Genomic DNA, 57,671 nt, shown 5'->3' with positions numbered 1-57,671 from the left:
TAGCCGATTTAAAATGCCAGTTACCACGACCTCCCATACCCCCTTCGGCAAGGATCCTTTCTTCCCCGTCTTCGGTAATTTCGAACAGGATCTCGTTGGTCTCACTGTTGCGGAACACGGTTCCCAAAGGAACATCCATATAGACATCCTCACCATCGGCCCCGGTACTTCTGTTCTTACTACCATGACCACCATGACCTGCCTTGAAATGACGTTGAAACTTAAAGCCCACCAAGGTCCATAAATTCTTGTTCCCGCGAACGATCACATGTCCGCCACGGCCACCATCACCCCCATCAGGACCCCCTTTGGTAATGTATTTTTCCCGATGCAAATGCACGGAACCCTTACCTCCATTACCAGAGTTGGCATGGATCTTAACGTAATCAACAAAATTACCTTCGGTCATCCTTAACTATATTTATCTTGTATTGATCGGTGCTGAAGATATTCCTGCACGTCAAATTGGCCCATTCCTTATCCTTTTCGAAAGCCCCTTGGTATAAGACAAGTAACTTTTGACGGACAATTACAATTCCTCGATCACCTTGGCCAAACGACGGGTAATATCCTCGATTTCCCCTATACCGTTAACACTATGGAATTTTCCTTGGCTTTCATAATAGGCCTGTAATGGAGCCGTTTTTTGATTGTACTCCTCAAAACGATTCCTTATTTTGGACTCATCTTGATCATCGGTCCTACCACTGACCTTACCACGTTCCAAAAGACGCTGTATCAATACCTCATCATTGGCATCCAAAGCGAGCGTGGCGTCTATTTTCATGTCCTTGGTACGTAAAAATTCATCCAAGGCCTTTGCTTGTGCCACGGTTCTTGGAAAACCATCAAAAATAAAACCACTTGCATCCGAATGTTTTTCAACCTCATCCTGCAGCATTTTTATAGTGACCTCATCGGGAACCAAATCGCCTTTATCCATATAGGATTTGGCCAAATTGCCCAACTCGGTGCTATTTTTGATGTTGTAACGAAAAACATCCCCCGTTGAAATATGTTTTAAATTATATTGCTCTTTCAAGAACGCTGCTTGGGTACCTTTTCCGGCTCCAGGTTTACCGAAAAGAACTAGATTGATCATATGTTTTTGATTTAATTGGTATACTTCTCTCAGGTTACGCCCCAACTCATCGTAATCAAGTCCGTACCCTACTATAAACTTATCCGGGATATCGATACCTACATAATCTATTGCATATTCCCCATTATACACCTCGGACTTATAAAACAAGCTCGCGACCTTATATTCCTTTACATTGGTATTGTTGAAAAGGTGGATCAATTCCTTTAAGGTACGGCCAGAATCTATGATATCTTCCAGGATGATCACACTCTTGCCTTCCAAATTATCAGGTATATCCAACAAGGTCTCAACAATTCCCGTAGAGGTCAAGCCCTGATAGGAACTTAATTTTATGAACGAAACTTCACAGGCATACGGATATTCCTTTAAGAAATCGGCAACGAACATAAAGCATCCGTTAAGCACCCCCACAAAAACGGGCACTTCATCCTTGTAATCAGCAGCCACTTTTTGGGCGATCGATTTTACGGCAGCGAGAATCTGTTCCTCCCGCAGAAAAGGCTTAAAGTATTTATCGTGTAGTTTTATCAAGGGTCTTGTTTTATATAAGGTGTCAAAGATACCATTTTGATTTCTCTTTTTGAATGTCAACCCCACAGTTTTGAGAATTCGATGTATTTTTGTTGCAGTTTTCCGTCGAACATGAACCTGAAGCACTCGTAACAACACATGGATTATTTTTCTTCTGACTTTAAATTGGGAATTTTAGGCGGTGGTCAATTGGGCAAAATGATGCTCTATGAAACCCGCAAATTCGACATCCATACCAAAGTGATGGATGCTTCCAAAGATGCGCCATCGCGGATTGCCTGCAATGATTTCACTATAGGCGACCTTCTCGATTTTGATGCCGTCTATAATTTCGGCAAACAGGTCGATGTACTTACCATTGAAATCGAAAATGTAAATACAGCGGCCCTTGAAAAGTTGGAACAGGAAGGCATAAAAGTATATCCGCCGACCAAGGCACTTCACATTATACAGAACAAGGCCAAACAAAAGTTGTTCTATATCGACAATGATATCCCGACGGCCCCGTTCTCCCGTTTTGCGTATGCCAGTGAAATCAAGGAAAGCATAGAACATGAAAGCTTGGATTTTCCTTTTGTATGGAAAAGTGCCCAATTCGGATATGACGGCCAAGGGGTCAAAATCATCCGCAGCATCGACGACCTTGAAGGACTGCCTCCCGGCGAATGCATAACCGAGAAAATGATACCGTTCAAACATGAACTTGCGGTCATCGTTGCCCGAAGTGCAAAAGGGGAAGTCATTACATATCCCGTGGTTGAGATGGAATTCCACCCGGAAGCCAATCAAGTGGAATATGTCATATGCCCAGCCCGAATCGATGAAAAAGTTGCTCAAAAAGCTCGGGAAATCGCATTGAAAGTTTCCGATCGTATCCAACATGTCGGACTATTGGCCGTGGAAATGTTCCAGACCCATGAAGATGAGATCCTTGTAAACGAAGTGGCCCCAAGACCCCATAATAGTGGACATTATAGTATTGAGGCCAGTTACACCAATCAATTTGAACAACACATACGTGCCATACTGAACCTACCCTTGGGCAATACCGAAAGCAAAGTCGCCGGAATCATGGTGAATTTGGTAGGCGCCGAAGGCCATACAGGGGATGTGGTCTATCAAAATATCGAGGAAATTTTACAATTGGATGGGGTTACGCCCCATATTTATGGAAAAAGACAAACCAGGCCGTTTCGAAAAATGGGGCATGTGACCATTGTAAACAAAGATCTGGACCAAGCCCGTAAAATTGCACAACAAGTAAAGGAAACGATAAAAGTAATAGCGCGAACTGCGCAATAAACAAAATCAAAACCCCTATCCTGAAGGATTTTGATTCTAAACAGAACATCATGAGCAAAGTAGCCATAGTCATGGGAAGCACAAGCGACCTGCCGGTAATGCAAGATGCCATTGCCATTTTAAAAGGATTCGATATTGAGGTCGAGGTCGACATCGTATCGGCCCACCGCACGCCCGAAAAACTTTTCGATTTCAGTAAAAATGCCCATAAGAACGGTATTTCGGTCATCATCGCAGGTGCCGGAGGGGCAGCCCACCTACCGGGAATGGTGGCCTCGATGTCCCCACTCCCCGTTATCGGAGTCCCTGTCAAAAGCAGCAATTCGATAGATGGATGGGATTCCGTTTTATCCATTCTTCAAATGCCCGGAGGTGTCCCCGTGGCAACGGTCGCGTTGAACGGAGCTAAAAACGCCGGTATACTGGCCGCACAGATCATCGGTAGTTCCGATAAATGCGTGCTCGACAAGATCATCCTGTATAAAGAAGGTTTAAAACAAAAAGTGATCGAAGGGGCGAAAGAAGTAAGGAACATCAAATAGAAAAGCAACGCGGATATTCAACGATAAAATCGAACAAAACCTGCTTCAAGCATGAACATTCCGACCATCATATGCAGTCTTTTTGCTCTTTTTTCAATCGTATTGCTAGCCGTTTACAAGAAAGGCTTTAAAAGGCCCCACTTAAAAAGCCTTTATAGGGGTGCATTCGGTTTCCTTGCGATCTACCTCGTGATCCAGATTTCCGTTTTTATAAGATGGGAGTTTTTCCTGGAAAACAAAATTTCGGATACTGCCCGTAATTTCAGCTTTATCACGGGAGCCGTATTCGCTTTATCAATCACTTTACCATTTCTTGTTATCGACCTAATCAGCACTTATTTTAAACACCAAAAATCTAACAACACGTCAATACATTAATTTCTATGAGCAACCCACTTCTTCAGTCTTTTGATAGGGCACCCTTTTCAAAAATAAAAAACGAACATTTTAAACCGGCATTCTTACAGGCCATCGAAGATGCGCGTGCAGAAATCGATGCGATTACCGAAAACAGTGACGCCCCGACCTTTGAAAACACCATCGAAGCCTTGGAATTTTCGGGACAACAGTTGGATCGGATCTCCAGTGTATTCTTTAATTTGAATTCCGCGGAAACGAACGAGGAAATACAGAAAATCGCCCAAGAAGTATCCCCTTTGCTGTCCGAATTCAGTAATGACATTACTTTGAACCAGGCGCTTTTCAAGAGGATCAAGGCCGTTTACGAACAAAAAGACGCTCTTGCCCTCACCGTGGAGCAAGACACCCTGCTCGACAAAAAATATAAGAGTTTTAGCCGAAATGGTGCCAATTTGCCCGATGACAAAAAGAAACGCTTGCGCGAGATCGACACCGAACTTTCGAAACTGAAATTAAAGTTCGGCGAAAATGTTTTGGCCGAAACCAACGCATTCGAGATGCACCTTACCGACGAAAAAGACCTGGATGGACTCCCAGAGGGCGAAAAAGAGGCAGCGGCCCAAATGGCCAAATCAAAGAACAAGGAAGGTTGGTTGGTCACTTTGGACTACCCCAGCTATATCCCCTTTATGAAATATGCAAAAAACAGGGAATTGCGAAAAAAGCTTTCCATGGCCTTCGGCAGCAAGGGGTTTTATCAAAATGAACTCGACAATCAGGAAAACGTACTTAAGATCGCCAATCTTCGCCATGAAAGGGCCGTACTACTGGGTTATGAAACACATGCGCATTTTGTACTGGAAGAGCGCATGGCCGAAACCCCGGAAAAGGTCCATGAGTTTTTGAACGAACTTTTGGAAAAAGCAAAACCCGCGGCAGAACGGGAGTTTAAGGAATTGGAAGATTTTGCCAAAGACCTCGACGGCATAGATCGGCTACAAAAATGGGACGGTTCTTATTATGCCGAAAAATTAAAGCAGAAACTTTTTGATCTGGATGACGAAAAGTTAAAGCCTTATTTTAAATTGGAAAACGTCATCGACGGGGTTTTTAAGGTTGCCGGGGAATTGTTCGGCCTCCGATTTAACGAAGTCTTTGACATCGACACCTACAACGAAGAGGTGAAAACCTTCAGGGTAACCGACGAAAAAGGAAACTTCATCTCGTTGTTCTATGCCGATTTTCACCCTAGGTCAGGAAAACGCGGGGGTGCTTGGATGACCTCTTACAAACCACAATATGTGAAGAATGGGGAAAACGTTCGCCCACACATCTCCAATGTTTGCAATTTTACCCGTTCCACCCCGAGCAAACCCTCTTTATTGACCTTCAATGAAGTGACCACATTGTTCCATGAATTCGGTCATGGCCTACATGGCATGCTGGCCAACACCACCTACCCCAGCTTATCGGGCACATCGGTCTATTGGGACTTTGTTGAACTGCCCAGTCAGGTAATGGAGAATTGGTGTTACGAAAAAGAGGCCTTGGAACTTTTTGCCAAACATTACGATACGGGTGAAACCATCCCTATGGAACTGATCACTAAAATAAAGGAGTCCTCCACCTTTCATGAAGGCATGGCCACATTACGCCAGTTGAGTTTTGGACTTTTGGACATGTCATGGCACGGCGCTGACCCTTCGGGCATCAAAGACGTAAAAAGCCATGAAACCGAAGCTTTCAAAGGAACACAACTCTATCCTGACACCCCGGAAACCTGTATGAGTACGGCATTTTCACATATTTTCCAAGGGGGCTACTCCTCTGGTTATTACAGCTATAAATGGGCAGAAGTCTTAGATGCGGACGCCTTTGCCTATTTTAAGGAAAAAGGGATTTTCAATAAAGAGATCGCATCCAAATTCAAGGACAACATACTTTCAAAAGGCGGAACCGAAAAACCTATGGTCCTGTATAAACGCTTTAGGGGCGCGGAACCCAAGGTAGAAGCTTTATTGAAAAGAGCGGGATTGTTATAAACCTGACCGTACACCAACGAAAAAGACAGTCTGGTTTAGGGTTCAATTCCCACGCAAGGGAATATACCTTATCGGAACATCGGTTCCTTGGCACTGCCCAGGGAACCGATATAACCGCACCAAGTACCATCACCTTCCCAAATAGCCACATGCCCATGGGAACGAAACAGAAAACCCGGACAAAAGTTCCTTATCAAACCTGATACGCAAAAAAAAGGGCTAGCGAATTATCATCCCCACTTATTCATTTGCAGCCTTGTAGGCCAGATAACCTCCCTTTAGGTTATACACGTTCAAATACCCCAAGGAATCCAGGAATTTGGTGGCACTGGCACTACGTCTTCCGCTACGACAATACAGGTAAATGGTTTTATCCTTGTCTATTTTTTCAAATTCGGACATAAAACCATCGCCCATCCAATCAATATTCAAGGCATTTTCCAAATGACCTTCTTCGAATTCCTTCGGCGTCCTGACATCCACCAAAACAATACCATCCATTGCCGTCTGTGGAATTTCGGTGATATCCTTTTCCTTGATCCCTGAACAACCCGAATTCATAACCAGCAGTATTCCAATCAATAACATAAACCTCATAATAAAACCACTTTTATTTAAAAATACGTATAATCTTTAAATTTAATCTATTTTTGGAACCAGTAATAAATTCATGGAACAACATCAATTACATCCTGACACCTGGGTAGACAACTATGCGGATTATCTTTTCAATTATGCCGTAGCCAGGATCAATGACGCGGAAATCGCCAAGGATTTGGTGCAGGAAACCTTTTTCGCAGGATTAAAATCAGCATCCAATTACAAGGGTACCGCTGCCGAACGCACATGGCTTATCGCCATCCTAAAAAGAAAAGTGATCGATTATTATCGCAAGATCAACTCCAATAAAGGCAAAGCCGAGGTACGTATGGGCTACAGCAGCCAAATCGACGCTGATGGGGATTGGCTAGAAGAACAGGTTGCCGATCCCTTGAGCATCCTTGAGAACGATGATATCGAAAACGAGGAACTGGGATTGACCATTCAAGAATGCATTTCAAAATTACCGAAAAAACAGGCTATGGTCTTTTCAATGAAGACCATTCAGGGAATGGATACCGAGGACATCTGTAAAGAACTGGGAATAAACCCGTCTAATCTTTGGGTAATGATCCACAGGGCCAGAACCGCTTTAATGGACTGTCTTAATAAAAATTGGTTTTAATATGATTTCGTGTGAAGAAGCAGCAATAATCTGCAATAAGGAACAATACAAAGAGGCGACTTTTTTCGAAAAGATCAAATTGATACTGCATTTAATGGTATGTAAGACCTGTTCCAAATTCTCAAAACAGAACTCCCAACTGACCTCACTTTGCGACAAAGCACCTTTACGTGCCATTCCGGAAAAAGAAAAGGTAAAAATGAAAAAGGAACTTCAGGAAAAAATTTAGAACCAGTACACCATGGCCCAAATCAACCCTCCCCATAACATAGGTACGGCCTCGACCCAAAAAGAGGAATAATATTTGGACTGATTGCGCTTGGTTGCCAATATCAGTCCACCCAAAACCAGAGAAAGCATCCCCTTGGAAATCAATTCCAAATCCGTCACGAAATCCTTTGCATACGTAAGCCCCAAAAAGAGGATTACAATAAAAATCCCGAAAATCTTGGCCCGAAATACCCCAAAACGCTGGGGAATGGTATTTAAATCAGGGGCATCATAGGCAAGATCCCTTATCTCAAAAGGGATCAACAAAGCCAACACCAACAATATCCGTTGTACCACTTCGACCCAAACATCCCACACCAGTACCTTTTGCATTTCCACCAAAGGCAAAACAACGGTTATCCCGGCCCATACCATGGCCACCATGAAAACCTTTAGTCCGCCGAGACTCCTTAAATTCCGGGCATTCGGCAAAACCGGAAGCGCGTAAAGACCGGTCAACCCAGTTAAGATAAGAATGACCCCCCATGAAGCCATGCCCAAGAACCAACCATGGTAACAGGTAAGGAAAAAACAAACAAAACTAAAGAATTGGATATTTTTATGGTAACGGCTCCCTACTAAAAGGTACTTTTTGGCTTCCACCCCATATTTGATGAAATTATAATTGACGATCGTCCCAAAAAAAATAAAATAGCCCAAATGGCCCTTTAAGGGAATATCAAAAAAAAGGGCGGTGACCATTGACAAGGAAACCACTGCCAAAGACACATGTATACTGGCATCCAAATAAAAATCGAACAGTCGTTTCATGGTGTTCATCGGGCAAAAGTAACCAAACTGTTTATAACCCTTTGATTTGGTTAAAAACTTTAGTCCATTACATGGGCAATCCGCTTAAATACCTTGGATTAAATCCCTAATTTTGCCCATCAAAATTCAGTACCTATGAGAACCGATTTGTTTGCTTCACGCCACATTGGAATCAATGAAGGAGACCTTGAGCAAATGCTCCAAACCGTAAAGGCCGGGAGTCTGGACCAAATAATTACAGAAACCATTCCTTCTGACATACGGTTGGCAAAACCCCTAGCACTACCAAAGGCGATGAGCGAACATGAGTTCCTTTCGCACATCAAGGAACTATCTTTAAAAAACAAGCTTTACAAGTCTTATATAGGGTTGGGATATCACGAATCGATCACCCCTTCCGTTATCCAAAGGAATATTTTGGAGAATCCGGGTTGGTATACGGCTTACACCCCTTACCAAGCCGAAATTGCCCAAGGCCGTTTGGAGGCCCTTTTGAACTTCCAGACCATGGTCATTGATTTGACCGGGATGGAACTGGCCAATGCCTCCCTCCTGGACGAAAGTACCGCTGCCGCAGAGGCCATGTCGATGTTATTCGAAGTACGAACCAGACCACAAAAGAAAGATGGAATCGCAAAGTTCTTCGTATCCGACGAAGTCTTACCCCAGACCATATCCCTTTTACAAACCCGATCCAAACCCCTCGGCATAGAATTGGTCATCGGTAATGATGAAGAATTCGAATTTGGAAATGACTTTTTTGGGGCATTGTTGCAATATCCGGGAAAATATGGGGAGGTTAAGGATTATGCCACTTTCGTAGCCAAGGCCAAGGAAAACGAAATTAAAGTGGCGGTCGCTGCCGATATCCTAAGTTTGGTTTTATTAACGCCTCCAGGGGAGTTCGGTGTCGATGTGGTTGTAGGTACCACCCAACGATTTGGCATTCCATTGGGATATGGAGGGCCACATGCGGCTTTCTTTGCCACCAAAGAGCAGTACAAAAGAAATATCCCCGGTAGGATAATCGGGATCACGAAAGATGCCGACGGACAACCGGCATTGCGTATGGCCCTACAGACCAGGGAACAACACATAAAAAGGGACAAGGCTACTTCGAATATCTGTACGGCCCAAGTACTTTTGGCCGTAATGGCAGGAATGTATGCGGTATACCATGGACCACAAGGGTTAAAATACATTGCCGATAAAATACACAACCTAACAAGAACGTTAAGTGAAGCGTTTGCGAATTTAGGATTTGAACAGTTGAATACCATATATTTCGACACCCTTAAAATCAATGTCCCCCATGCGGAAACCCTTAAGGATATTACGGCGGACAGGGGCATCAATTTTAATTATATCGACGATCAAACCGTATCGATTTCAATAAACGAAGCTACCGAAGTCTCCGATTTGGATACGATTCTTTCCTGCTTTACCGAGTTGAAAAGTACAGTCGAAAACGGTTCCATAAAGGAACCGGTGAATGAAGTGATTCCGTACACCCTGTCCCGTAAATCGCCATTTCTTGAAAATGAGGTTTTCAATACATACCATTCAGAAACCGAATTGATGCGTTATATCAAAAAATTGGAACGCAAAGACCTATCGTTGAACCACTCCATGATCTCCTTGGGCTCATGTACCATGAAATTGAACGCGGCCACTGAAATGTTACCGCTAAGTTGGGCCGAATGGGGCAACATACATCCTTTTGTACCTTTAGATCAAGCCGAAGGCTATCAAGAAGTACTTCGGGGTCTCGAAAAAGACCTAACAACGATTACCGGTTTTGCAGGTACCTCTTTACAACCCAATTCCGGTGCACAAGGGGAATATGCCGGATTGATGCTGATTCGTGCCTATCATAAATCGCGAAACGAAGAACACCGCAACATTTGTCTTATCCCGGCTTCGGCCCATGGTACCAATCCCGCTTCAGCCGTTATGGCAGGGATGAAGGTCGTTGTAACCAAAACCGATGAAAGGGGAAATATCGATATTGTTGACTTGGAGGAAAAAGCCAAATTACATTCCGATAACCTTGCGGCTTTAATGGTCACCTATCCGTCTACACATGGCGTATTCGAATCCTCAATAAAGCATATTACCAAGATCATACACGAACATGGCGGCCAAGTATATATGGATGGGGCCAATATGAACGCCCAAGTAGGGCTTACCAACCCTGCCACGATCGGGGCCGACGTTTGCCATTTGAATCTACATAAGACCTTTGCCATTCCCCATGGCGGTGGTGGCCCCGGAGTAGGTCCTATTTGCGTTGCCGAGCAATTAAAACCATTCTTGCCCGGGAATCCATTGGTAAAGACCGGGGGCACCAATGCCATTACCGCTATTTCAGGAGCCCCTTGGGGCAGCTCCCTCGTGTGCCTGATCTCCTATGCGTATATAAAAATGCTAGGGGAACAAGGGTTGACCCACAGCACCAAAATGGCCATCTTGAATGCCAATTATATCAAAGAACGGTTAAGTGGAAATTACGAAGTACTCTATACCGGGGAAAATGGCCGGGCAGCCCATGAGATGATCATAGATTGCCGACCTTTCAAACAAAACGGCATTGAAGTCACCGATATAGCCAAACGTTTGATGGACTATGGTTTTCATGCACCCACGGTATCATTTCCGGTTGCAGGAACCTTGATGATCGAACCCACCGAAAGCGAAAGCAAAGCGGAATTGGATCGTTTTTGCGACGCCTTGATCTCGATACGCAAAGAGATCGACAGGGCCGTTGACAACCCGACGGACAACCCGCTGAAAAACGCACCCCATACCATGTCGATGTTGACAAGTGAGCACTGGGATTTCCCATACAGCAGACAAGAAGCGGTCTTTCCTTTGCCCTACGTATCGGACAACAAGTTTTGGCCAACGGTAAGAAGGGTCGATGACGCCTATGGAGATCGTAATCTTATTTGCAGTTGCACCCCCATTGAAGCGTATATGGAATATAAATAACATTACAAACCCCCATAAACTCGAGCCTTTTGACCCAGTTTTAAGTCAATTGTTTATTAATTTATATATATTGAATTATCTTGAACATCGTATTGTTACCCTTTTTTAAACCCCTAAAAATTCGGGGATTGGGTAATTTGCATAAAATTTTCAGCACCAATGAGCATAGCGATTACCGGAACAGGGTCTTTTAGACCAACAACCATCATTGAAAACTCAGATTTCGAAAAGAACACTTTCTTGAACACCGATGGATCTTCCATCGAAGGTCCGAACGAAGTCATTATAGAAAAATTCAAATCGATTACGGGTATTGGCCAAAGACGTTACGCTAAAAAAGAGATGAACACCTCTGACCTTGGGTACTTAGCCGCAGAAAAGGCCATTGAAAATGCAGGCATAGATAAAGAAACCTTGGACTATATCATATTTGCCCATAATTTCGGCGATGTGTCCCTTGGAAAAATCCAAGGCGATACGCTTCCCAGTCTTGCAACACGTGTAAAACACAGATTGGGCATCAAAAATCCAAAATGTGTCGCTTATGATGTGCTTTTTGGCTGTCCTGGATGGATCGAAGGGGTCATACAAGCCAATGCGTTCATCAAAGCCGGAATGGCAAAAAAATGTTTGGTCATCGGAGCGGATACCCTTTCCAGGGTCGTTGATGATTATGACCGGGACACGATGCTATATGCCGATGGCGCAGGTGCCGCCATTATCGAGGAAACCGAAGGCAAAGGACAATTCCTCAACCATGAGACCGCAACTTATGCCAATGATGAGGCCTTTTATCTGTTTTTTGGCGAATCGTACAACAAAGACCTTGATGAGGATAGGCGTTACATAAAAATGTACGGCCGAAAAATTTATGAATTCGCCATCTCACACGTACCCCAAGCCATGAAGGAATGCTTGGACAAAACGGGAAGGGACATTTCCGAAGTCAAAAAAATATTCATCCATCAAGCCAATGAAAAAATGGATGAGGCCATATTAAAACGGTTTTACAGATTATACAAGCTCAAAACCCCTAAAGGTATTATGCCGATGACCATTGGGCGATTGGGAAACAGCTCTGTGGCCACCATCCCTACACTTTACGATAAGGTAAGAAAAGGGAACATAGAAGGCCATAACATTGAAAAAGGCGATTTGGTCCTATTTGCCAGTGTTGGCGCCGGTATGAACATCAATGCCATGGTATACGAGGTATAACGGACTTCGAATTAATCCCAATTAAAGAATTGCAGAGGTATCGGGTAATGCCTCTGCATATTTTTTTAACTTCGTACCCCATATACAAAGATTGACCCCGATTGTGGGGCCATACCATACGACCTAGTTTAAATGTACGAAAAGACTTTTCCAAATAAGCGATTTGAGAATACCCTGGCTTTTTTACAGAAGCATATCACTACAGATGAAACGATCTTGGATTTAGGCGTAGAAAACCCCTTTTCCAAAATCATGAAAGAAACGGGATATACGGTAGCAAATACCCAAGGTGAGGATTTAGATCTGGATTTCACCAACATTACCGATACCCCTACCGATGTCGTTACGGCTTTTGAGATATTCGAACATCTTATAGCACCCTTTAATGTGCTACGTGAAATAAAGGCAAAGAAACTGGTAGCCAGCATTCCCTTGCGATTGTGGTTCGCCCCTGCCTACCAGAGTAAAACAGACCCTTGGGACAGGCATTTTCATGAATTTGAGGATTGGCAATTCGATTGGCTATTGGAAAAAGCCGGATGGAAGATCATTGACCGTGCCAAATGGAGCAATCCCGTTAAGAAAATAGGCATTAGACCCCTCCTACGCAGCTTTACCCCAAGATACTATATCGTATATGCAGAGCGAACAGCTTAAAAGCCTAATTGATTTTAATGGAATACTATATCGTCATACCCGCCCATAATGAGGAAGCATTTTTGGAGGAAACCTTAAGGTCCATTACCACACAAACCCTTCTTCCCAAAAAAGCGATCATCGTAAATGACCATTCTACCGATGGCACGGAGAATATCATAGACCGATACTGCAACACCCATGGTTTTTTCACCAAACTGAACACCAGTTCTTCCGATGAACATCTTCCAGGGAGCAAAGTGATCAATGCCTTTCGAAAAGGCCATGATCTGTTGGATGATTCCTATGATTTCATTGTAAAACTCGATGCCGACCTTATACTCCCTGAAAACTATTTTGAAACGATCGCCAAGGTATTCCAACAAGACCCGAAAATAGGTTTGGCCGGTGGGTTCGTTTATGAGCTCGATGCAAACAACCTATGGACCCTTAACCACCCCATGGACAAAAAACACGTTAGAGGAGCCTTTAAGGCCTACACCAAGGCGTGTTTTAAAGCCATAGGCGGACTTAAAAATAAAATGGGCTGGGATACCATGGATGAGTTACTCACCCAATACCACGGTTTTGACATCAAAACAATAGCGGGGTTAAAGGTAAAACACCTACGCCCAACGGGAAAAGCCTATAACGCCAAAGCAAAACTGATGCAGGGCGAAGCTATGTACGCCATGGATTATGGATTTTGGCTTGCCCTGATCGCTTCCTCCAAAATGGCCTTTAAACAGAAAAATCCAAAAATCCTCTACCACAACATGAAAGGCTTTTTTAAGGCCAAAGGGGAACAACTGCCCAAAATGGTCTCACCGGAAGAAGGAATCTTTATACGCCAATTGAGATGGAGGGGAATTAAGAAAAAACTCATCGGCCGTAAATAAAAAAAACCACTCCGATGCGCGCATCGGAGTGGTTTTTTTTATTGTTCCTTAGGGTACCTTAGAAGCCCAATTCCTTTTTGACCTCAGGAAGAATGTCCTTGCCTTTCGCCACGATCAATCCACCCCCTGCTTGAGCATCGATTACGTAGTCATACCCAAGGGCCGCAGCCACTTTTTCAATGGCAGCCTTTGCTTTTTCCGAGATAGGAGCGAACAATTCAGCTTGTTTCTTTTGAAGCTCTTGCTGTGCATTTTGTTGTGCCTCACCAATGTTCTTTTCGAACACTTGTAATTCCTGGGCCCGTTTTTGGTTCTCCTCTTCAGATTTGGAAGAAGACTCATTTGAATACTGGGTATATTTGTTCTTCAATTCGGTCATAGAACTTTCAATATCGGCCCTGTACGTTTCTTGCAACTTCTTCAATTCGGCTTCAGCCGATTTCATTTCAGGCATTTGGGACAAAAGTTGCGTAACATCTATATGTGCAATTTTACTTTGGGCTTGAACAAAACTTGTCGCCGCAACAAACAACACCAAGGCAACTACTATTTTCTTTACTTCTTTCATGATTGCTAATTAAAATATTTGAGTATTAATTTAAGTTAATGATATTCGTATCAATTATTTGGTTTCCCGTTTCTTCTTCGGTATTCTCTTTATTTTCGGTTTCTTCGTTCTCTTCCGTATCCTCTTCCTCGGACTCCTTATTCCGCTCTTCTTCCTGCGCTTTCTTTTTCGCCTCCCTTTCTTCTAGGAGTTTCTTCCTTCTTTCATCATAGGCTTTCTTCCGCTCTTCCCTGATCTTCAACTGTTCGGCCTTTTTCTCCGCCGCCGTTTGCTCTCTGGCTTCTTCGGCCTGTTTCGCCAATTCCAATCTTTCTTTCAAGGCATCGCTCACCTCTTCTTCCCCAGCTTCCCCATCATCTTCGAAATTCGACAATCTATCATTTGTCTTTTTCGGTTTGCTTATTTTTCTTGTCCTGGCAATACCCCGCAAAACCAACTCACTGATATCATGTCTTTTTTCGGAATACAACATTACAACATCCGCAGATTTATCAAAAATAAAATCATACTTTTTATTGGCCCCTATCTTTTGTACTTCATTAAAGACCTGATCTTGGATCGGCTGGATCAAACGCCTTTTCTGCATAACCAAATCCCCTTGCGGACCAAAACGATCTTGTTGGTATTCGATCATCTCTTTTTCCAGGATCTGTATCTCCTCCTCACGTTCTTCGATCAACTCAACGGTCAAAAGTACTTTTTCGGCCATTAGATCCTTCTTCATTTGAGCAATCACACTCTGCCTTTGCTCTATCTCCACTTTCCATTTTTGCACCTTGTTCTCCAACTGTTCGGTGGCATCGCGATATTCCTCTACATTCTCCAAAATGTATTCCATATCCACATAGGCCATTCGAACTCCCCGTTGGGCCAAAGTTCGGGCTCCACCTAACATGATTGCCACTAGTAAGAGAACTTTTATTTTTGGTTTCATTATTATTCCGTTTTAATACATAGAAAATATCGTGCCAAAAATACTAAAACTTTTAAAATGAATGATTTAGCAATGGTCCGATTCTTAAATTAAAACTGTTGGCCGATAATGAAGTGTGTTTGCCATCCACTTGGCCCTGAAGAACTTGAACTGTAACTTTGGTCAAATCCATAACCGAAATCAATTCCCAGCAAACCAAACGCAGGCATAAATATTCGCAGCCCCACTCCAGCCGATCGTTTTATTTCAAACGGATTAAAATCCTGAAAATTGTTGAAACCATTACCCCCTTCTAAAAATGCCAGGCCATAGATCGAGGCTGAAGGTTTCAAAGTAAGTGGATATCGCAGTTCCATGGAAAATTTATTATAAATCAAGGCCCCGTCAACCGAACCGGAATCGGAATTTACCGGGGTCAATGCCTGCTCATCATAACCTCGCAGCTGAACGACATCCCTTCCATCCAAGGTATAATTCCCCATACCGTCACCCCCAATATAGAAACGCTCAAAAGGCACATCACCTACCGAACTGTTATAACTTCCAAGAAAACCAAATTCGGCATTGGTCCTAAGAACCAAATCCCCAACAAGGGTCGTATACCAATCCCCTTTGAATTTTACCTTATAATATTCCAACCATCTGAATCGTTCCTGATCCACTTCTTCCAAACGATCCGACTCCTCGCTGCTTAGCCCCTCCGTATAACTCAATTCGGTAAGTTCCTCACTTTCTTCCTTCAACTCCCTATAATCCTTATTACTGAATAAGGAATATGGCGGGGTAAATTTACCCGTTATCTCAAAATTGGAACCTCCCCTTGGAAATATGGTGCCTCCCAAGGTAGCATTCCTGGAAATACCCAAGGTATAGGAAATGGCATTGGAACTTCCGTTTCCAAAGTTGAACAAGCCCAAGTTGTAATCGTTGAATTCATATCGCTGGTATCCCAACGAATGGGAAACCACGAAGTAATCATCGGGCCATTGAACTTTTTTGGCCAATCCGGCAGAGACTCCCGTAATCGAGAATCCACGATCCTTATCCACCTCTATCGTCCCCGAACTTGAATAGCTCGAGCTGAACTGTTTGGTTTGGGACAATGACAAATTGAAACGGACCGGTTTTTTACCGCCCAACCACGGCTCTGAAAAGTTCAAACTATACACCCTATAGGATTTACTGGCCTGCACACGTACGGCAAAACTCTGACCATCACCCATAGGTACCGGTTTATAAGCTTCCTTATTGAATATATTCCGCAATGAAAAATTACTGAACGAAAGACCTAAAGTTCCGATGAAACCTCCACCGCCATAACCCCCTTGGAGTTCTATTTGGCTCGAGCCCGATTCCACAAGGCTATATTCCAAATCGACAGTACCTTCATTGGGCTTTGGGTTTATGATGTCTGGTTGGATCTGCTCGGCATCGAAGAAACCAAGTTGACCCAACTCACGGATACTCCTGATAATATCCGATTTACTATACTTTTGACCAGGACGGGTACGTAATTCCCTGAAAATAACGTGATCATTGGTTTTACTGTTCCCATTGATCGTCACATGATCCAAAAAGGTCTCTTTACCTTCGACAATCCGAATCTCAAAATTGATCGTGTCATTTTCCGCCGAAACCTCTACCGGGTTGATGCTTGAAAAAAGATATCCATTGTTTTGGTATAGACTGGTTACATCATTGGCATCCGGTTTGGTATCATCGGCAATACGCTCACGCAAGAGTACCCCGTTATAGGTAGACCCTTTCTTGATTCCCAAAACCCTACTCAATATATGGTCGGGATACACACTGTTACCCACAAAATCGATATCCCCGAAATAATATTTGTTTCCTTCTTCTACCTTGATCTTTATCTTGATATTATCTTCATCCACATTAATGATGGTATCGGAAAGTATACGGGCATCCCTGTACCCATTTTCGGCATATTTATCGACCAAGAGGGTTAGGTCGTCCTCATAATCATCCTCAATGTACTTGGATTTTTTCCAAAACCGACCCAATTGCTTTTTCTTGGTATTCTTTAAGGCCTTAAGTAATTTTTTGGCCTTCATCTTTTCATTCCCCTCTAAAACGATATCCTTTATTTTTACCTTGTCCCCTTTATCAACGTTTACGACCATACTACGCGCATTGGTGGCCGAAGTATCGACCGCCGTGATGATATTGACTTTGGCGTTCAAGTATCCTTTCTTCTTGAATTGGTTCTGAATGTAATTCTTACTATTGGCGATAAGACTTTCGGTAATCTTCTTCCCCCTCTTAAGATCGGTATCCTTTAAGATCTCTTCGACCTTCCTTTCCTTTACCCCGTTCATTTTAACTTTGGACAAAGTAGGACGTTCGATAATGTGCAATTCGAGGAAAACCTTTTCGTCTTGGACATCGGTGACATAAAAGTCGATGTCGGTGAAAAGTTCCAATCCCCAAAGTTTATTGATAATCGCGCTGATCTGCTCCCCTGGCAAGGTAATTGGTTGACCTACCCGCAGACCGGTATAGGTTTTTACCGTCTGCTCATTATAACTTTGGAGCCCTGTAACCTCAAGGCCGCCTAAGATATATTTTTTACCATCTTCATAAGATACATCTTGTGCCGAGGTAATTGTTACGATAAAAAGTAATAAGAAAGTGATCAGTGGTTCAAGGGACATGAACCTTTTCATATCGCTAGTTGAGTTGTTCGCTAGTTTTTCCAAATCTTCGTTCTCTGTTCTGGTAATCTATTATAGCCTTTACTAAATGATGCTCTTTAAAATCTGGCCAAAATACATCTATGAAATATAATTCCGCGTATGCTATTTGCCATAATAAAAAATTACTTATCCGGTGTTCTCCACTAGTTCGGATAAGCAAGTCTACATCTGGCAAATTGTGCGTGTAAAGATGGTTATTAATAATGGTTTCGTCAATATTTTCGGGAGAAATTATATTATTTTTAACTTTGGTCGCAATCTGTTTAACGGCGTGCAACATTTCGTCCCGAGCCCCGTAACTAAGTGCCAAAGTCAGGGTCATACCCGTGTTTTCCTTGGTTTTTTCCATTACCTCCAAAAGTTCTTGATAGGCATTTTTCGGCAAGGCTTTAATATCCCCTATGGTATTGAACCGTACGTTATTCTTGTTGAACGTCTCAAGTTCCTTTTTCAGGGAGTTGACCAAAAGCCTCATTAAGGTATCTATCTCGAATTTAGGTCGGTTCCAATTTTCCGTAGAAAAGGTATACAGGGTAAGATAGTCGAGACCTATCTTTACACTACTCTCAACGGTTCGCCTTACGGTCGTAACCCCATTCTCATGGCCAAAAACCCTTAGTTTGCCTTTTTTTTTGGCCCACCTACCATTACCATCCATGATAATGGCGATATGCCTAGGCATTTTTTGGTCATCGATTTCTTCAATTGTTTCCATTTTATTTTACTCAAAACAATCGGAACATGGTTTCCTACCAAAGGTATAGGTTAAGGTTACCCCGGAGAAAACGTACCAATCATCACTAAAAATATTCCCAAAATCAACATCCAATTGTTGATTGATATTCGACTTTTCAGGATTACTGGCATCCAAATTATCCGTAAAGGTATATCTCGCCCCCACTTCTGCCCCAATAACCAAGAACTGATTCAATCTCATTTTAACCCCTACGATCATAGGAATGGCCAAAGAGCCATCTTTTTGATCAAGACTCAACTGTTGCCCCGCATCGATATAATCATAATCATACCTGAAATAGGTAAACCCCGTGTAGAGGTAAGGCGTAAAAGCCGGACCTATTTTATGCAGATTATATTCCACGAAGTTAAACTCCAAACCTGCCGAAGCCTCAAAAATGGAGTTGTCCACTACATATCCCCTTTGTTGCCTGGCAGCCATATCGGATTTTGAATCGTCGGCCGTAAATTTACCATAAATTAAACTAGCACGCCAAGCATATCTTTTACTTTTATTCCATTTGAACAATCCCCCAAAGGCCACATCCGAAGGTGCTATGAAAGTTGTCCTACCCACATCGCCGATATTATTGGCGCCACCGACAAAAGCCCCGATTTCATAAGTTTGTGCACTTAGCGCCACACAAAGAAAGAAAAGCATTGAAAAAAAGTAATACTTCATAAATTCTACAAAGTTTGCAAATTTACACCAAATTATGATCTAAACCTCAATTGGATAATATGCATGTTCCCACATGATAAACAACATTTGAAGCTAAATATTGTTTTCCAATGCTTGTTTTACTTGGGTCAATTACGCTTATCTTCCCCCCACAACAATTTATTACGAAGGGTTTTCAAAAAGCTTTCCGAAGTATACTCAATCATATTAATGGTAAAGTTCGCTTTTCTCACCTCAATATCGGTACCATTGGCCACGGTCGCAATACGGGAATCCAACGATACAAGGTGTTGGTCCTCCCTACCCGAAACCTTTAACCGTATTATCGTATCGTCCGATATGACCAACGGCCTGGCATTGAGGTTATGCGGTGCAATAGGGGTCAACACCAATGATTTTGCCGTAGGAACGATTACCGGGCCACCGCAACTCAACGAATAACCCGTGGAACCCGTAGGGGTCGAAATGATCAAGCCATCGGCCCAGTACGATGTCAGATACTCCCCATTAAGATAGGTTTCTATCGTGATCATGGAAGTCGTATCCTTTCTACTTATGGCGATTTCGTTCAATGCAAAATTGAGACCGCCGATCTCCTCTTCCTTGACCCCTTCCCTAACTTCGACCAGACTTCTTTCCACGATGGTATATTCCCCCTGTAAAAATGCCTGAACCACTTTTCGGACGTCCTCTTTCTTAAAGGTGGAAAGAAATCCCAACCTACCCGTATTCACCCCTACGATAGGTATTCCCAAATCACGCACAAAAGTAGTTGCCCTTAGGATGGTACCATCGCCCCCAAAACTGACGAACATATCAAAAGAACGATCAAGACCTTGGGTTTCGTTATAAGCCCCATAACTCCCGACATCCAAACTTTGGGACAAATGTTCTTTAAAACGTTCTTCAATGGCGACCGTTGCCGAATGCTTCTTAAGCTCATCCAGGAGTTCCCCCACATATCCCAAGACATCAGTATGATACACCTGTCCGTAAATGGCAACTTTCATTTCTTTTTGTTTATTGGATTTTCGACAATCAGACCTATCGTTGTGCAAATATAAGTATCCCTATCGAGTAGCCTTTTGTTTTCAATAGGTGTTTATTGAAATTTTCGATTTCCAGGGCAGACGGCCCCGATTGTTACCGTTATACGTTCAGATACTTGTCCAGATAGTCCGACCTTTGTTTTAAGTCATCAATGAACCGATCATCGACATTCCCGAAAATGATGTTATAATCATATCGTCTGAACGTCTGCAGAACCTCGGTCATGTTATTTCCACTTATCTTAATCGTAATCTGCACTTCTTCATTGTTCATTTCCGAAATGAACCCCCCTATGAACTTACTATTGTTACTTTCAACGATCTGTACGATTTCACTGAACGAATAACCCTTGATTTCCTTGGCGATGACCAAGATACCTCCAGGCTCCGTAAAAAAGGGCATCTCGATAAAAACCCCCACGATATCGGTAATATCATAATATCCTAGCACTTCGTTCTTATCACCCAGAACAGGAACCAAGTTGGCCTCATTCCTGGCAAAGGCCTCAAGCACATCGAACCAGCTCGTATCTTTACGGACAAAAAACGATTCCAGGTTATATTTAAAATCCTCTATTTTCTTGTCTACACTAAAGTGCTCCAGATCATTTTCACTGAACACGCCCAAAAACTGCCCCTCATTCATTATGGCAACATGGGAATACGTGTTCTCCATAAAAAATTGGACCAATTTCTCCAAAGGCTCCTTGACCTCAAAGACGGGTATCGTTGTAATAATGTGTGTTTGAATCCTCATAGCTTAAAATAATACGCAAAATACTAATTAAATACATCAAAAGGCATGCCTATTTTGTATTTTTGCACTGCAAAAACCATTAAAATCGCAATGACCAAGCTTAGCGTAAACATCAATAAAATCGCCACTTTGAGAAATGCAAGGGGTGGCAATGTCCCCGATCTACTGAAGATGACCAAGGACATAGAGTCTTTTGGGGCCCAAGGAATAACCATTCATCCCCGCCCCGATGAAAGACATATCAGGTATCAGGATGCCCGGGATTTGAAAAAAATAGTCACAACGGAGTTCAATATCGAAGGCAACCCCATCCAAAAATTCATGGATTTGGTTTTGGAAGTAAAACCGACCCAAGTTACCTTGGTACCCGATGCCACCGATGCGATTACATCCAACGCCGGCTGGGACACCCTTGCGAACAAGAATTTCCTAAAAGACGTGATAGCGACTTTCAAACAACACAATATAAGAACCTCTATTTTCGTAGATGCCGACACCAAGATGGTGGAAGGGGCTGCGGAAACAGGTACGGATCGCATCGAACTTTACACAGAAAGTTATGCGCTGGCCTACACCAATGGCAACCTTAAAGGCATTGATCCTTTTATAAAAGCCGCCGAAACCGCCTCAAAGTTGGGATTGGGCATCAACGCCGGCCATGACCTAAGTTTGGAAAACGTCAAATATTTCAAAGAAAACATCCCCAACCTCTTGGAAGTTTCCATCGGTCACGCCTTGATCTGCGAAGCCCTCTACTTGGGCTTGGAAAATGTTGTGAACATGTATTTGAACAAATTGCGATGAACCCGATCTTACACTCCAATATTTTAGGGGCGGGACAACCGCTTTTGATCTTGCATGGTTTTTTGGGAATGTCCGATAATTGGAAAACCCTTGGTACCCAATACGCCAAACAAGGCCTACAGGTACATTTGATAGACCAACGCAACCATGGACGAAGTTTCCATGCTGAAGAATTCAATTACGACATCCTTGCCGAAGACCTGAAAAAATATATCGACCACCACCACTTAAAGGAAGTAATTGTATTAGGGCATTCGATGGGCGGTAAGACGGCCATGCAGTTCGCAATGAGCTACCCATCCCTTCTCGGCAAATTGATCGTGGCGGATATTGCCCCCAAATATTACCCGCCCCACCACCAATACATCATCAATGGCCTAAATCGATTGGATTTCGACCAAATAGCCTCAAGAGGTGCAGCCGACAAAGAATTGGGCAAATACATCCCTGAATTCGGCATTCGGCAATTTTTACTTAAAAACCTTTATTGGGCCGAAAAAGGAAAATTGGCCTTCCGATGCAATTTAAAGGTACTCAGCAATAAGATGGAGGAGATCGGGGAGCATCTAAGTGCCATGGACCAATATAACGGACCCACCCTTTTTCTTCGGGGCGAAAAATCGGAATACATTACCCCTGCCGACAATGAGACCATCCTAAGGCATTCTCCAAACGCCAAAATAGAAATGGTCGATAACGCAGGACATTGGTTACATGCCGAAAATCCGGAACAATTTTTCAACAAAACGATCGACTTTATCCAATCCTGACCCTGCATCCACTTGATCGTATTTGCCTGATTCCAATCTGGCTTGGGTCTTTTCCATCCGACCCCGACAACGCTAAGCAAAGGCAACCATTATACAGCTACCCATGGCCATTGCGTATTTTTGGTCGCGATGAACAACCTATAAGACCCACTTTACATTATAATTAATAGAAATTAATTTTATACTTTTAGTGGTGCTGGGAGGCCCCGGCACCTTTATCAAAAAAAAACCATATGAAACTTATTTTACGCATCCTCCTTAGCGCCCTGGCCGTGGTCATACTTTCCAAAATATTACCCGGAGTTGACGTTGACACCTATACTACAGCCATAATCGTGGCTATCGTACTGAGTCTATTGAACTTTATCGTAAAACCGATTTTGGTGATATTGACCCTTCCGGTGACCATTTTGACCCTAGGACTCTTCCTGTTGATCATCAATGCCATCATCATATTATTGGCCGATAATCTCATCACCGGATTTTCGGTTGACAACCTTTGGTGGGCCCTTTTATTCAGTCTTCTACTTTCCTTTTTGCAATCGATACTTTTTTCTTTATTGAAAGAAGACCGATAAAAACGATTTACCGTTTGGAATACAGGGACTTAAAAAGTTGCTCGGGTGTTTAAAATATACTACTTTTGCATCCCATTTTAATTAATGGTAAAAAACGAAAGGAAGGCCCCCATAAATTTTTTCGTTGGGGGAACATGAAAAAAAACAATCCCCTTCTTCCCGTTTGCCCAAGCGAACAAAAGGAAGGAAGCATGCAAAATTAAGATACAGAAATGAATATTACGAAAGAGCAAATTGACGATCTAAACGCAGTCGTAAAGGTTGCCATTACCAAGGAAGACTACCAGGACAAAGTAGAAAGTATCCTAAAAGATTACAGAAAACAGGCGAACATCCCCGGATTCAGAAAAGGCCATGTACCCATGGGCTTGATCAAAAAACAATATGGTAAAGCGGTTTTGGTCGATGAGGTCAACAAACTGATCCAAGACAACCTGAACAAATACCTTACCGAGGAAAAATTGGATGTCTTGGGCAATCCACTACCAAAACAACAGGACAATTTCGATTGGGACAATGAGCAATTGAATTTCGAATTTGAATTGGGACTTGCCCCGGCTTTCGAAGTTCCTTTACACACCAAAAAAGCGATTACGCACTACAAAATCATTGCCGATGATGAAATGGTCGACGAACAAATAGAGCGTATTCAAAAACAATATGGCAAATTGGTAAGCCAAACGGAAATCGCCGAGGATTACGAGGTTATCGGTACGTTTAAGAATGAGGCGGAAGCCATCGAAAACAAAACCACTTTAGAGCTCGATAAGATCAAAAGCAAAAAAGCCCTTAAAGCCCTCATAGGCAAAAAAGTCGGTGATGAAGTCGTACTTGCCACCAAAGATCTTTTTAAGGAAGATTACCTACTATCAAGTGTATTGGGCCTTTCACAGGAAAAAGCCAAAGACTTGGATATCGAAGTGTCTTTCACCATTGAGGAAATCAATGAAAGGGAAGCTGCGGCCCTTGACCAGGAATTGTTCGACAAACTTTTCGGTAAGGATGTCATCAAATCGGAACAGGAATTGAAAGATCGTATCAAGGAAGATTCCGAAAAACAATTTGAACAACAAGCCGATCAAAAGCTATTGAACGATGTTACTGAAAATTTCATTGATAACATCAAATTCGAACTCCCTTCCGAATTCTTGACCAAATGGATCAAAATGACAGGAGAAGAGCCCTTATCGGATGATCAAGCCAGTGAAGAATTCGAAAAATCGGAAAAGGGACTTCGTTACCAATTGATCGAAGGGAAAATCATCAAAGACAACGATATCCAAATCCAATTTGACGAATTAAAGGAATTCGCCAAAGGATTCATCAAGACCCAAATGGCACAATTCGGTCAATTGAACCCACAAGAAGAGGAATTGGACAATATAGCTGCCCGTGTATTGGGGAACCAAGATGAGGTAAAAAGACTTTCAGAGCAATTGATGAGCCAAAAATTGCTTAACCTGTACAAGGAAAAAGTCAATTTAAAGACCAAAGAAGTTACCTATAAAAACTTTGTCAAGGAAGTTTACGGATAATATTGGGGTCAAAAAGCAAAATTCTTAGCTTCAAAGGTCTCATTAAAATAAGTATCTTTACGGTGCCGAAGCGTTGTTTTCGGCACCTTTTTTATCTAAAATATTGAAGAAGAACCACATGGATTACGGAAAAGAGTTCAAGAATTACGCAATAAACCATCAGGGAATCAATAGCATGTATTATGATAAGATCATGAGTAGCATGTACCCTATGAACATGACACCAAATATCATTGAGGAAAGGCAATTGAACGCCATAGCCATGGACGTATTCTCCCGATTGATGATGGATAGGATCATTTTTTTGGGAACCGGCATCAATGACCAGGTAGCGAACATCGTACAGGCCCAATTGTTGTTTTTGGAAAGTGCCGATGCCTCCAAAGACATCCAGATCTACATCAACTCCCCAGGTGGAAGCGTTTATGCAGGTTTGGGCATTTATGACACCATGCAATTCATCAAACCCGATGTGGCGACCATCTGTACAGGAATGGCGGCTTCAATGGGCGCGGTTTTATTATGTGCAGGGGAAAAAGGGAAGCGCAGTGGCCTTACCCATTCCCGCGTAATGATCCACCAACCCATGGGTGGTGCGCAAGGACAAGCCAGTGATATTGAAATTACGGCTAGGGAAATCCTTAAATTAAAGGATGAGCTTTATGAGATCATTTCCCAGCATTCCGGACAAACCTTGGAGAAAGTCCAAGAAGACAGTGACCGGGACTACTGGATGAAAGCCGAGGAAGCCCAGAAATATGGGATGATCGACGAGATTTTAGTAAGGGAAAAGAACTAAAAGCGACAAACCCTTAAAAAAAGCGCCTTTGTTTTATAGGCGATGAACCAAAACACGAATTCTATCGTTCTATTGGATAGAAAAATATTACTATGGCGAAGGAAAATTTAGAATGTTCTTTTTGTGGAAGAAAAAAACCGGAGACAAATCTTTTGATTGCAGGTTTGGATGCCCATATATGTGACCGTTGTATTGAACAGGCCCATGGCATCGTAGCCGAAGAGTCCAATCAAGCAAAAAACAATGACCTGTCTTCAGAATTGGTTTTGAAGAAACCTATGGAGATCAAGGATTTTCTAGACACCTTCATCATTGGGCAGGAACAGACCAAAAAAGTAATGTCGGTTGCGGTGTACAATCATTATAAAAGATTGTTGCAACCCAGTAGCAAGGAAGACGATATAGAGATCCAGAAGAGTAATATCATCATGGTGGGCCAAACAGGAACCGGAAAGACCCTGATGGCAAAAACAATTGCAAAAATGCTGAACGTCCCTTTAGCCATAGTCGATGCCACGGTGCTTACCGAAGCAGGTTATGTCGGTGAGGACGTTGAAAGTATCCTGACCCGTTTGTTACAGGCCGCCGATTACAACCTTGAAAAAGCGGAACGCGGTATCGTATTTATTGATGAAATAGATAAAATTGCCCGAAAGAGTGACAACCCTTCGATAACCAGGGATGTTTCCGGGGAAGGTGTACAACAAGGCCTCTTAAAATTATTGGAAGGTACGGTAGTGAATGTCCCCCCTAAAGGAGGCAGAAAACACCCCGATCAAAAATTCATCGAGGTAAACACCGAAAACATCCTTTTTATTGCCGGTGGGGCTTTCGACGGTATCGAGCGGGCCATAACCAAACGACTGAACATGCAAGCCGTAGGTTATAGTGCTTCCAAAGCCGATGAACATATAGACGAAGACAATATCCTTCAATACATCATCCCTAAAGATTTAAAAGAATTTGGGCTTATCCCCGAAATTATAGGTAGGTTGCCCGTATTGACCTATATGAACCCCTTGGATGAAAAAACCCTGCGATCTATTTTGACCGAACCCAAAAATGCGATCATAAAGCAGTATGAAAAGTTGTTCGCTATGGATGATATCACCTTCACCATAACCGATCAGGCTTTGGATTACATCGTAAAAAAAGCCGTTGAATACAAATTGGGGGCAAGGGGCCTACGTTCTTTATGTGAGGCCATATTCACCGATGCCATGTTCGAAATGCCAAGTAACGGGGAAACTGAATTCAAGGTGACCAAGCCCTATGCCGAGAACAAATTATCCTTTGAGACCATTAAGAAACTAAAAGCGGTTTCTTAATTTGGACGACTTTTGTCGTTCCATTTGTTTTATGCGTCACCAGGGATAAAAGATTTTTGGCGATTTTCTTGATGATCGTATCGTCTGTATACAAATCCTGTCCAAAGCCTTGGACGATTTCGACATACCTTTGCATCCGAACAAGTTGTGCACTCGATGGCTTATCCGCATCAAGAGCCCCGTATACCCAGCGAACGGGTATTTTAGGCCGTTGGCCTTCAAAAGGTAAACCGTGGGCAGAAACGGCATATAATGATTTTACGGGAAGTCCTTTCAAAATGGCCTTCCAGACGATTTCCCCTCCCACTCCGAACGTCAGATAACGTGCCGGTATTTTTTCCTTCTGCCTCAATTGTCCGATTGCCGTTTCAATACCCCCATGATCAAAACCATCCTTCAGTTCTTGATCGGTACAATCGACACAGGCATCCAAGTTGGCCAATTGTTGGCTATCATAATAGCTTATATTAAAATACTGTTGAAGATACACTAAATAAGAAGTGGCCCAAACGCCTTTTTTGGCGCCCCACATATCGGATATGACCACAAGTCGTTCTGCCATGGTGGTAAAATGGTTTAGTTAAAGGTCTGTGTGTTAACCAATTTCCACCATTCATTTGTAAAAACCTCATTTATTGGTTCATTTGAAGCAATTCCTCGATATATTCCCTTTTGTTCGATAATCTTGGAATTTTATGTTGCCCCCCTAATTTATTTTTCGATTTCAGCCAGTCGTAGAACAGATTTTCCCGAGCCGCGTGTACCTTGGGCATTTTCAGGGTGATGTTATTATAGCGCTTTGCCTCGTAATCGGAGTTCAGGGCTTTGAGGGCATTATCCAATACTTCGGTAAAATAATCGAGATCCTCCGGTGCCCTCCTAAATTCGATGATCCATTCATGGGCCCCTTTTTCCTTTCCCGACATAAAAATGGGCGCCACCGTATAATCCTTGATCGCCGCTCCTGTTTTGGAGCAAATACGTTTTAAGGCCTCTTCGGCATTCTCAATGATCAACTCCTCCCCAAAAACATTGATAAAATGCTTGGTTCGCCCAGTGATACGGATACGATAGGGGTTGATAGAGGTAAACCGCACGGTATCCCCAATTTTATAGCGCCACAGTCCCGAATTGGTCGTAATAACGATCGCATAATTCTTGTTCAGCCCAACCTCCCAGAGGGGTATCGCCCGCTGTTCTTCGGTATTATGCGTTTCCATCGGGATAAATTCATAAAAAATACCGTAATCGAGCATCAACAGTAGGTCATTGGCATTGTTCCTGTCCTGTATCGCAAAAAATCCTTCTGAAGCATTGTAAATCTCATAATACCTGAAATTCTTTCGCGGCAACAATTTCTGGTACTGCTCCTTATATGGGACAAAACTTACCCCTCCATGAAAATATACCTCGAGGTTCTCCCATACCTGGAACAGATTGTCTTTCCCCGTTTCCTGAAGTACATTGTTCAACAACACCAACATCCATGAGGGCACTCCCGCCAAACTCGTTACGTTCTCTTGGGAACTTTCATGGATAATGGCCCTGAGCTTGCTTTCCCATTCACTCATTAGCGACACCTTATTACTAGGGGTGCTGCTGAATTCTGCCCATAGGGGCATATTATCGATCAAGATAGCGGACAAATCCCCAAAGAACGAATCGTTGTCCTGGTACAGTTCCTTACTCCCCCCAAGCCGCAAACTCTTTCCGGTGAACAGTTGGGAGTTTTCATTGTTATTCAAATAAAGACACAAAAGATCTTTCCCCGATTTATAATGACAATCTTCCAAAGCTTCGGAACTTACCGGAATGAATTTACTTTTTGCATTTGTCGTGCCGCTGCTTTTTGCGAACCATTTGATCGAGGTGGGCCAGAAAACGTTTTGCTCCCCTTTTCGCGTACGTTCGATCATCGGTTCCATTTCCTCATAGGAGATGATGGGCACCCTTTGCCGAAAGTCCGAATAATTCGTCATCGACTCAAAATCATAGGTCTTCCCGATTTCAGTATCCTCGGCAATATCCAACAATTGATGCAACACCTCCTCTTGCACTTCTGCCGGGTATTTCAAAAAGAGCTCTATCTGGTGATAACGTTTTTTAAGCAACCAGCTTGCAATGGAATTAAACAGTGGTATCGGCATTTTTTGGGTATCTTTAACAAGTTAAAATTAACGTATATAGTTATCATTTTCAAATAGAACATCGAATAAGAATTTCTTTTATGCACTACCAGGGAGTACTACGAAAAATGGAGACCGAAATGGCACGTCCCATTCAATATTACATGCTTTTTGAAGACAATTTCTTAAATGTAAACCAAGTATTGAACCGAAATTTCCAAATAGATTTCTTAAAATACCAATGCTTGAATTGCGGGGAGGATTTGCCTATTTTCAGACAAGGTTTTTGCAAATCCTGTTTTTTTGAAACCCCTACGGCAGGGGATTGGATCATGCGGCCGGAATTGAGTACGGCACATCTCGACAAGGAAGATCGGGATCTCGCTTATGAGAAAAAGGTACAGCTGCAGCCCCACATTGTTTACTTGGCCAATTCGAGCAACATCAAGGTCGGGGTTACCCGAAAATCACAAGTACCTACCAGATGGATAGACCAAGGCGCCCATGAGGCCATAGAAATCGTCGAAGTCCCCAATAGGTATTTGGCCGGCATTACCGAAGTTGCCTTAAAGGACCATATCGGTGATAAGACCAACTGGCGTAAAATGCTGACGAACAATGTCGATGATGAGGATCTGGTCACTTGGCGCAATAAACTGGAACCCTATATTCCCGAGGAAGCCAAGGCCTATTTTATAGCAAACAACCAAGAAACCCATATGGAGTTTCCCGTATTGCAATACCCCAACAAGGTCAAAAGCCTTAATTTGACCAAAACGCCGAGTTACAAAGGCGTTTTGACCGGTATAAAAGGACAATACCTCATTTTCAACGACAACACCGTTTTTAACGTTCGTGGCAGTGAGGGCTATTTTGTTTCGGTAACCATCAGTTGACCGAATCTTTTTCAGTGCTCTTTTTTCCTCCCAATAAGCCCCCTAGGATATTCTTGGTCGCTTCCTTCACCTTGCTTTTGGTTGTTGTAGCGGTGGTGTCGCTTTTTTGGGTGGTGGTATCGTTTTTTGAACTACCACTCCCCAATACATTACCCAAAACCCCTTTGACCGTTTCTTGGGTCCCATTTTGGGAAGTTGTTGCGGTATCTTTTTCCGCTGCGTTTCCTCCGCCTAGGATATTTCCGATCAGTGTATTGGCCTTGGCCTTTCCTTGGTTGACCAACTTCTGTTTTTGCACCTCTACCAATTTCGTAGTGAGGCTTTTTACCCCGGAAGTCAAATCGGTAGTCACCTCAGGACTCGTGAAATTACCTCCGATAGAAGCGATTACCGGAATGGTGAGGTTTTCCAATTCCTTATCATCGATCTTGGCGATGAGCCCATTTACCTCGCTCCCCAGATATTTGGCAGGAACATCGAGGGTGGCCGTATAATTCAGCTTTTTATCAAACGAATGGCTACCATCTATCTTTATGGCGATATCGTCATAGGTCAAGGTGAACGGCTTTACTTTTACTATACCCTTCTCAAACGAAAGGGCCGTTTTCAACCCTTTAAGGTCCAATTTATCCAAATTGATGAAATCGAACTTACTGTCCAAGGCAGAAAGGACCTGGGCCTGACTCGTATTGATCTCGGTCGATAGCAATTCAGCCAACATATTACCGGTGATGGTGGTCAGATCGGGGGTGAAATCGCTGTTCAAATAACCGGACAATTCGATATCGGAATTCAATTTTCCCTGAATGGCACTCGCTATGGGGGCCAACACCTTCAACAATGCCATCGATTGAAAACTCTCGGAAATACCCAGTTGATCCATTCCCAATTTCATGGCAAAGGTGGATGTTTCATCCTTAGTGGACACTTCTCCATCAAAAGATACTTTCCCATTGAACAGTGAAGACGTCATATTCTTAAGTGCTGCTTTTTCATCGGCGATCCTTAAGGTACCCTTCACATCCTTCAAGGTTAGGTTATCGTATATTACCGTACCTGCCGAGGCATTGATCGTGCAATCCAAAAACGAAGGGATTTTCAATTGTTCTTCCGTACCAGATCCCCCCTCGGCCTCCGGCGTATCGACAGTGGTCATAAAATCGCTGACCACGAACTTAGTCGAAGCCACATCGAAATTACCTTCGACTTTTTCGTCATTGAACATAAAGCCCAAAAGGTTGTTAATGGTCCCTTTCGCATTAAAATCGGTCTGTCCCGTACTGCCCTCCAACCTGTTTAAGGTAACCGTAGCCGGATTAAAGGTCATGGATGTCGTTGTTAATCGCACCGGGTTCTTCAATTCCGGGGAGCTATATTCAAAATCGCTGAGTTGCATTTTCCCCGAGGTCTTGGTGTTCCCGTACTGTTCATTCTCGATAGAGGCCATGTCGAAGGCCGTGGTCACATCGGCATTCAACTTCCCGGAAAGCTTCATGTCTTCCGGAAGGGGATATGCTTTGGATATATTGGCGAGATCCATGATACCGTCCAAATGGGCGCTAACCTTGGTATTCCCCAAAAGATCCGTGATCTTCGAAGAAAGGTTGAACGTATCCCCATCGATCATAAAGGATATCTTTTTGATATCCACATAGGTATCCGCCGTAATACCCGTCGTATTGTTCAATGTTATGTCCAAATATATATTCTTGACCGTTTTGGGCAGGTCGGGATATTTGAACGATGCATTTTCCGAAGCTATCGCTACCCTAAAGGCAGGAATATGAACATCGTCGACAATACCTTTGAACTCCCCTTCCACCGTACACTCCCCGGTAGTGGTCACATTTTCTATACTCTTTGAATACTCTTCAGGGATCAAGGCCAGGAAATTTTTAAAATCCGAGGAAGGGGCCTTGAAATTGATAGCTACCTCCTGATTGGTATCGTTGAGCTTTACAAAGCCATCAAATACCAAAGGCAATTGATTTACCGTGGCTTCGTTTTTTAAAAAGGTGTATGTATTTTCCTCAAGATCCACCCCTATCAAAGCATCGAGTTTCACCTTATTATTGTTGAGGTATTTTGTACTATCCATCGAAAATGAGACCAAAGCCTCGGTAGTCGTATCAAACTCCGATTTCGCCAAGCTTAAGTCTCCCGACCCTTTGTGCTGAAATTCACTTAAGACCAAGGTCATGCCCCCGGCCAGATCATCATAGATGATCTTGGAATTTGTAATCTCATAGGATTGCAGGTCCAGCGTAAAACTTTCGGCAGCCGATTCCCCTGACGTATCTTCCTCCTCGCCGGCCATCCCGACATCATAGGAGGCCTTACCCTCAGCATTTATCTTCACATTCACCAAGGCGCCATCAACGGTCAGGGACTTAATGCCGATCGCTTCACCCGAACCCTTGAAGAGTTCCCCCATTCCCATTTTCAAGGCTATTTCCTTGGCCCCAAAAAGGGTATCCCCCTCAAAAGGGGCCTTATTGACAAAAGAAACGTCGTTCAAGGTTACTTCCGCATTGGGAAAGCTCTTGATCAGACTTAATTTTGCCTCTGAAAAATCAAAGGTAGCATTCACGTTATCATTGACATTACCCTTTAGAATGTCGCCGATTTTGGCCTCTAAAATGAATGGTGCAGCCACAAGGACACCTACAAAGAGCAACATAACAGCCCCAAATATTTTTAGGATTTTCTTTTTCATCATACAATAGCTTATCGTTTAGGAATATAACTCACGGACCTAGAGAATATTTTATGCTTCCAAATTTATTTCCTGCCCAATTGTCAATCCGAATCTTTTTCTTAATAGATATACGAATAAATATAAAAAAGGGGTGTCGAGAAAGGCGATTAAAACCTTAAACAGAAAACCACTGACAACCAAGCCATAAAACATACTCCATGGCAATACTTTGAACAGACACAACAGACTTACGACGGTAAAGGTATCTATGAATTGCGACAAAAAGGTCGAAAAATTATTGCGGAGCCATAGATGCCTGCCTTGGGTCACTCGCTTCCAAAAATGGTAAATGGCAATATCCACGTATTGTGCAAACAGATAGGCCAACATCGACGCCAATACGGCTATGGGCGAAAGCGCGAACACCTTGCTGAAAGTGGCATTGTTCACGGGAGAGTTTTCGATGGCCGGGACGACATCGGCCAATAAGACGATTCCCATGGAAAAAAAGGAAGCGAAAATGCCTGCCGTAACAATTTGATTGGCCTTTTTCTTTCCAAAAATCTCGGAAATAAGGTCTGTAATCAAAAAAGTGATGGGATAAGGCAAAATTCCTACCGAAATCTCAAAAAGGTTCGCCCCGAATATACTGAAGTCCCCAAACGGTTTCCAATAAAAAAACTTTTGAAAAATCAGGTTAGACACCACCAAAGAGGTGATGAACATGGCACCCAAATAAAGATATACTTTATAGGCCAGCTTTTTATCCTTCAGGACCATAAACTATTTTATATCCAATACAAAAGGCATCCTGGCCTGGATTCCTTCTTGTTCCATCGCAGATTTCATCTGCTTCAGGATATCGTAGGTCTCCAACCCAATTTCCTCCTTTACCATATTCTGAATGACGTTCGTTTTTGCGGTAGCCATATCTTCCATAAACCGTTCAAAACCCGATTTGTATTTTGGGAATTTCCTCACCCTATAGGACGTGACCCCGGCCAGCTCGGCAGCAGCGGCAATGGCATCATCCAAATTACCCAATTCATCGACCAACCCCAATCTCTTGGCATCTACCCCACTCCAGACACGACCTTGGGCCATACTATCGGCTTGTGCGACGGTGATTTTACGTCCTTTGGCCACGCGATCCAAAAAGGTTTCATACGTTTCTTCGATACCATGGGTTATCAAACTCCTGAAATTATCGGTCATGGGTTCAAAAACGGAATACCCCATGGAATTTTCATTGGTACCCACCTGCTCTGCATTGACCCCGATTTTATCGGCCAATCCGCTGATATTCGGAATCGTCCCAAAAACCCCTATGGAACCGGTGATCGTAGTGGGTTCGGCAAAGACCTTATCCGCGCCGGCAGCAATATAATAACCGCCCGATGCGGCAACATTACCCATTGAAACCACAACGGGCTTGTGCTCCTTGGCCAACTCAATCTCCCTCCAAATAATATCGGAGGTCAAGGCGCTTCCGCCCGGGGAATCGACCCGGAGTACGATAGCCTTTACCTTGTCATCATCCACCGCCTTATTCAAGGCTCCGGTGATAATCCCTTGACCGATCACATCCTGTCCTCCTTCCCCGTATAATATTTCCCCTTGGGCGTATATCACGGCGACTTTGTCATCCCCTTTATAAATGGCCTTCTTATTCGAACGTTTGGTATAATCAATTACCGATACCCTATTTACCTCCTGATCTTTACCCAAGGACAATGCGAACCGTAGTTTATCCATATATTGGTCATAGAAGAGAATACCATCTATCAACCCGGAGGCTTTGGCATACTTCGGGGACCTCCCCCCTAGGGTGTCCGCGATGACATTCACATTGGCCTCACTAAGGTTACGTCCTTCGGAAATATCGGCGACCATGGTGTTCCATAAAGAGTTCAACAATTCCTTGATCTGGGTCCTGTTGGCATCACTCATCTCATTGGCCAAAAAGGGCTCAACGGCACTTTTATATTTTCCATGGCGGATGACCTCCATCTTGACCCCGGTTTTTTCCTGCAGGTCTTTATAAAACAATACTTCGGAAGATAGTCCCTTAAAATCCATTCCCCCGACCGGATTCAGGAATATGGAGTCTGCCACCGTAGCCAAGTAATAATCTTTCTGCATATAATAATCGGCATAACTATAGATGAACTTTCCACTTTCCTTAAAATCGCTCAGGGCTTTACGCAATTCCTGGGTCTGTGCGAGTCCGGTAAGCAAAAAATTATTATTGATACTTATCCCCTTGATATCCGGGTCGGTCTTGGCGACCGCAATGGCATGGAGTATCTCGTCCAACCCTTGTGCCTTCCCCAAAAAGCCAGCAAACGGATCGGACTCATTGTCCCCCACATAATCATTCACCGGTTGTTGCAATTGCAATTCCAAAACGGAATTCCCTTTGACCACGACACTTTCATCGGCACTTCCCACAAGGCTTACGAACATCACAAACATGATGAACACGATTCCGAAAGCAATCAAACACCCCAGTATGGCCGCCAAAAGATTCCTCAAAAATTTCATTTATGTCATATTATTATTAAGCTTCAAAGATAACCAAAGTGAAATTGTTTTGTTTACTTTGCCCTAATATTATGAACGAACTTAAAAAGGTCTACATATCTATCGGCAGTAACCTCGGTAACCGCCTGCAAAACCTACAAAACGCCATATTTCATATCCATTCCGAAATTGGCCCCGTACCCGCCATTTCCAAAGTGTATGAAAGTGCGTCCTGGGGATTCGATGCGGAAGATTTCCTAAATGCCTGCATCCTTGTGGAATCCCATTTGGCCCCTGATCAAATCCTTGAAAAAACCCTATCCATCGAAGAAAGATTGGGCCGTAAGCGTACCGTGGATGAAGGGTATGCCTCGAGGACCATTGATATCGACATTATTTATTACGGGGCCGAGACCGTGCAAACCGATGTCCTGACCATTCCCCACCCCAATCTACAGGAACGGAAATTCGTTCTATTACCGCTTGCCGATATTGCCCCACAGTTTTACCATCCGGTACTTGGCAAGGATACCCGTAACCTGATACAGCAATGTAGGGACAAAAGCCGTATACAAAAGACGCCCCATAAGCTCTATAAGTCCAGAAAGGCGTTATTCTCAGACCTTAGTTTTATGGCCATTGAAGGGAATATCGGGGCAGGAAAAACCACCTTGGCCCATAAAATCGCCGAGGACTTTAATGGGAAATTGGTCTTGGAGCGATTTGCAGACAACCCCTTTTTACCCAAATTCTACGAAGACCAGGGGCGTTATGCCTTTCCGTTGGAAATGTCATTTTTGGCCGACCGCTACCAACAATTCACCGATGATACCTCCCAGTTCGACCTTTTCAAGAACTTCATGGTCAGTGATTATGATATTTACAAATCGTTGATATTCGCCCAAGTCACCTTACAGCACGATGAGTTCGAACTTTACCGCAAACTCTTCAACCTTATGTACAAAGAGGTACAGAAACCTAAAATCTATATTTACCTCTACCAATCTACGGAAAGACTGCTCAAAAACATCAAAAAACGTGGAAGGGCCTACGAACAAAGCATTGAAGCCAACTACTTGAACAAGATCAACAAAGGGTATTTCGACTTTTTCAAGAGTTATCCGGACCAAAATACCCTTATCATAGATGTTGGGGAATTGGATTTTGTGGCCCGTTCCGAAGATTATAAGACCATTATCTCCAAAATCCAGGATTTTGCACTGGACTTAAAATTTTAAGAAATATTTCACATATTACTTGTGTATGACCTTATGTTTTCATTAATTAGTGCCGCTTAACCAGCAACTGACTAGCTCAAACTCTATATCCGAAAGACCCTGATGCACCCATCAGGGTCTTTTATTTTCCGAACTTTGACCAAAGGTCCCAGATCACGACCCCAGCGCTTACCGAAATGTTCAACGAATGCTTGGTACCGTATTGTGGGATTTCCAAAACGCCATCACTGGCACTGACGACTTCCTGGTCGACCCCCTTTACCTCATTGCCAAACACAAGGGCGTATTTTGCCGTTTTATCTACCGCAAACCGATGTAGCAAGGTGGCGTTCTCGGCCTGTTCTACGGAAAGTATCCGATACCCATCGGCCTTCAAAGCGGCCACCAGTTGCAAGGTATCCTTACAATACTCCCAAGAAACACTCTCCGTGGCCCCCAAGGCCGTCTTTCTAATATCTTTATGTGGCGGGGTGGCGGTAATGCCACAGAGATAAATCTTCTCGACCAAAAAGGCATCTGCCGTCCTGAAAACGGAGCCAATATTGTTCAAACTCCGTATATTATCCAATACAATGACCAAGGGGGTTTTCTCCGCTTCCTTAAAAGCCTCAATATCCAAGCGGTCCAATTCCTCGTTCCTTAACTTACGCATAGTTCTCCTATCTTATCCTTTACAACCCTGTTCGGGTCGTAAAACTTTTCCGAAAATATCAACAATCATTTCCAAACCCTATCAAAAACCGTACATTTCGTTTTTATTGGATCGGGCACAAAAATAAACTAATAAATTCGCTTTTGGCAGCTAAGAAAAAAACAAAGAAGGTCACTCCTTTAATGCAACAATACAACACCATCAAGACCAAATATCCTGATGCCTTGTTGCTATTTCGGGTCGGGGATTTTTATGAAACTTTTGGGGAAGATGCCGTAAAGGCTTCCAAGATATTGGGTATTATCCTAACCCATCGGAATAATGGGGGCGACCGTACCGAATTGGCCGGTTTTCCCCACCATTCGTTGAACACCTATCTGCCAAAATTGGTAAAAGCCGGGCAACGGGTGGCCATTTGCGACCAATTGGAAGACCCCAAACTCACCAAAAGCATCGTAAAACGCGGGGTTACCGAGTTAGTGACCCCAGGGGTTGCGATGAACGATGACATCCTGAACGCCAAAACGAACAATTTCCTTTGTGCCGTCCATTTTGGCCGAAAAGTATTGGGGGTTTCTTTTTTGGATATTTCCACGGGTGAATTTTTGATGGCCGAAGGCAATGAGGAACAAGTGGATAAATTGCTCCAAAACCTGGGGCCCAATGAAATTTTGGTCTCCAAATCCCATAAATCGGAATTCCAATCCCTATTCGGCAACCGTTACCATACCTTTTTTACCGAAGACTGGTTGTTTCAGGAAGATTATGCCCTGGAAACCCTTACCAATCATTTTAAGACCAACTCCTTAAAAGGATTCGGCGTCGATCGATTGGGGAACGGGATCATTGCTTCGGGCGTCGTATTGCATTACCTGTCGGAGACCCAACATCGGCAATTGCAACATATCAATACCATAAAACGCATTGCAGAGGAAGAGTATATTTGGATGGACCGATTCACCATCAAAAACCTTGAACTCTACCATTCCCCGAACCCCAATGCCGTAACCCTTTTGGAAGTCATCGACCATACGGTTTCGCCCATGGGAGGCAGAATGTTGAAACGTTGGTTGGCCTTACCCTTGAAGAACATCGAAAAAATACGAAGGCGCCATCAAGTGATCTCCTATTTGATCAAGGAGGAAAGCGATTTCGAAAAATTACGCCACCCGATAAAACTTATGGGGGATCTTGAACGGTTGATCTCGAAGGTGGCCACCGGAAAAATAAATCCGAAGGAAGTCATCCTCCTGAAAAATTCCTTGGAAGCCATTCTCCCCATAAAACAACTGACGAAAAACTGTCCGAATGAGGCGCTTCGAATGATCGGGGATCAATTGCACTCCTGTGATATGTTGCGCAACAAGATCAAGGAAATGGTGAATGAGGAAGCTCCCGTGAACGTACTCAAAGGCCATACCATTGCCGAAGGGTATTCGGAGGAACTTGATGAACTCCGGGGCCTGGCCTTTTCCGGAAAGGAATACTTGGACCGGATGTTGGAAAGGGAGACCGAAAAAACGGGGATAACCTCCTTAAAAATAGCATCGAACAACGTATTTGGATATTATATCGAGGTCAGGAACACCCATAAGGACAAGGTTCCCGAAACATGGATACGCAAGCAGACCTTGGTCAATGCCGAACGCTATATCACCGAGGAACTGAAGGAATACGAGGCCAAAATACTCGGTGCCGAAGAGCGCATTCTACAGCTAGAACAACAACTGTTCGCCCAGCTCGTGGTATGGATGCAGGAATATATCGTACCCGTACAGAACAATGCCCACCAAATTGCCCAATTGGATTGCCTTTGCGGTTTTACCCAATTGGCCAAAAGCAATGATTACAACGAACCACAGCTCAATGATTCCACCGAACTGGAAATTCTGGGAGGTCGCCATCCGGTTATAGAGAAGCAATTGCCCCTAGGGGAGCCCTATATCACGAATGATGTGGTACTCAATCGGGAAAACCAGCAGATCATCATGATCACGGGGCCCAATATGAGTGGTAAATCGGCCATTTTACGACAGACGGCTTTGATCGTATTATTGGCCCAAATGGGAAGTTTCGTACCAGCGGCATCGGCTAAGATAGGGTATGTCGACAAGATTTTTACCCGGGTGGGTGCCAGTGACAATATTTCCATGGGCGAATCCACTTTTATGGTCGAAATGAACGAAACGGCCTCCATACTCAACAACCTATCGGAAAGAAGTCTGATCCTATTGGACGAAATCGGAAGGGGAACAAGTACGTATGACGGGATATCCATTGCCTGGGCCATATCGGAATACCTCCACGAGCATCCTGCCCGTGCCAAAACCCTTTTCGCCACCCACTATCATGAACTCAATGAAATGGCATCGACTTTTGAACGGATCAAGAATTACAATGTATCCGTAAAGGAGCTGAAAGACAAGGTGCTGTTCTTACGAAAATTGACCCCGGGGGGAAGTGAGCATAGTTTCGGGATCCATGTGGCAAAAATGGCCGGTATGCCCCAACAGGTCATCCACAAAGCGAATAAGATCCTAAAGAAACTCGAAAAATCGCATTCAAGTGAGGAGTTGACCGACAAGTTACAGGCCGTAGAAGACGACATGCAATTGAGTTTCTTTAACCTTGACGATCCTTTACTGGAACAGATCAAGGAGGAAATCATCCATTTGGACATCAACACCCTTACCCCTGTAGAGGCCTTGATGAAGTTGAACGAAATCAAACGATTGCTCAGCAAGAACAAGAAGGCCTCTTCTTAGACTTGGGAGGCATTGGAAAACAGGAAGATTTCAAAGATTATAAAGGTTTGAATATTTTAGAAAGAAATTCTTTGCCTTTTATAGAAATGTATTAAATTTGCATCCGCATCCAAAACGATGTGCAGTTCTTTAAAATGCGAAAATAGCTCAGTTGGTAGAGCATCACCTTGCCAAGGTGGAGGTCGCGGGTTCGAATCCCGTTTTTCGCTCTGGGTTTTATAAAGAGAGTAAGGGTAATTGCTATCGAATCATTTTACAGCGACCTCGGTCGCGGGCCATTGACGATTCCGCCTTGCGGAATGTCAAGGTACTGACCTTGAGTCAGTATTCGAATCCCGTTTTTCGCTCTGGGTTTTATAAATGGATTTGGAATCATGTCGACTTTCGAAGTCGGTATTCAAATTCCGTTTTCCCACCAATAACGCTGCTTGCCAGCGTTTTTTTTTAATCCGGTCATGCCTATTTGGGCAGACAGGCTCGAGTGGTGGAATTGGTAGACACGTTGGACTTAAAATCCAATGGCCATTAGGCCGTGCGGGTTCAAGTCCCGCCTCGAGTACAGATAGTTGAAAAAGTCCTGACGGTTGTCAGGACTTTTTTGTTTCCGGTAACTGAGCCAAGCTAGCTTGGGTGAAGGTGGACGAAACAAAAAAGCCTCATGGAATGAGGACTTTTTCAACTTCAACATGTTCGGGCGGGACTCACCGAGCAAAGCGAGGTAATTCCCGCCATTGGAAATTCGTTTTATTTTCTCACCATCTTAAACGAAGTAAAGACAAAAAAGCGGCATTAGATGCCGGCTTTTTCACTTTCAATAGGTTCGGGCGGGACTCACCGAACAAAGTGAGGTAATTCCCATCGGCACGGGCCACCAATGCCACATCGAATTCGGCGGGACTCACCGAGCGAAGTACCATAATTCCCATCCTATCGAATTACGTAAAACCCTAGATTACCCCATCTCCCTTTTTTAATCCTGTTCTTTTTTGCATCGCCCTAAAAAGAACCAAAAAACGCTAGGCTGATTTTTCTTGTCTTGAAATCCACGGACTTTCCACAGCCGCAGCGCCCAGACCGCTTTCACTTGGGTGAAATGCTCTTTGGGCGCCTACCTTTGCCCCATGTGAAAACTCCTTGATTTACTACGAAAATAAAAATAGGCCGTTTCCCTGTTCCCAACAGCATTCATAAGCCATAAAAGCTCTACGTACACTGGAAACATTAGGTCCAGTGGCTTAGAAACACATTTTCATAAACATTCTATTGATGAATGATTTCCTAAACAGGATCTATAGTTAAAAAAACAATGCACTAAGGTCAGGCCTTTTCTTCTCAATATGTTTGGGTGGAACCCACTAAAGGAAGCGAAGCAATTCCCATCCCAGTGATTTCCATAGACCCTTAGAACACCCCATCTCCCTTTTTTAATCCTGTTCTTTTTTGCATTGCCCCAAATGCAGAGCATTCATGAATACGTTTAAAAAACAATGGATAAGCCGATGAATAAAAAGAACCAGGACCGAACAACCAAGGTACGGTGTACCTTGGTTAAGAGGGGCCAGCCGTAGCCTAGGCCCGTCGATCAACAGTAAAGTTTCAAAGTATCCTAACTTTCCACAGCCGCACCATCCAGGCCCCTTTCACTAAAGTGAAATGCTTTATGGATGGATTCCCAAAGCCGAAGTGGAAATTCCTTGATTTACTACCAAAATGAAAATAGGCCGTCTCAAAGCCCCAACTGCCTCTAAACAGTAATCCCAAATTCCTAAAAGTTTGTGCTTTTTCAACTTCAACACGTTCGGGCGGGACTTACGAAGTCTGCAAATACAAATAATTCCAACTAATTGGCACTCTTCTGCTTATTGAAGCAAAATACCCCCAACAATAAAACAACTATAATCTTCTAGGGCAAGTCATGAATGAATCGTAAATCCAGAGCGAATCCCAGAATAAAAAGCAGTGTTCTACCATGGTAACCTGTCCTTCCTTAAAACAAAGGTTAATGTGATTAAGCCAAAAATCATTACCCTAGTTAACTAGCAATGATATTATATCCAAAACAAAAGATGTGATAAAAAGGACAATGACAAAATACCGCTGATATTAATGTGAAATCATCACATACTAAAATTAAAATTTTAGTTATTTTTAATATTCATTGCAAGTTATTTACAATTAACTTGCGTTTAATCTTTATGCGTAATATCGGCTGAAAGTAGATTGTATATGTTCAAACGTATTCCCGATCATCCACCACTTATAAAACCCTATTCAGGTGACTACAATCCACTTTGGTCGGTAATGATCCCTGTTTACAACTGCATGGATTATCTTAAAGAAACGATGGAAAGTGTCCTACAGCAGGATGCAGGTCAGGAGTTGATGCAGATTGAAGTTGTGGACGATTGTAGTTCGGATGGTGATGTTGAAGAATTGGTAAAGAAAATAGGTAAAGGACGAATTGGTTATTACCGACAAAAAGAAAATCTGGGAAGTTTACGGAATTTCGAAACCTGCATCAATCGTTCAAAAGGAAAGTACATTCATCTCCTCCATGGTGATGATAGGATAGAAGTCGGTTTTTACGATGAAATAGCGGCTTTGTTCCGTGATTATCCAAAAGCAGGGGCGGCCTATACGAATTTCAATTTTATCGATAATGCTAGCCGTTTGGTTGCCAAAAAAAAGGATAGTATTCTAGAGCAACCGGGAATCATTCCCGATTTTTTTGACAAGATAGCGGTAAAGAATCTTCTCCAACCTCCAGCAATAGTAATCAAGCGTACCACTTTTGAAGCATTGGGCAGTTTTTTTGCGGTCCATTTCGGTGAAGATTGGGAGATGTATGCGAGGATAGGCTCCAAATTTCCGGTAGCCTACTCCCCTAAACATCTTGCTTCTTACAGGCTTGATCCCAGAAGTGGCATTACCCAGAAAAGTTTTCTTAGTGGTCAAAATTTTTTGGACATGGGAAAGGTAATCGATATCATACAGCAGTATTTACCTGAACATAAGCGATCCAAAATAAAAAAAGCTGCCTTGGCAGATACTGCCCAATACACCGTTAAATGTGCCAACAGCCTACTTTTAAACCATAGAAAAGCCGCCTTGAGGCAAGTTAAGGGAGCTTGGGGCATGAGTAAGGACCTTACTACACTCTATTGGATAATACGCTTTTATGCCATGTATATTCTAAGATACAAGCAAATTGAAAGCATCCTAAGGAAGGGAAAAAAGATTGAATCAATTAAGAACAGTAGATCCAAAATACTATGAACGACAAAACCAATAGCCTTGGTACTACTAATTGGGAATGGGAGATCAAACCCGGGACATCATGGTGGAACATTAGTTTGGCCGAACTTTATTCCTTTAAGGATCTATTGCTGCAATTGACCAGGAAAGAATTTTTAGGATTATACCAACAAACCCTATTAGGACCATTTTGGGCATTGATCAGACCACTGTTAACCGTAATTACCTATGTTGTTGTGTTCAATGAAGTTATCGGCATTCCTACGGGAGGTGTACCTCCATTTTTGTTTAATTTAATCGGTATTACCCTTTGGAACCTGTTTTCGGAAACGTTCATGCAAACGTCAAATACCTTTTTCCAAAATGTTGAAATTTTCAGTAAAGTGTATTTCCCTAGAATTATAGTTGCACTTTCGACCCTCTGGCTGCAGTTGATATTATTTGGTATCCAGCTACTATTGCTTGTTGCCGTTTATCTTTTCTGTTATTTCAGTGGACTGGTCGACTTTAATGCCGGTCAAGGGCTTTTGGTTTTTCCGGTAATCATCATAACTGCAGGTATCGGATTTGGGGGCGGTTTGATATTCTCTGTCCTTACCGCCAAATACCGGGACCTTTTGTCGTTGATACAGCTCGTTATACGCTTGCTTATGTTTATTTGTCCCGTTTTTTACACCATGAGTATGGTTCCCCAAAAATTTCAATGGTTAGCGCACCTCAACCCATTATCCGCCCTCTTTGAGTATTTCCGGTTTGCATTTTTAGGCATCGACAACGTAAATGCGATCCAGCTTCTTTATAGTTTTAGTTTTATGGTGGTCATTGTTCTATTAGGGATTATGCTGTTCAATAAAATGAGTGATAAATTGATTGATATCTTATAAAAAATTATGTCCGATATAGTAATACAGGCTGAAAATATTTCCAAATTATATCGACTGGGTACCATAGGCTCCGGATCATTACGTCGTGATATGCAATCGTGGTGGGAGCGTAATGTCTTAAAAAAGCAAAATCCAGACCAGTATATCAGGGGAGGTAAAAAGGTTGATACTTCCGAGGTCATTTGGGCCCTCAAAAATGTCGACTTTGAACTAAAAGAAGGTGAGGCCTTAGGCATTATCGGTCACAATGGTGCCGGAAAATCAACCCTATTGAAGATATTATCGCGCATCATAAAACCTACCGAAGGTATCGTTCGAGGACGGGGCCACATCAGTAGTTTGCTTGAGGTGGGAACAGGATTCCATTCGGAACTTACCGGTAGGGAAAATATTTATATCAGTGGTCATATCCTTGGAATGAAAAAATCCGAGATATCCAGGAAATTTGATGAAATCGTTGATTTTGCCGGAGTTGAGGCATTTATCGATACCCCGGTAAAAAGGTATTCTTCCGGAATGTATGTTAGATTGGCCTTTGCGGTAGCCGCACATTTAGAGCCGGATATCCTTATTATCGATGAAGTTTTGGCCGTAGGTGATGCGGAATTCCAAAAGAAATGCCTAGGAAAAATGAATGAAGCGTCCAGCAAAAGTGGTCGTACCATTATATTCGTCAGCCACAATCTACAGGCCGTAAGTAATCTTTGCTCCAAGGCATTGTGGTTGGACAAAGGAAGTGTATGCGCCAGGGGAAATGCAAAAACGGTGGTGAACCAATATTTGAGCACACTGCAAAAACAAAATTGGATTAAGGAGTTCCATACATTGAACGAAGCGCCGGGAAATGATTTCATTCGCGTACTTTATACAGAACTAACACCCCATTTTGTTGATGCGCTTTCCGTTGTGGACATCAGGACCCCACTGACCGTTAAATTTCGCTTTTATAATGCAAGTGAAAACATTCTATTGGCCGTAGGTGTACACCTTTTTACTATTTCAGGTGAATGTATTTTTGATGTTTCCCATGATTCACTGCTATATAAAAAAGGAATCATCGAAGGAGAATGCCATATACCGGGAGATTTCCTAAATGATGGGTCATATTATATTTCCCTCATCTTCGTTGAAAATTCTTCCAAGCAATTGTATTATTACGAGGCGTGTTTATCTTTTGAGGTGGCCGATTTTAGGGAAAATATCAATTGGTACGGAAAATGGATGGGATATGTTCGCCCAAAATTCCCCGTAATCACCAGACAAACTGAAATTCATGACTAACTATAATCGTATTGCCCGTATGGATTTATCAACCAAAACAAGCAACAAGTTTACGAAAACTCAGGGTTATAACTTTATATAAAACAACAAATCAAGGATGAATAGTCAAGACCAACCACTAGTTTCAATCATAATTTGCTTTTTAAACGAGGAGAAATTTTTAGGAGAAGCAGTAAACAGTGTGCTTGAGCAAGACTATGAAAATTGGGAACTTTTTTTGATTGACGATGGGTCTTCCGACAATAGCCCTTCCATAGCTTTGGATTTTGAGAAAAAATTTAAAGGCAAGATCCATTATCATGACCATCATAACCATAAAAACAAGGGGCTTAGTGCCAGCAGGAATGAAGGAATAAGAAAATCAAAAGGCGATTTGGTAGCTTTTCTTGACGCGGATGATATTTGGCTACCTACAAAATTAAGCGAACAAGTCGCTATTTTTAATAAAAACCCATCCATTGGCTTATTGGCCGAGGCATCATCCTATTGGTATAATTGGGACGATGACGGGTTGGACAATGTCTTGATTCGAGTTGGTGCCAGCCCGGATAAGATTTATGACCCCCCACATTTAATGTACCTACTTTATCCTTTAGGAGACGGTGCAGCTCCTTGCCCATCTTCATTAATGGCAAAAAGAAAGGCGATCGAAAATGTGGGATATTTTGAGGAATCCTTTAAACGGGAATATGCTTTGTACGAAGACCAAGCCTTTTTAAGTAAAATATATTTAAAGGAAAGCGTGTATATTTCATCGGCCTGCAATAACATGTACCGCCAACGTCAAGAGTCCATCGTAAAAACGGTTCATTCAGCTGGCCTTTACACTAAAGTACGAAAATACTATCTCGAATGGTTCATGTCTTATTTAGACAAAAACAACATCCGAGACCCTCAACTAGATTTAATGGTAAAAAAGGCTTTACGCCCCTTGAAATATCCCATTTTATATAATTCCAAGAAAAAAATACTCGCGAAACTGAAGTCATTCCTAAAAATGGAAATGTAATTATATACAGAAATAAATTGGAAAGGATACCACAGACCCCGCCAAAAATCGCCCCCATTACGGATGGATTACCCCGCCCGTTATGGTCTGTGATGATTCCGGCCTACAATTGTTCCCAATATTTGCCCGAGGCCATACAGAGTGTATTACAACAGGATATGGGCCCAAATTTGATGCAGATCGAGGTCATAGATGATTGTAGTACCGACGCGAATGTAGAAGACCTTGTAAAAACCATAGGTAATGGTCGCGTAAGCTACTATAGACAAAAAACGAATTTAGGTAGCCTTAGAAATTTCGAAACCTGCATCAATCGTTCAAAAGGTATATATATCCACCTGTTACATGGTGATGATCGGATCAAACAAGGATATTACCATTCCGTAACGGATATATTCAATAAATTCCCACAGGCAGGCGCAGCTTCCTGCGCATGGGAGTATATAAATGGCGAAGGTAATTTCACTCGTCGATCCCATCTGGAAGCCGATTATCCTTGCCTATTGGAGAACTGGATATATAAACTTGCGGAGCGACCCCGTCTACAATATGTGGCCATGACCGTGAAACGGGAAGTCTATGAGAAGTTAGGAAGCTTTTATTTAGTACATTATGGTGAGGATTGGGAGATGTGGGCACGGATAGCCAAAGAATATGAGACGGCTTATATCCCAGAATTCCTTGCTGAATACAGGGAACATAAAAATTCAATTACTTGGCACAGTTATCAAACAGGACAAAACGTAAAGGATATTGCAAAAGTCACCTCGGCAATAATGAATTATCTGCCCCAAAAAGACCGCCGAAGAATGCTTAAAACGGCCAAAAAGAACTTTGCGCATTGGATACTGGAAGATACGTATGTACCTTGGTTTTCCCATAGGAACAATAAAATCGCCTATAACCAAATCAAAACCATATTAGGCATACACATAGACTGGCATATCATTTCAAGAATAAGCCGCTTACTGCTACATATGTGGACCGACCCCTACCGAAGTATATTTAAAAAAAAGCACCCAAAATAATACAATCTCCATGCTAAACGGATCTCCTTACATCACACAATATGTACAATTGGAAGAAAAGGGCTCTTCATTTGTTCCGATTCCTGAACCGGGCAAAAGGTATTACTATGTTTTTTGGTGGCACAAAATACCCCTCGGTCATTTATATATGGAAGAAGTCGGGATTGCCGATCTTGGAATGGAGATCTTGGACGTAATAATCCCCACGTTGACCCATTACAAAGCCGACAAGCAACAAATAGACCATATCGCACAAGCTTATAGCACCAAGGATTTTTTAGAATTTTCAAAGGTCATGGATGAAATACTTTCTCCCTACAGGTCTTTGAACATACCAGATGAGGTTGATGTATCTGTTGTGATCTGTACCCGAAACCGCAGCGAAAGTTTAAAAAAATGTCTCGATAGTTTAAGCAAACAAATCTGTAAGCCTCGGGAAATCATTGTCGTTGATAACGCTCCCTCAGACGATAGTACAAAATCCGCCGTAGCCTTATACCCCAGTGTCAGTTACCATAAAGAACCACGGCCGGGATTGGATATAGCCAGGAATACCGGTGCACGGTTGGCCTCGTTCCCCATAGTGGCCTATACCGATGACGATGTATCGGTAGACCGCTTATGGGCTTTCCGCATTTGGGAAACTTTCTTACAAGAAGATATCGATGCGATGACGGGTTTGGTGATCGCTTCATCCCTTGAGACCGAAAGCCAACAGCTATTCGAAAAACATTGGGGATTCAACAAAGGCTATCGGGATATCCATTTTACCGGCGATTTCATCCTTAAAGCCCCAGGTGCACCAAAAGTATGGGATATTGGTGCAGGTGCCAATATGGCCTTTCGAAAAAAGGCCATTGAACAGGTCAATTATTTTGATGATAGATTGGATGTCGGTGCTGCCGGTTGCAGCGGGGATTCCGAAATATGGTTTCGCATGTTGGCCAACAATATGGCCATTCATTACAACCCTAGGGCCTATGTCTTTCACGAACATCGAAAGGAAATGGCTCAGCTTCACAAGCAACTGTTCGGGTATATGCGTGGACATTCGGCCTCGGTACTCATACAGCATGCCCAAAACAAAGCAGTTGGGTATAAAAAATATTTGTATTTTAAACTACCCAATTATTATCTTTCCTTACTCCTATCCGGTTTCCCGAATTATGGATTTCGGTACCAGACCCTATGGAGCGAAATAAAAGGTCTTATATCCGGGATACGTTTTTACCATAACCATAAACACAAACCACCATCAACCCCCTAACCAACGCTATGGCAAAACCTTTAAACTCAACCCCCTCCCTAGTTTCAGTGGTCATCACTTGCTACAACCATGGAACGTATTTACCAAAGGCAATTGAAAGCGTTTATGCCCAATCCTATCGACATTTTGAAGTAATTGTCGTTGACGACGGGTCTTTGGATGATACGAAGAGCGTATGCTCCAATTACCCTGAAGTGAACTATGTGTATCAGGAAAATGCCGGTTTATCAGCCGCCAGAAACATGGGAACCAAACATATTAACGGGGATTATGTCGTGTTTTTGGATGCTGACGATTGGCTTTTAGATGAGGCTTTGGAAATCAATCTCAATTATTTGAAATCCAATGTCAACGCAGCATTCGTGTCGGGTGGCCATAAACGCTACTTTGAGCCGGAAGGAAAAATCCAGACCATTCAACAAGAAGTAACCGAAAACCACTATTGCAAAATGTTGGAAGGCAACTTTATCGGTATGCATGCCACCGTAATGTACCGAAGTTGGGTATTTGAAAAATTTGCTTACAATACCGCTTTACGATATTGTGAAGACTATGATTTATATCTTCAATTAACAAGGTCTTTTCCTATGGTACACCATACCCGATTAATAGCCGTTTATAGGCAGCACGGCCATAATATGTCCTCAAATTACACTGAGATGATGAGGTATGTACTACTAATTTTAGAGGCACAGGGGAAAAAACTCAAAACATCCAAAGAAAAGAAATCACTTTTAATTGGAGTGGAATCATGGACAAATTATTATTCCGAAAAAATAGTTGACCATGTTCTCAATCAATTGGATATTAAAAATTCGGACTTCACCTTAAATGATATAAAGCCTTTGGAAAATAATAGCCCACTACTTTACAGAAAGTTAAAAACCGGAAAAATGAAATACCTAAAAGAGGCGATCCATCCAAAAATCAAGGATAACATAAAAAAACTGATCCCTAAACGTATACTCAACGCAATAAAGAAAACGTATCAAACGACAGGTAAAGTGAATTTGGGTAGTCTCAATAGGACTACCCCCATAAGTACGGAATTCGGTTATGATCGCGGTGGTCCTGTAGACCGCTATTATATAGAAAACTTTTTAAGGGAAAGTTCGTCTTTGATCAGAGGTAGGGTACTTGAGATAGGTGATAATGCGTACACGATGGAATTTGGGGGGAGTAAGATTACCAAAAGCGATATTCTACATGTGGATGACTCCAATGAACAAGCCACATATATCGGGGATTTAAGCAATGCCCCACACCTACCTTCAAATACTTTTGACTGTATCGTACTTACCCAGACCCTTCACCTTATTTATGACTATAAAGCGGCAATCGAGACCTGTTATCGGATTTTGAAACCTGGTGGAACCTTATTATTGACCGTGCCCGGCATCAGCCATATTGGCCAAGATGAATGGGGCAAATACTGGCTATGGTCATTTACCGATGTCTCCATGCAAAAGATAATGGGGGAGCACTTCCAGAAGGATAAAACCTCCATCAACACCTATGGGAACGTTTTGGTGGCCAGCGCATTTTTATATGGAATGGGACTTCCTGAGATTCCCAAGGAAAAATTGGACTACCACGACCCACATTATCAGGTAATAATCACGGTCAGTGCCGTAAAATAACGAACGCTAGCATGATTTCAAGGATCAAAAAGTATTTACGCCCTAAGGAACCCAAGGCCATTGTCCTTATGTATCACCGTGTATGCACTATTAAAACAGACCCTTGGCAATTGGCAGTGAATCCAACTAATTTCGAAACGCAGATCAAGGCGTTGAAGAATAACTTTCATGTATTGCCCGTTAGTGATCTAATGCAACAATTCAAGGATGGTAAGATCAAACCAAAAAGCATATACATTACCTTTGATGATGCCTATCGGGATAATTTCACATATGCAAAACCGGTATTGGAAACCCATGGTTGTCCGGCCACTTTCTTTATTCCCACCCATTTTGTAGGGCAAAACGAATTGTTTTGGTGGGATGAATTGGAATCCATTTTCCTTCATGCAACAAAACTCCCTCCGAACCTGACACTTTCCATAGGCAAAAAAAAGTATACATTTCACTTTGAGGGCGAACCTTTGAACGAGGAAATCAGGACAAAACATCAATCCTGGGTTTGGCCTGCACCCCCACCGACCAATCGTTGCAAAACATATCTTGAACTATGGGAACTTTTAAAGCCCCTATCGCTTACCGAAATATCAGGGATTTTAGAGGTAATACGTAAATGGGCCGATCATACCCCGTCCCAAGGACCTGAAAACTATCCTATGAACCGTGGGGAATTGGAAAATTTAGCGCAAAACGAATTATTTAGTTTAGGCATACATACCATGACCCATCCTGCTTTGGCCTATCATTCTACAGAATTTCAAACCTCAGAAATTACCGGAAGCAAAAATTTTCTTGCTGCCATGGGATTTCCTCAGATCAATGCCATCGCCTATCCTTACGGTAATCATAACGATGAGACACTTTCGGTTGTAAAGCAAAACAATATACCTTTAGGTTTTACCACAGAGGAAGCGGTAATCACCCGAAACTCCACTCCATTGCGCCTAGGGCGCATTCAGGTAACCAATTGTAGTGGGCCCAAACTGATCGAAAAATTAAATTATTATTTCGACTTATAATCTATTGTGTAAAGTGGTGATGATCGTATTGTTTTAAAAACCCCAAAATAGAGCTTGAAGAATTTCAAGATGTTCGGGGCGATACATTTACTTTTCCGATGAGGCGAGTAAGAAGCAAAACTTCCGGCACCACAAAAGCAATATTTTTACGAATCCTTTAAAACTTGCAGATATTACAATTCTCTCTTACTTTTCTTAATTATCTGCATTTAAATACCTGAAAACAAAAATTTATGATAAAAATCACTACAAAATTCTACCTCTTTCTGCATTTTAACCCGTATTATAGATTCAGCGTAAAAAATTCATCCCGTAATTAACCGAATAATCATAAAAGATAAGGTTGAATTTTTCACAAATGCCTTTTGTCCTGAATATTTACCGTTTATCGATAATTGCTTTTTGTTCTATTCCGGTAATAAAAGCGGACTTTAGCATATTCTGTAATTTCACCACCCTCAAATTCATTTATTCATATTTAATTGAACTATATTCTACAATAGTGTATTTTATTTAACATTTTAATTGTTGATAAATTTATTTTTAAATACATTTATTGCAAAGAAAAACGAAAGTGAACAAGCATGCTTTTCTTCGTTATTCTCTAAACTTTTTATTGATTTTAATTTCAACTTGGCATCGCGATGCATTTGTTTGAATTTTGATTCATTGCAGTTAAAACTTCCCCAAGTTTTGTTCTCATTTGCTTTCTACTTAAGCTGGTTTTTAAACCTATAGCCTTATCTATTCCTTAAGGCTCGCCTATGGTTTAAGAAATGAATATTATCCCCCAATTGTTTTTTTAAAATTATTTATATGATGGATTTTTACGCTTTTATGCATCGACCTTTGTCATTGTATTCCACATTGGTCCTTATGTTATTATTTTTCACGAAGGGAACTGGCCAAAGTTTTAATGCCTCCAACGTCGCAGGTGAAACTATTTACAATCCCACTTCGATGGAGTTTGGCCCCAATGATCTACTATATGTATCTCAACAGAATGGTCTTATCTTGGAATACGGTATTGTTCGTGATTCGGCAGCACCGGGGTCGGGTACCTATTCGATTACCAATAGTTCCGTCATTGACCTTATCAAGTTAGGGGTGCCCAACCACAACGATGATGGCACAATCAATTCATCTACATCTCGCCAGGTAACAGGTTTATTAACAGCAGGAACCTCAGCCAATCCTATAATTTACGTAAGTTCATCCGATTCGAGAATAGGAGGAGGAGGCCCTGGAACAGACTCCAATTTGGACACGAATTCAGGCGTACTATCACGACTTACCTGGACAGGTAGCAATTGGGACAAGGTAGATTTAGTGCGCGGATTACCCCGTTGTGAAGAAAACCATGCGACCAACGGTATGGACTCTTTCGAATTAGGGGGAAACACCTACATCTTATTACAACAAGGAGGCAACACCAATAAGGGGGCACCCAGCAACAATTTTGGCGGTACACAGGAAACCTATCTTTCAGGGGCACTCTTAATCATCAATATTACCCAATTGGAGCAGATGGAACAGGCCAATGGGGGACCATACATTGATACTCGTCAAGGATCGGTACAATATATCTATGACCTTCCGACACTGAACGATCCCGAGCGGCAAGACATTGACAATACCAATCCGGAATTCCCTTATGCTGCAGGACATCCGATGTACAATGCCACCATCGACCTAGGTGATCCATTCGGGGGAAACGACGGATTTAATCAGGCTATTGTGGAAGTAGGAGGCCCGGTTCAAATATTTTCACCCGGCTACAGAAATGCTTATGATGTGGTCATTACGACTGACGGCAAAATCTATACGGGTGATAATGGAGGAAATTCATCTTGGGGAGGAGTTCCCGTCATATATACCAGTGCCAACGTCAGGAAAGGCGATGAATCCACCACTACTTATGACCCGGAGTCTGGCGATTATATTACTAATGAATTAAATGAATCAGGCAGTAGTACAATTGGCGATGCGTTACACTATGTAGGAACGATCTATGATGCCAACCGCACCTACTACGGGGGGCATCCATCTCCCATTCGCTCCTTTCCAACCCGGGCAGGAGTGATCAAACATGTATTCAACGGTTCGGATTGGATTGTGGAAAGCTCTTATAATTTTGAAGATTTGCTGGTTGGTAGTTCTGGGTATTTCAATAATTCTTTCAATATAGCTGATTTTCCGGACGACCCAAGGCAGGGATTCTTTCTAGCCGGAGACATTGGTAACCCACAAGTTAATATTCTTGACGTAGTTAGCTCCTCCACTAATGGCATTTGTGAGTATACAGCTACAAATTTTAATGGCGCCATGCAGGGGGATATATTATCTACATCATTTGGAGGTCAGATCAATCGGTACCAACTCAATACAACCGGAGATGGCCTTGAGGCCAAGGACAATAGTTTTCTTGTAGGTTTCGGAGATATCCCCTTGGATGTCATCGCCCAAGGTGATGCTGATATATTCCCGGGAACAATTTGGGCCGTGACTTACGGTTCCGATAATATTACGGTTTTCGAACCTACGGATTTTGGTAATTGCCCACAAGTGGGAGACCCAGATTACGATCCGTTAGCGGACTCCGATTTGGATGGATATACCAATGCGGATGAAATTGACAACGGGACCAATCACTGTTCAGGAGGTTCGAAACCAAATGACAACGATGGGGATTTTATATCCGATTTGAATGACCCCGATGACGACAACGATGGGATTCCGGATGTTATGGACGCTTTTGCTACAGATGCAGACAATGGCACCACGACCAATCTTCCCATTAATTATCCTTTTTGGAACAATGACCCGGGAACAGGATTCGCAGGACTTGGATTCACAGGATGGATGACCAATGGCACAACCGACTATTTAAACCAATATGACCCCGACAACCTTTCTTTTGGTGGTGCCGGGGGCAAAGCCACTTTGGATGCCGTAAGCGATGGGGATGCCCTAGGCAGCCTAAACAATCAGGATAATGGTTTTCAATTTGGAGTGAATGTTGACAATACCTCCCCCCCTTTTACGGTTCATGCCGAAGTTGAGGACCCATTTTCCGGAACCCCTCCTGAAGATTTTCAGTCGGTTGGGATATATATAGGCAATGGGGATCAGGATAATTACCTGAAAGTCGTGATCATGGACGGCATTACCAACAGTGATGGGATAGATGGATTTGAAGTAACCGTGGAAAATAATGGTACCCCCACCACAACCACCTTTGATGTAGCGGGACTTTTAGAGGCTACGGCTGTAGACCTTTATGTCAGCATAGACCCTACCGCGAATTCAGCCCAACCCTTTTACTCCTTAAATGGAGGTACGACCGTCCTTTCGCTGGGATCGGCCATTACATTGCCCAACAACTTTTTGGACCCCAGTGACAATCAAGGCATGGCGGTAGGTATTATAGCCACTTCTGCCGGACCAGCCCCGGAATTTACGGCTACTTGGGACTTCATCAATATAACGGCCGACCAACCTTCGGAGCTCTCCCTAGACCCAGATTCCATAGACTTTGGGACCCTTGCGGTAAGTTCGGGTGTTTCGGAGATGAATATCACGGCCAACAACACCGGTAGCCCCGCTTCAGGATCCATAGAAATCACGGAAATAACCATTACCGGGCCAGATTCTTCCTTATTCGGCACTTCTACGGCTTTACCTGTTCAAATTGGTCCTGGAGCAGAATTGGCCCTGCCCCTCAATATCACCCCGGACAATACTGCCGGCACCAAGAATGCCGATATGGTGATTACCCATACCGGCACCAATTCCCCCACCATTGTCCCAATTACCGCTGAACTGACAAATAGTATAATACGAATCAATAGCGGTGGTAATCAGACGACGTATACCGGTAATATCTTTGATGAGGACCAGTATTTTGTAGGTGAATCAATATACCAAAATACTTCGAACCCATCATTACCCTTGATATACCAAACCGAACGCAACGACCCTTCCAAGACTTTTGCCTACAACATACCTGTTCCCAATGGGGATTATACCGTCATCCTCCATTTTGCCGAAATCTATTGGGGGGCTATGGGTGGAGCCTCAGTGGGTGGTATTGGCAACCGTGTATTCGATGTCGACCTTGAGGGAAGCCTCATACTCGACAATTACGATATCAATGCTGATGTTGGGCCCGATACACCGGTCACCAAATCCTTTGAAACATCGGTCACGGATGGGGAATTGAACATCGACTTTTCCTCACTTTCCAGTGATGGTGGTAAGGACCAACCGAAAATATCCGCCATTGAGGTTATTGGGGCAGGTACACAGTACCCGCCCATAACGGTCGAACCCATAGCCGATCAAATCAATCAGGTCGACGATATGGCCGATCTAGCGGTTGCGGCCTCCGGGGGGGATCCCAACGAAAACTTCACCTATAGCATATCCGACCAACCTTCGGGAATCGACATAGAACCGACCAACGGACAGATCTTTGGCACCATAGATGCCTCGGCGATCACCGGAGGGGCCAACGGTGATGGGGAACATTTGGTGACCGTAACGGTAGACAAACCCAGTGCGACATCCGAAACGACCACCTTTACATGGACGGTCGAACCCACACCCGACCCAACTTATTCCTTACAGATGAACACCGGTGGGGAGCAGATCACTTTCGACGGGGATACCTTCGATGCCGACCAGTACTTTGTTGGGGGATTGATACATCAAAATACCTCCAACCCATCCTTGCCCCAACTGTATCAAACCGAACGATATGGGACATCGGGCATCCTTTCCTATGCCATACCGGTCACCAATGGCGATTATACCGTCATCCTCCATTTTGCCGAAATCTATTGGGGGGCTATGGGTGGAGCCTCAGTGGGTGGTATTGGCAACCGTGTATTCGATGTGGACATCGAAGGGGCCCCGGTACTGGACAATTATGACATCTATGCCGATGTTGGGCCCGATACACCGGTCACCAAATCCTTTATAACATCGGTCACGGACGGGGAGTTGAACATCGATTTTTCCTCACTTTCCAGTGATGGTGGTAAGGACCAACCGAAAATATCCGCCATTGAGGTTATAGGGGCAGGTACACAGTACCCGCCCATAACGATCGAACCCATAGCCGATCAGATCAATCAGGTCGACGATATGGTCGATCTAGCGGTTGCGGCCTCCGGGGGGGATCCCAACGAAAACTTCACCTATAGCATATCCGACCAACCTTCGGGGGTCGACATAGAACCGACCAACGGACAGATCTTTGGCTCCATAGATACCTCAGCGATCACCGGAGGGGCCAACGGTGATGGGGAACATTTGGTGACCGTAACGGTCGACAAACCCGGTGCGACATTCGAAACGATTACCTTTACATGGACGGTCGAACCCACACCCGACCCAACTTATTCCTTACAGATGAACACCGGTGGGGAGCAGATCACTTTCGACGGGGACACCTTCGATGCCGACCAGTACTTTGATGGGGGATTGATACATCAAAACACCTCCAACCCATCATTGCCCCAACTGTATCAAACCGAACGATATGGGACATCGGGCATCCTTTCCTATGCCATACCGGTCAACAATGGCGATTATACCGTTATCCTCCATTTTGCCGAAATCTATTGGGGGGCTACGGGAGGCCCTTCGGGGGGAGTGGGCAGACGTATTTTCGATGTGGACATCGAAGGGGCCCCGGTGCTGGACAATTATGACATCTATGCCGATGTTGGGCCCGATACACCGGTCACCAATTCCTTTATAACATCGGTCACGGATGGGGAATTGAACATCGACTTTTCCTCACTTTCCAGTGATGGTGGTAAGGACCAACCGAAAATATCCGCCATTGAGGTTATTGGGGCAGGTACACAGTACTCGCCCATAACAATCGAACCCATAGCCGACCAGATCAATCAGGTCGACGATATGGTCGATCTAGCAGTTGCGGCCTCCGGGGGGGATCCCAACGAAAACTTCACCTATAGCATATCCGACCAACCTTCGGGGGTCGACATAGAACCGACCAATGGACAGATCTTTGGCTCCATAGATGCCTCGGCGATCACCGGAGGGGCCAACGGTGATGGGGAACATTTGGTGACCGTAACGGTCGACAAACCCGGTGCAACATCCGAAACGATTACCTTTACATGGACGGTCGAACCCGCACCCGACCCGTGGATCGATTTGGAGGAGAACGAGGATTATACAGGCCGACATGAATGTTCCTTCGTTCA

General features: G+C 43.1%; 45 protein-coding genes and 2 tRNA genes (2 of these 47 only partly in view). 29 read left to right on the top strand and 18 right to left on the bottom strand.

Annotation, left to right across the window (positions count from 1 at the left end):
• Positions 1-409, bottom strand: partial view of a GTPase ObgE gene (gene obgE / locus PHU20_RS06760; protein ID WP_274824598.1) — the start only. It extends 593 nt beyond the left edge of the window; 409 of the gene's 1,002 nt are visible here — the first part of the coding sequence; its start codon is at positions 407-409; its stop codon lies off the left edge, out of view.
• Positions 410-529: 120 nt separating this feature from the next.
• Positions 530-1,636: an adenylate kinase gene (locus tag PHU20_RS06755; protein WP_274825172.1), complete on the bottom strand. Its 1,107-nt coding sequence runs from the start codon at positions 1,634-1,636 to the stop codon at positions 530-532.
• 138 nt (positions 1,637-1,774) lie between these two features.
• On the opposite strand from PHU20_RS06755, the gene PHU20_RS06750 reads away from it, so the two are divergent.
• From PHU20_RS06750 to PHU20_RS06740, 3 genes are all read left to right on the top strand, one after another.
• Positions 1,775-2,938: a 5-(carboxyamino)imidazole ribonucleotide synthase gene (locus PHU20_RS06750; RefSeq protein ID WP_274824597.1), complete on the top strand. Its 1,164-nt coding sequence runs from the start codon at positions 1,775-1,777 to the stop codon at positions 2,936-2,938.
• 50 nt (positions 2,939-2,988) lie between these two features.
• Entirely contained in the window at positions 2,989-3,480 is a 492-nt protein-coding gene (purE, locus tag PHU20_RS06745; protein WP_274824596.1) for a 5-(carboxyamino)imidazole ribonucleotide mutase, read from the top strand.
• A 383-nt stretch (positions 3,481-3,863) separates the two neighbouring features.
• On the top strand, positions 3,864-5,882 hold the full coding sequence (locus tag PHU20_RS06740; RefSeq protein WP_274824595.1) for a M3 family metallopeptidase: 2,019 nt from the start codon (positions 3,864-3,866) through the stop codon (positions 5,880-5,882).
• 240 nt (positions 5,883-6,122) lie between these two features.
• On the opposite strand, the gene PHU20_RS06735 is transcribed toward PHU20_RS06740, so the two are convergent.
• Positions 6,123-6,479: a rhodanese-like domain-containing protein gene (locus PHU20_RS06735; RefSeq protein ID WP_274824594.1), complete on the bottom strand. Its 357-nt coding sequence runs from the start codon at positions 6,477-6,479 to the stop codon at positions 6,123-6,125.
• A gap of 73 nt (positions 6,480-6,552) precedes the next feature.
• Between PHU20_RS06735 and PHU20_RS06730 the strand changes: the two genes are divergently transcribed.
• Together PHU20_RS06730 and PHU20_RS06725 are read left to right on the top strand one after the other, a co-directional pair.
• Positions 6,553-7,107, top strand: a complete 555-nt coding sequence (locus PHU20_RS06730) for a sigma-70 family RNA polymerase sigma factor (protein WP_274824593.1) — start codon at positions 6,553-6,555, stop codon at positions 7,105-7,107.
• Position 7,108: 1 nt separating this feature from the next.
• Positions 7,109-7,336, top strand: coding sequence for a hypothetical protein (locus PHU20_RS06725; protein ID WP_274824592.1), 228 nt, complete (start codon positions 7,109-7,111; stop codon positions 7,334-7,336).
• On the opposite strand, the gene PHU20_RS06720 is transcribed toward PHU20_RS06725, so the two are convergent.
• Positions 7,333-8,148: a hypothetical protein gene (locus PHU20_RS06720; RefSeq protein WP_274824591.1), complete on the bottom strand. Its 816-nt coding sequence runs from the start codon at positions 8,146-8,148 to the stop codon at positions 7,333-7,335. The genes PHU20_RS06725 and PHU20_RS06720 overlap by 4 nt on opposite strands.
• Positions 8,149-8,283: 135 nt before the next feature.
• Here PHU20_RS06720 and gcvP point away from each other — a divergent pair, with 135 nt between their 5' ends.
• The 4 genes from gcvP (at position 8,284) to PHU20_RS06700 (ending at position 13,892) form a co-directional block, all read left to right on the top strand.
• Positions 8,284-11,139 carry an aminomethyl-transferring glycine dehydrogenase gene (gene gcvP / locus PHU20_RS06715; RefSeq protein WP_274824590.1) on the top strand — a complete coding sequence of 952 codons (2,856 nt, stop codon included), beginning with the start codon at positions 8,284-8,286 and terminating at the stop codon, positions 11,137-11,139.
• 159 nt (positions 11,140-11,298) lie between these two features.
• Positions 11,299-12,357: a 3-oxoacyl-ACP synthase III family protein gene (locus tag PHU20_RS06710; RefSeq protein WP_274824589.1), complete on the top strand. Its 1,059-nt coding sequence runs from the start codon at positions 11,299-11,301 to the stop codon at positions 12,355-12,357.
• A gap of 132 nt (positions 12,358-12,489) precedes the next feature.
• Positions 12,490-13,014, top strand: a complete 525-nt coding sequence (locus PHU20_RS06705) for a class I SAM-dependent methyltransferase (RefSeq protein ID WP_274824588.1) — start codon at positions 12,490-12,492, stop codon at positions 13,012-13,014.
• Positions 13,015-13,031: 17 nt separating this feature from the next.
• The gene (locus PHU20_RS06700) at positions 13,032-13,892 is read left to right on the top strand and encodes a glycosyltransferase family 2 protein (RefSeq protein WP_274824587.1); all 861 of its coding nucleotides are present in this window, start codon (positions 13,032-13,034) and stop codon (positions 13,890-13,892) included.
• Positions 13,893-13,950: 58 nt separating this feature from the next.
• On the opposite strand, the gene PHU20_RS06695 is transcribed toward PHU20_RS06700, so the two are convergent.
• From PHU20_RS06695 to PHU20_RS06665, 7 genes are all read right to left on the bottom strand, one after another.
• On the bottom strand, positions 13,951-14,460 hold the full coding sequence (locus PHU20_RS06695; RefSeq protein WP_274824586.1) for an OmpH/Skp family outer membrane protein: 510 nt from the start codon (positions 14,458-14,460) through the stop codon (positions 13,951-13,953).
• Positions 14,461-14,485: 25 nt separating this feature from the next.
• Entirely contained in the window at positions 14,486-15,394 is a 909-nt protein-coding gene (locus PHU20_RS06690; RefSeq protein WP_274824585.1) for an OmpH/Skp family outer membrane protein, read from the bottom strand.
• Positions 15,395-15,483: 89 nt separating this feature from the next.
• A complete protein-coding gene (locus tag PHU20_RS06685; RefSeq protein WP_274824584.1) occupies positions 15,484-18,081 on the bottom strand; it encodes a BamA/OMP85 family outer membrane protein in 2,598 nt (865 codons plus the stop codon).
• A gap of 4 nt (positions 18,082-18,085) precedes the next feature.
• Positions 18,086-18,826 (bottom strand): isoprenyl transferase, encoded by a 741-nt coding sequence (locus tag PHU20_RS06680; RefSeq protein WP_274824583.1) that lies wholly within the window; start codon positions 18,824-18,826, stop codon positions 18,086-18,088.
• A 6-nt stretch (positions 18,827-18,832) separates the two neighbouring features.
• Entirely contained in the window at positions 18,833-19,528 is a 696-nt protein-coding gene (gene porG, locus PHU20_RS06675) for a type IX secretion system protein PorG (RefSeq protein WP_274824582.1), read from the bottom strand.
• Between the two features lie 128 nt (positions 19,529-19,656).
• Positions 19,657-20,538 (bottom strand): NAD kinase, encoded by an 882-nt coding sequence (locus PHU20_RS06670; RefSeq protein ID WP_274824581.1) that lies wholly within the window; start codon positions 20,536-20,538, stop codon positions 19,657-19,659.
• A 139-nt stretch (positions 20,539-20,677) separates the two neighbouring features.
• On the bottom strand, positions 20,678-21,334 hold the full coding sequence (locus PHU20_RS06665; protein ID WP_274824580.1) for a CBS domain-containing protein: 657 nt from the start codon (positions 21,332-21,334) through the stop codon (positions 20,678-20,680).
• 90 nt (positions 21,335-21,424) lie between these two features.
• On the opposite strand from PHU20_RS06665, the gene PHU20_RS06660 reads away from it, so the two are divergent.
• From PHU20_RS06660 to clpX, 6 genes are all read left to right on the top strand, one after another.
• A complete protein-coding gene (locus tag PHU20_RS06660; RefSeq protein ID WP_274824579.1) occupies positions 21,425-22,138 on the top strand; it encodes a pyridoxine 5'-phosphate synthase in 714 nt (237 codons plus the stop codon).
• The gene (locus tag PHU20_RS06655) at positions 22,135-22,908 is read left to right on the top strand and encodes an alpha/beta fold hydrolase (protein ID WP_274824578.1); all 774 of its coding nucleotides are present in this window, start codon (positions 22,135-22,137) and stop codon (positions 22,906-22,908) included. Before PHU20_RS06660 ends, PHU20_RS06655 begins: the two co-directional genes overlap by 4 nt.
• Positions 22,909-23,141: 233 nt before the next feature.
• The gene (locus PHU20_RS06650; protein WP_274824577.1) at positions 23,142-23,486 is read left to right on the top strand and encodes a phage holin family protein; all 345 of its coding nucleotides are present in this window, start codon (positions 23,142-23,144) and stop codon (positions 23,484-23,486) included.
• 212 nt (positions 23,487-23,698) lie between these two features.
• A complete protein-coding gene (gene tig, locus PHU20_RS06645) occupies positions 23,699-25,021 on the top strand; it encodes a trigger factor (RefSeq protein ID WP_274824576.1) in 1,323 nt (440 codons plus the stop codon).
• Between the two features lie 118 nt (positions 25,022-25,139).
• The gene (gene clpP / locus PHU20_RS06640) at positions 25,140-25,820 is read left to right on the top strand and encodes an ATP-dependent Clp endopeptidase proteolytic subunit ClpP (protein WP_274825171.1); all 681 of its coding nucleotides are present in this window, start codon (positions 25,140-25,142) and stop codon (positions 25,818-25,820) included.
• Between the two features lie 92 nt (positions 25,821-25,912).
• A complete protein-coding gene (clpX, locus tag PHU20_RS06635; RefSeq protein ID WP_274824575.1) occupies positions 25,913-27,148 on the top strand; it encodes an ATP-dependent Clp protease ATP-binding subunit ClpX in 1,236 nt (411 codons plus the stop codon).
• Here clpX and PHU20_RS06630 read toward each other — a convergent pair.
• Both PHU20_RS06630 and PHU20_RS06625 read right to left on the bottom strand, forming a co-directional pair.
• A complete protein-coding gene (locus PHU20_RS06630) occupies positions 27,123-27,710 on the bottom strand; it encodes a hypothetical protein (protein WP_274824574.1) in 588 nt (195 codons plus the stop codon). The two genes, clpX and PHU20_RS06630, sit on opposite strands and share 26 nt — an antisense overlap.
• 70 nt (positions 27,711-27,780) lie before the next feature.
• Positions 27,781-29,295 (bottom strand): GH3 auxin-responsive promoter family protein, encoded by a 1,515-nt coding sequence (locus PHU20_RS06625; RefSeq protein ID WP_274824573.1) that lies wholly within the window; start codon positions 29,293-29,295, stop codon positions 27,781-27,783.
• 80 nt (positions 29,296-29,375) lie between these two features.
• Between PHU20_RS06625 and PHU20_RS06620 the strand changes: the two genes are divergently transcribed.
• Complete coding sequence (locus PHU20_RS06620; protein ID WP_274824572.1) at positions 29,376-30,170, top strand: DUF2797 domain-containing protein; 795 nt, start codon at positions 29,376-29,378, stop codon at positions 30,168-30,170.
• On the opposite strand, the gene PHU20_RS06615 is transcribed toward PHU20_RS06620, so the two are convergent.
• Genes PHU20_RS06615 through sppA form a run of 3 tightly spaced genes read right to left on the bottom strand, consistent with a single transcriptional unit; the run spans position 30,163 to position 35,412 of the window.
• A complete protein-coding gene (locus PHU20_RS06615) occupies positions 30,163-32,889 on the bottom strand; it encodes an AsmA-like C-terminal region-containing protein (protein ID WP_338040883.1) in 2,727 nt (908 codons plus the stop codon). The two genes, PHU20_RS06620 and PHU20_RS06615, sit on opposite strands and share 8 nt — an antisense overlap.
• A gap of 48 nt (positions 32,890-32,937) precedes the next feature.
• Positions 32,938-33,648: a queuosine precursor transporter gene (locus PHU20_RS06610; protein ID WP_274824571.1), complete on the bottom strand. Its 711-nt coding sequence runs from the start codon at positions 33,646-33,648 to the stop codon at positions 32,938-32,940.
• A 3-nt stretch (positions 33,649-33,651) separates the two neighbouring features.
• Positions 33,652-35,412, bottom strand: a complete 1,761-nt coding sequence (gene sppA / locus PHU20_RS06605; protein WP_274824570.1) for a signal peptide peptidase SppA — start codon at positions 35,410-35,412, stop codon at positions 33,652-33,654.
• Positions 35,413-35,483: 71 nt separating this feature from the next.
• On the opposite strand from sppA, the gene folK reads away from it, so the two are divergent.
• On the top strand, positions 35,484-36,629 hold the full coding sequence (folK, locus tag PHU20_RS06600; protein ID WP_274824569.1) for a 2-amino-4-hydroxy-6-hydroxymethyldihydropteridine diphosphokinase: 1,146 nt from the start codon (positions 35,484-35,486) through the stop codon (positions 36,627-36,629).
• 121 nt (positions 36,630-36,750) lie between these two features.
• Here folK and PHU20_RS06595 read toward each other — a convergent pair whose 3' ends face one another.
• The gene (locus tag PHU20_RS06595; protein ID WP_274824568.1) at positions 36,751-37,281 is read right to left on the bottom strand and encodes an RNA methyltransferase; all 531 of its coding nucleotides are present in this window, start codon (positions 37,279-37,281) and stop codon (positions 36,751-36,753) included.
• A gap of 182 nt (positions 37,282-37,463) precedes the next feature.
• Between PHU20_RS06595 and mutS the strand changes: the two genes are divergently transcribed.
• From mutS to PHU20_RS06580, 3 genes are all read left to right on the top strand, one after another.
• A complete protein-coding gene (gene mutS / locus PHU20_RS06590; RefSeq protein WP_274825169.1) occupies positions 37,464-40,046 on the top strand; it encodes a DNA mismatch repair protein MutS in 2,583 nt (860 codons plus the stop codon).
• Positions 40,047-40,182: 136 nt separating this feature from the next.
• Positions 40,183-40,255, top strand: a tRNA-Gly gene (locus PHU20_RS06585).
• 266 nt (positions 40,256-40,521) lie between these two features.
• Positions 40,522-40,605: transfer RNA gene (locus tag PHU20_RS06580), tRNA-Leu, on the top strand.
• Between the two features lie 193 nt (positions 40,606-40,798).
• On the opposite strand, the gene PHU20_RS06575 is transcribed toward PHU20_RS06580, so the two are convergent.
• Positions 40,799-40,972, bottom strand: coding sequence for a hypothetical protein (locus tag PHU20_RS06575; protein ID WP_274824567.1), 174 nt, complete (start codon positions 40,970-40,972; stop codon positions 40,799-40,801).
• Between the two features lie 1,300 nt (positions 40,973-42,272).
• Between PHU20_RS06575 and PHU20_RS06570 the strand changes: the two genes are divergently transcribed.
• The 9 genes from PHU20_RS06570 to PHU20_RS06530 all read left to right on the top strand — a co-directional run.
• Positions 42,273-43,322 (top strand): glycosyltransferase family 2 protein, encoded by a 1,050-nt coding sequence (locus PHU20_RS06570; protein ID WP_274824566.1) that lies wholly within the window; start codon positions 42,273-42,275, stop codon positions 43,320-43,322.
• Positions 43,319-44,185 (top strand): ABC transporter permease, encoded by an 867-nt coding sequence (locus tag PHU20_RS06565; RefSeq protein WP_274824565.1) that lies wholly within the window; start codon positions 43,319-43,321, stop codon positions 44,183-44,185. The genes PHU20_RS06570 and PHU20_RS06565 overlap by 4 nt, the downstream gene beginning before the upstream one ends.
• A gap of 6 nt (positions 44,186-44,191) precedes the next feature.
• Positions 44,192-45,466, top strand: a complete 1,275-nt coding sequence (locus PHU20_RS06560) for an ABC transporter ATP-binding protein (protein ID WP_274824564.1) — start codon at positions 44,192-44,194, stop codon at positions 45,464-45,466.
• A 97-nt stretch (positions 45,467-45,563) separates the two neighbouring features.
• Entirely contained in the window at positions 45,564-46,475 is a 912-nt protein-coding gene (locus PHU20_RS06555; protein ID WP_274824563.1) for a glycosyltransferase family 2 protein, read from the top strand.
• A 17-nt stretch (positions 46,476-46,492) separates the two neighbouring features.
• On the top strand, positions 46,493-47,503 hold the full coding sequence (locus PHU20_RS06550) for a glycosyltransferase family 2 protein (RefSeq protein ID WP_274824562.1): 1,011 nt from the start codon (positions 46,493-46,495) through the stop codon (positions 47,501-47,503).
• Positions 47,504-47,513: 10 nt separating this feature from the next.
• A complete protein-coding gene (locus PHU20_RS06545) occupies positions 47,514-48,770 on the top strand; it encodes a glycosyltransferase family 2 protein (RefSeq protein ID WP_274824561.1) in 1,257 nt (418 codons plus the stop codon).
• 8 nt (positions 48,771-48,778) lie between these two features.
• A complete protein-coding gene (locus tag PHU20_RS06540; RefSeq protein ID WP_274824560.1) occupies positions 48,779-50,410 on the top strand; it encodes a glycosyltransferase in 1,632 nt (543 codons plus the stop codon).
• An 11-nt stretch (positions 50,411-50,421) separates the two neighbouring features.
• On the top strand, positions 50,422-51,429 hold the full coding sequence (locus tag PHU20_RS06535; RefSeq protein ID WP_274824559.1) for a polysaccharide deacetylase family protein: 1,008 nt from the start codon (positions 50,422-50,424) through the stop codon (positions 51,427-51,429).
• An 816-nt stretch (positions 51,430-52,245) separates the two neighbouring features.
• Positions 52,246-57,671: the 5' portion of a malectin domain-containing carbohydrate-binding protein gene (locus tag PHU20_RS06530; RefSeq protein WP_274824558.1), read on the top strand. 1,906 nt of this gene lie beyond the right edge of the window; the window shows 5,426 of its 7,332 coding nt (coding positions 1-5,426); it begins with the start codon at positions 52,246-52,248; its stop codon lies beyond the right edge, outside the window.

The organism is Maribacter polysaccharolyticus (genome assembly GCF_028882255.1).
GTDB classification, from domain to species: Bacteria; Bacteroidota; Bacteroidia; order Flavobacteriales; family Flavobacteriaceae; genus Maribacter_A; species Maribacter_A polysaccharolyticus.
Note: the sequence above shows the minus strand (reverse complement) of the source record. Positions and strands in the feature narration are given on the sequence as shown.

Coding starts and splice junctions, on each gene's coding strand:
- PHU20_RS06750 (WP_274824597.1), top strand. CDS start 1,775: ATGGATTATTTTTCTTCTGACTTTAAATTGGGAATTTTAGGCGGTGGT.
- purE (WP_274824596.1), top strand. CDS start 2,989: ATGAGCAAAGTAGCCATAGTCATGGGAAGCACAAGCGACCTGCCGGTA.
- PHU20_RS06740 (WP_274824595.1), top strand. CDS start 3,864: ATGAGCAACCCACTTCTTCAGTCTTTTGATAGGGCACCCTTTTCAAAA.
- PHU20_RS06735 (WP_274824594.1), bottom strand. CDS start 6,479: ATGAGGTTTATGTTATTGATTGGAATACTGCTGGTTATGAATTCGGGT.
- PHU20_RS06730 (WP_274824593.1), top strand. CDS start 6,553: ATGGAACAACATCAATTACATCCTGACACCTGGGTAGACAACTATGCG.
- PHU20_RS06725 (WP_274824592.1), top strand. CDS start 7,109: ATGATTTCGTGTGAAGAAGCAGCAATAATCTGCAATAAGGAACAATAC.
- PHU20_RS06720 (WP_274824591.1), bottom strand. CDS start 8,148: ATGAAACGACTGTTCGATTTTTATTTGGATGCCAGTATACATGTGTCT.
- gcvP (WP_274824590.1), top strand. CDS start 8,284: ATGAGAACCGATTTGTTTGCTTCACGCCACATTGGAATCAATGAAGGA.
- PHU20_RS06710 (WP_274824589.1), top strand. CDS start 11,299: ATGAGCATAGCGATTACCGGAACAGGGTCTTTTAGACCAACAACCATC.
- PHU20_RS06705 (WP_274824588.1), top strand. CDS start 12,490: ATGTACGAAAAGACTTTTCCAAATAAGCGATTTGAGAATACCCTGGCT.
- PHU20_RS06700 (WP_274824587.1), top strand. CDS start 13,032: ATGGAATACTATATCGTCATACCCGCCCATAATGAGGAAGCATTTTTG.
- PHU20_RS06695 (WP_274824586.1), bottom strand. CDS start 14,460: ATGAAAGAAGTAAAGAAAATAGTAGTTGCCTTGGTGTTGTTTGTTGCG.
- PHU20_RS06690 (WP_274824585.1), bottom strand. CDS start 15,394: ATGAAACCAAAAATAAAAGTTCTCTTACTAGTGGCAATCATGTTAGGT.
- PHU20_RS06685 (WP_274824584.1), bottom strand. CDS start 18,081: ATGAAAAGGTTCATGTCCCTTGAACCACTGATCACTTTCTTATTACTT.
- PHU20_RS06680 (WP_274824583.1), bottom strand. CDS start 18,826: ATGGAAACAATTGAAGAAATCGATGACCAAAAAATGCCTAGGCATATC.
- porG (WP_274824582.1), bottom strand. CDS start 19,528: ATGAAGTATTACTTTTTTTCAATGCTTTTCTTTCTTTGTGTGGCGCTA.
- PHU20_RS06670 (WP_274824581.1), bottom strand. CDS start 20,538: ATGAAAGTTGCCATTTACGGACAGGTGTATCATACTGATGTCTTGGGA.
- PHU20_RS06665 (WP_274824580.1), bottom strand. CDS start 21,334: ATGAGGATTCAAACACACATTATTACAACGATACCCGTCTTTGAGGTC.
- PHU20_RS06660 (WP_274824579.1), top strand. CDS start 21,425: ATGACCAAGCTTAGCGTAAACATCAATAAAATCGCCACTTTGAGAAAT.
- PHU20_RS06655 (WP_274824578.1), top strand. CDS start 22,135: ATGAACCCGATCTTACACTCCAATATTTTAGGGGCGGGACAACCGCTT.
- PHU20_RS06650 (WP_274824577.1), top strand. CDS start 23,142: ATGAAACTTATTTTACGCATCCTCCTTAGCGCCCTGGCCGTGGTCATA.
- tig (WP_274824576.1), top strand. CDS start 23,699: ATGAATATTACGAAAGAGCAAATTGACGATCTAAACGCAGTCGTAAAG.
- clpP (WP_274825171.1), top strand. CDS start 25,140: ATGGATTACGGAAAAGAGTTCAAGAATTACGCAATAAACCATCAGGGA.
- clpX (WP_274824575.1), top strand. CDS start 25,913: ATGGCGAAGGAAAATTTAGAATGTTCTTTTTGTGGAAGAAAAAAACCG.
- PHU20_RS06630 (WP_274824574.1), bottom strand. CDS start 27,710: ATGGCAGAACGACTTGTGGTCATATCCGATATGTGGGGCGCCAAAAAA.
- PHU20_RS06625 (WP_274824573.1), bottom strand. CDS start 29,295: ATGCCGATACCACTGTTTAATTCCATTGCAAGCTGGTTGCTTAAAAAA.
- PHU20_RS06620 (WP_274824572.1), top strand. CDS start 29,376: ATGCACTACCAGGGAGTACTACGAAAAATGGAGACCGAAATGGCACGT.
- PHU20_RS06615 (WP_338040883.1), bottom strand. CDS start 32,889: ATGATGAAAAAGAAAATCCTAAAAATATTTGGGGCTGTTATGTTGCTC.
- PHU20_RS06610 (WP_274824571.1), bottom strand. CDS start 33,648: ATGGTCCTGAAGGATAAAAAGCTGGCCTATAAAGTATATCTTTATTTG.
- sppA (WP_274824570.1), bottom strand. CDS start 35,412: ATGAAATTTTTGAGGAATCTTTTGGCGGCCATACTGGGGTGTTTGATT.
- folK (WP_274824569.1), top strand. CDS start 35,484: ATGAACGAACTTAAAAAGGTCTACATATCTATCGGCAGTAACCTCGGT.
- PHU20_RS06595 (WP_274824568.1), bottom strand. CDS start 37,281: ATGCGTAAGTTAAGGAACGAGGAATTGGACCGCTTGGATATTGAGGCT.
- mutS (WP_274825169.1), top strand. CDS start 37,464: ATGCAACAATACAACACCATCAAGACCAAATATCCTGATGCCTTGTTG.
- PHU20_RS06575 (WP_274824567.1), bottom strand. CDS start 40,972: ATGGGAATTATGGTACTTCGCTCGGTGAGTCCCGCCGAATTCGATGTG.
- PHU20_RS06570 (WP_274824566.1), top strand. CDS start 42,273: ATGTTCAAACGTATTCCCGATCATCCACCACTTATAAAACCCTATTCA.
- PHU20_RS06565 (WP_274824565.1), top strand. CDS start 43,319: ATGAACGACAAAACCAATAGCCTTGGTACTACTAATTGGGAATGGGAG.
- PHU20_RS06560 (WP_274824564.1), top strand. CDS start 44,192: ATGTCCGATATAGTAATACAGGCTGAAAATATTTCCAAATTATATCGA.
- PHU20_RS06555 (WP_274824563.1), top strand. CDS start 45,564: ATGAATAGTCAAGACCAACCACTAGTTTCAATCATAATTTGCTTTTTA.
- PHU20_RS06545 (WP_274824561.1), top strand. CDS start 47,514: ATGCTAAACGGATCTCCTTACATCACACAATATGTACAATTGGAAGAA.
- PHU20_RS06540 (WP_274824560.1), top strand. CDS start 48,779: ATGGCAAAACCTTTAAACTCAACCCCCTCCCTAGTTTCAGTGGTCATC.
- PHU20_RS06535 (WP_274824559.1), top strand. CDS start 50,422: ATGATTTCAAGGATCAAAAAGTATTTACGCCCTAAGGAACCCAAGGCC.